The organism is Lyngbya sp. CCAP 1446/10 (assembly GCF_026130175.1).
Lineage (GTDB): Bacteria > Cyanobacteriota > Cyanobacteriia > Cyanobacteriales > Microcoleaceae > Microcoleus.
In genome coordinates, this window is sequence record NZ_JAIGNI010000040.1 from 1 (window position 1) to 55,445 (window position 55,445).

The 55,445-nt window shown below is 45.9% G+C and carries 41 protein-coding genes; 17 read left to right on the top strand and 24 right to left on the bottom strand.

Annotated features, from left to right (window positions below; genetic code table 11):
- Positions 1-574, bottom strand: a 574-nt coding sequence (locus K4039_RS17295; RefSeq protein ID WP_265236886.1) for a leucine-rich repeat domain-containing protein, incomplete at its 3' end; no start/stop codon positions are given.
- 283 nt (positions 575-857) lie between these two features.
- Between K4039_RS17295 and K4039_RS17300 the strand changes: the two genes are divergently transcribed.
- The 3 genes from K4039_RS17300 (at position 858) to K4039_RS17310 (ending at position 4,947) form a co-directional block, all read left to right on the top strand.
- On the top strand, positions 858-2,795 hold the full coding sequence (locus K4039_RS17300) for a long-chain fatty acid--CoA ligase (RefSeq protein WP_265236888.1): 1,938 nt from the start codon (positions 858-860) through the stop codon (positions 2,793-2,795).
- Positions 2,796-3,031: 236 nt separating this feature from the next.
- Positions 3,032-3,472, top strand: coding sequence for a YlqD family protein (locus tag K4039_RS17305; RefSeq protein ID WP_265236890.1), 441 nt, complete (start codon positions 3,032-3,034; stop codon positions 3,470-3,472).
- A 179-nt stretch (positions 3,473-3,651) separates the two neighbouring features.
- On the top strand, positions 3,652-4,947 hold the full coding sequence (locus K4039_RS17310) for a dihydrolipoamide acetyltransferase family protein (protein ID WP_265236944.1): 1,296 nt from the start codon (positions 3,652-3,654) through the stop codon (positions 4,945-4,947).
- A gap of 326 nt (positions 4,948-5,273) precedes the next feature.
- Here K4039_RS17310 and K4039_RS17315 read toward each other — a convergent pair whose 3' ends face one another.
- The 3 genes from K4039_RS17315 to K4039_RS17325 all read right to left on the bottom strand — a co-directional run bounded on the left by K4039_RS17315 (position 5,274) and on the right by K4039_RS17325 (position 14,407).
- Positions 5,274-6,704: a DUF3370 domain-containing protein gene (locus K4039_RS17315; RefSeq protein ID WP_265236945.1), complete on the bottom strand. Its 1,431-nt coding sequence runs from the start codon at positions 6,702-6,704 to the stop codon at positions 5,274-5,276.
- A 360-nt stretch (positions 6,705-7,064) separates the two neighbouring features.
- A complete protein-coding gene (locus K4039_RS17320; RefSeq protein ID WP_265236892.1) occupies positions 7,065-12,356 on the bottom strand; it encodes an AAA family ATPase in 5,292 nt (1,763 codons plus the stop codon).
- Between the two features lie 74 nt (positions 12,357-12,430).
- Positions 12,431-14,407, bottom strand: coding sequence for a carotenoid oxygenase family protein (locus tag K4039_RS17325; RefSeq protein WP_265236894.1), 1,977 nt, complete (start codon positions 14,405-14,407; stop codon positions 12,431-12,433).
- A 697-nt stretch (positions 14,408-15,104) separates the two neighbouring features.
- Here K4039_RS17325 and surE point away from each other — a divergent pair.
- Positions 15,105-15,782, top strand: a complete 678-nt coding sequence (surE, locus tag K4039_RS17330; protein WP_265236946.1) for a 5'/3'-nucleotidase SurE — start codon at positions 15,105-15,107, stop codon at positions 15,780-15,782.
- Between the two features lie 963 nt (positions 15,783-16,745).
- Positions 16,746-17,618, top strand: a complete 873-nt coding sequence (locus tag K4039_RS17335; RefSeq protein ID WP_265236896.1) for a pentapeptide repeat-containing protein — start codon at positions 16,746-16,748, stop codon at positions 17,616-17,618.
- 125 nt (positions 17,619-17,743) lie between these two features.
- Here the strand turns inward: K4039_RS17335 and K4039_RS17340 are convergent, their stop codons facing one another.
- The 8 genes from K4039_RS17340 to K4039_RS17375 form a co-directional block, all read right to left on the bottom strand.
- Positions 17,744-18,958, bottom strand: coding sequence for an FAD-dependent oxidoreductase (locus K4039_RS17340; RefSeq protein ID WP_265236898.1), 1,215 nt, complete (start codon positions 18,956-18,958; stop codon positions 17,744-17,746).
- Between the two features lie 438 nt (positions 18,959-19,396).
- Positions 19,397-20,929 (bottom strand): NAD(P)/FAD-dependent oxidoreductase, encoded by a 1,533-nt coding sequence (locus K4039_RS17345; protein ID WP_265236900.1) that lies wholly within the window; start codon positions 20,927-20,929, stop codon positions 19,397-19,399.
- Positions 20,930-21,233: 304 nt separating this feature from the next.
- Positions 21,234-21,719: a CRR6 family NdhI maturation factor gene (locus K4039_RS17350; RefSeq protein WP_265236902.1), complete on the bottom strand. Its 486-nt coding sequence runs from the start codon at positions 21,717-21,719 to the stop codon at positions 21,234-21,236.
- Between the two features lie 220 nt (positions 21,720-21,939).
- Positions 21,940-23,886: a DUF3685 domain-containing protein gene (locus K4039_RS17355; RefSeq protein WP_265236904.1), complete on the bottom strand. Its 1,947-nt coding sequence runs from the start codon at positions 23,884-23,886 to the stop codon at positions 21,940-21,942.
- A 40-nt stretch (positions 23,887-23,926) separates the two neighbouring features.
- On the bottom strand, positions 23,927-26,176 hold the full coding sequence (locus K4039_RS17360; protein ID WP_265236905.1) for a hypothetical protein: 2,250 nt from the start codon (positions 26,174-26,176) through the stop codon (positions 23,927-23,929).
- A 957-nt stretch (positions 26,177-27,133) separates the two neighbouring features.
- Complete coding sequence (locus tag K4039_RS17365; RefSeq protein WP_265236906.1) at positions 27,134-27,598, bottom strand: Fur family transcriptional regulator; 465 nt, start codon at positions 27,596-27,598, stop codon at positions 27,134-27,136.
- Positions 27,599-27,831: 233 nt separating this feature from the next.
- Positions 27,832-28,911, bottom strand: a complete 1,080-nt coding sequence (locus tag K4039_RS17370; RefSeq protein ID WP_265236947.1) for an Hpt domain-containing protein — start codon at positions 28,909-28,911, stop codon at positions 27,832-27,834.
- Between the two features lie 83 nt (positions 28,912-28,994).
- Positions 28,995-29,249 (bottom strand): hypothetical protein, encoded by a 255-nt coding sequence (locus tag K4039_RS17375; RefSeq protein ID WP_265236908.1) that lies wholly within the window; start codon positions 29,247-29,249, stop codon positions 28,995-28,997.
- A gap of 179 nt (positions 29,250-29,428) precedes the next feature.
- Here K4039_RS17375 and K4039_RS17380 point away from each other — a divergent pair, with 179 nt between their 5' ends.
- From K4039_RS17380 to K4039_RS17390, 3 genes are all read left to right on the top strand, one after another.
- Positions 29,429-30,112 carry a DUF1345 domain-containing protein gene (locus tag K4039_RS17380; protein WP_265236910.1) on the top strand — a complete coding sequence of 228 codons (684 nt, stop codon included), beginning with the start codon at positions 29,429-29,431 and terminating at the stop codon, positions 30,110-30,112.
- Positions 30,113-30,408: 296 nt separating this feature from the next.
- The gene (locus K4039_RS17385; protein WP_265236912.1) at positions 30,409-31,305 is read left to right on the top strand and encodes a hypothetical protein; all 897 of its coding nucleotides are present in this window, start codon (positions 30,409-30,411) and stop codon (positions 31,303-31,305) included.
- A gap of 269 nt (positions 31,306-31,574) precedes the next feature.
- Positions 31,575-32,435, top strand: a complete 861-nt coding sequence (locus tag K4039_RS17390) for a DUF3800 domain-containing protein (protein WP_265236914.1) — start codon at positions 31,575-31,577, stop codon at positions 32,433-32,435.
- 129 nt (positions 32,436-32,564) lie between these two features.
- Here K4039_RS17390 and K4039_RS17395 read toward each other — a convergent pair whose 3' ends face one another.
- On the bottom strand, positions 32,565-32,696 hold the full coding sequence (locus K4039_RS17395) for a hypothetical protein (protein WP_265236916.1): 132 nt from the start codon (positions 32,694-32,696) through the stop codon (positions 32,565-32,567).
- A 63-nt stretch (positions 32,697-32,759) separates the two neighbouring features.
- On the opposite strand from K4039_RS17395, the gene K4039_RS17400 reads away from it, so the two are divergent.
- The 4 genes from K4039_RS17400 (at position 32,760) to K4039_RS17415 (ending at position 34,991) form a co-directional block, all read left to right on the top strand.
- Positions 32,760-33,020, top strand: a complete 261-nt coding sequence (locus K4039_RS17400) for a sulfiredoxin (RefSeq protein ID WP_265236918.1) — start codon at positions 32,760-32,762, stop codon at positions 33,018-33,020.
- Between the two features lie 57 nt (positions 33,021-33,077).
- Entirely contained in the window at positions 33,078-33,629 is a 552-nt protein-coding gene (dps, locus tag K4039_RS17405) for a DNA starvation/stationary phase protection protein Dps (protein WP_265236920.1), read from the top strand.
- A gap of 170 nt (positions 33,630-33,799) precedes the next feature.
- Positions 33,800-34,432: a helix-turn-helix transcriptional regulator gene (locus tag K4039_RS17410; RefSeq protein WP_265236922.1), complete on the top strand. Its 633-nt coding sequence runs from the start codon at positions 33,800-33,802 to the stop codon at positions 34,430-34,432.
- 232 nt (positions 34,433-34,664) lie between these two features.
- A complete protein-coding gene (locus K4039_RS17415) occupies positions 34,665-34,991 on the top strand; it encodes an STAS domain-containing protein (protein WP_265236924.1) in 327 nt (108 codons plus the stop codon).
- Between the two features lie 56 nt (positions 34,992-35,047).
- On the opposite strand, the gene K4039_RS17420 is transcribed toward K4039_RS17415, so the two are convergent.
- Positions 35,048-36,184, bottom strand: a complete 1,137-nt coding sequence (locus K4039_RS17420) for a PP2C family protein-serine/threonine phosphatase (RefSeq protein WP_265236925.1) — start codon at positions 36,182-36,184, stop codon at positions 35,048-35,050.
- A 521-nt stretch (positions 36,185-36,705) separates the two neighbouring features.
- On the opposite strand from K4039_RS17420, the gene K4039_RS17425 reads away from it, so the two are divergent.
- On the top strand, positions 36,706-37,212 hold the full coding sequence (locus K4039_RS17425; protein ID WP_265236927.1) for an ATP-binding protein: 507 nt from the start codon (positions 36,706-36,708) through the stop codon (positions 37,210-37,212).
- A 15-nt stretch (positions 37,213-37,227) separates the two neighbouring features.
- Here the strand turns inward: K4039_RS17425 and K4039_RS17430 are convergent, their stop codons facing one another.
- The 3 genes from K4039_RS17430 to K4039_RS17440 form a co-directional block, all read right to left on the bottom strand.
- Entirely contained in the window at positions 37,228-37,995 is a 768-nt protein-coding gene (locus K4039_RS17430; RefSeq protein ID WP_265236929.1) for a DUF1350 family protein, read from the bottom strand.
- A 412-nt stretch (positions 37,996-38,407) separates the two neighbouring features.
- The gene (locus K4039_RS17435; protein WP_265236931.1) at positions 38,408-39,439 is read right to left on the bottom strand and encodes a glycosyltransferase family 2 protein; all 1,032 of its coding nucleotides are present in this window, start codon (positions 39,437-39,439) and stop codon (positions 38,408-38,410) included.
- 652 nt (positions 39,440-40,091) lie between these two features.
- Entirely contained in the window at positions 40,092-41,234 is a 1,143-nt protein-coding gene (locus K4039_RS17440; protein WP_265236933.1) for a glycosyltransferase family 2 protein, read from the bottom strand.
- A gap of 307 nt (positions 41,235-41,541) precedes the next feature.
- Between K4039_RS17440 and ggt the strand changes: the two genes are divergently transcribed.
- Together ggt and K4039_RS17450 are read left to right on the top strand one after the other, a co-directional pair.
- Positions 41,542-43,272 (top strand): gamma-glutamyltransferase, encoded by a 1,731-nt coding sequence (gene ggt, locus K4039_RS17445; RefSeq protein WP_265236934.1) that lies wholly within the window; start codon positions 41,542-41,544, stop codon positions 43,270-43,272.
- 414 nt (positions 43,273-43,686) lie between these two features.
- Positions 43,687-44,553 (top strand): choice-of-anchor L family PEP-CTERM protein, encoded by an 867-nt coding sequence (locus K4039_RS17450; protein WP_265236935.1) that lies wholly within the window; start codon positions 43,687-43,689, stop codon positions 44,551-44,553.
- Positions 44,554-44,741: 188 nt separating this feature from the next.
- Here the strand turns inward: K4039_RS17450 and K4039_RS17455 are convergent, their stop codons facing one another.
- The 3 genes from K4039_RS17455 to K4039_RS17465 all read right to left on the bottom strand — a co-directional run bounded on the left by K4039_RS17455 (position 44,742) and on the right by K4039_RS17465 (position 47,020).
- On the bottom strand, positions 44,742-44,885 hold the full coding sequence (locus K4039_RS17455; RefSeq protein ID WP_375339811.1) for a Tab2/Atab2 family RNA-binding protein: 144 nt from the start codon (positions 44,883-44,885) through the stop codon (positions 44,742-44,744).
- A 365-nt stretch (positions 44,886-45,250) separates the two neighbouring features.
- Positions 45,251-46,456 carry an adenylate/guanylate cyclase domain-containing protein gene (locus K4039_RS17460; RefSeq protein WP_265236936.1) on the bottom strand — a complete coding sequence of 402 codons (1,206 nt, stop codon included), beginning with the start codon at positions 46,454-46,456 and terminating at the stop codon, positions 45,251-45,253.
- Between the two features lie 21 nt (positions 46,457-46,477).
- Positions 46,478-47,020, bottom strand: coding sequence for a carboxymuconolactone decarboxylase family protein (locus tag K4039_RS17465; RefSeq protein WP_265236937.1), 543 nt, complete (start codon positions 47,018-47,020; stop codon positions 46,478-46,480).
- Positions 47,021-47,599: 579 nt separating this feature from the next.
- Here K4039_RS17465 and K4039_RS17470 point away from each other — a divergent pair.
- Positions 47,600-48,901 carry a valine--pyruvate transaminase gene (locus K4039_RS17470; protein WP_265236948.1) on the top strand — a complete coding sequence of 434 codons (1,302 nt, stop codon included), beginning with the start codon at positions 47,600-47,602 and terminating at the stop codon, positions 48,899-48,901.
- Between the two features lie 279 nt (positions 48,902-49,180).
- A complete protein-coding gene (locus tag K4039_RS17475) occupies positions 49,181-49,741 on the top strand; it encodes a Uma2 family endonuclease (protein WP_265236938.1) in 561 nt (186 codons plus the stop codon).
- Positions 49,742-49,833: 92 nt separating this feature from the next.
- Here the strand turns inward: K4039_RS17475 and K4039_RS17480 are convergent, their stop codons facing one another.
- The 4 genes from K4039_RS17480 to K4039_RS17495 all read right to left on the bottom strand — a co-directional run.
- On the bottom strand, positions 49,834-52,041 hold the full coding sequence (locus K4039_RS17480; RefSeq protein ID WP_265236939.1) for a caspase family protein: 2,208 nt from the start codon (positions 52,039-52,041) through the stop codon (positions 49,834-49,836).
- A 211-nt stretch (positions 52,042-52,252) separates the two neighbouring features.
- Complete coding sequence (gene sat, locus K4039_RS17485) at positions 52,253-53,434, bottom strand: sulfate adenylyltransferase (protein ID WP_265236940.1); 1,182 nt, start codon at positions 53,432-53,434, stop codon at positions 52,253-52,255.
- Between the two features lie 163 nt (positions 53,435-53,597).
- Complete coding sequence (locus K4039_RS17490; protein ID WP_265236941.1) at positions 53,598-54,680, bottom strand: DUF6745 domain-containing protein; 1,083 nt, start codon at positions 54,678-54,680, stop codon at positions 53,598-53,600.
- 88 nt (positions 54,681-54,768) lie between these two features.
- The coding region (locus K4039_RS17495) for a transposase (protein WP_265236942.1) at positions 54,769-55,445 on the bottom strand (677 nt) is incomplete at its 5' end.

Genomic DNA, 55,445 nt, shown 5'->3' on the forward strand with positions numbered 1-55,445 from the left:
CAAGCTCCGTCAGGTTAGTCAAGGATGCTAGTGGTTTGATGTCGCTGATTTGATTGTTGATGAGGAAGAGCTCCGTCAGGTTAGTCAAGGATGCTAGTGGTTTGATGTCGCTGATTTGATTTTCTTCGAGCCAGAGCTTCGTCAGGTTAGTCAAGGATGCTAGCGGTTTGATGTCGCTGATTTGATTTTCTTCGAGCCAGAGCTTCGTCAGGTTAGTCAAGGATGCTAGCGGTTTGATGTCGCTGATTTGATTGTTGATGAGGAAGAGCTTCGTCAGGTTAGTCAAGGATGCTAGCGGTTTGATGTCGCTGATTTGCTTTTCGCTGAGGTCGAGTTCCGTGAGACTAGAAAGTTTCCGATCGCCCGCATCGCAATCATTAGTCCCTGCTTCCTCCAACAACACTTCAACAGTATGTTTAGTTTCAGGACTCAAATCAGCTTTTTGGCGACACCAATCGGCAAATGTTCGCCTATTGTTTCCCGGTTGCGCCCTCGCAACTTCGGAGTAAAGCGCATTTCCAGATAATGCTACGATCGCGCTCAAAGCAACTACTATCAACTTTCGTAAATTCATATATTTCTGTGTAACTTTGTTTGCTAAATGGATAATTGTGCATCAATACCAAAGAAACCGGGTTTTTATCGATATTAAAGGTGGCGATAGAAGATTTTTGCACAAAACCCGGTTTCTGCCTCAGCCCGATCGATGAAAAGATAACAACAACTAACAAAAAATAGCCCCTATAAGGTACAGACAGGTATGCAAACTGTCCCAGTTCGATCGCGCCCCTTCAGATATAAATTAATAATAGATTCAAAAACAACTCTTTAATCTCACACAAATCGCAACAATCCTTATGAACAACACATCCTATCAAATGAGTGACATTGAACGCGCCAACCTCAGCCGCACGATCGACTATAGTTCCATTCGATCGATACCTGAAATTTGGGCGATCGCCAAACAGCGATTTCCCCAAACCGTCGCCCTCCACGACCCCCACACCCAGCCAGAAATCAAACTCACCTACACCGACCTCTACCAACAAATCCAGCAATTCGCCCGCGGCTTGCAAGCCCTCGGCATCGAATCCAACCTCGAAGAAGCAATCCCTCCCCGCGTCGCCCTCTTCGCCGACAACAGCCCCCGCTGGCTGATAGCCGACCAAGGCATCATGACCGCCGGGGCCGCCAACGTCGTTCGAGGCGCCACCGCCGACTCCGAAGAACTCCTCTACATCATCCAAGACAGCGGCAGTACCGCCTTAGTAGTCGAAAACCAGGCATTACTCAAAAAACTCCAACACCGCCTCCTCGACTTACCAGTCCAACTCGTCGTCCTCCTCTCCGACGAAGAACCGGAAACCAACCAAACCCTCAACACAGTCAAATTTTCCGAAGTCATGGCCAGAGGGGCAAACCGCCCCCTCAAACCCACCAACCACAAGCCTCAAACCCTGGCCACCCTCCTCTACACCAGCGGCACCACTGGCAAACCCAAAGGCGTGATGCTGACCCACAGCAACCTACTGCACCAACTCACCACCTTGGGCACAATTCTCCAGCCCGAAGCCGGCGAATCTGCCCTCAGCATCCTCCCCAGTTGGCACGCCTACGAACGCACAGTCGAATACTTCCTGCTTTCCCAAGGATGCACGCAAATTTACACCAGTATTCGCTATTTCAAACAAGACTTTAAAACTTGCAAACCCCAGTATATGGTCAGCGTTCCGCGCATCTGGGAATCGATTTACGAGGCAGTACAAAAGCAATTTCGGGAACAGCCGCCCAACAAACAAAAATTGGTGAATTTCCTGTTGTCTACCAGCCAACAATACATAGAAGCCCGCCGCATTTTTCAAGGATTAACTCTCAATTTAAAACCTGCTTCTGCTTCCGAAAAACTAATCGCCCGCACCAAAAGCATTCTGTTGTCGCCCCTCCACGCGATCGCCGAAAAACTGGTTTACCAAAAAGTTCGGGAAGCTACGGGAGGACGTTTTAAGTGGGCAATTAGCGGCGGCGGTTCTTTGGCCGCGCATTTAGACAATTTCTTTGAAATCGCAAATATCGGTTTGTTAGTCGGGTATGGTTTAACTGAAACATCCCCAGTTTTGACTGTCCGCCGCCCTTGGCACAATCTTAAAGGTTCGGCGGGACAGCCGATCGCCCATACCGAGATTAAAATAGTAGATCCCGAAACCAGACAGCAACTGCCCACAGGCCAGCGCGGTTTAGTATTGGGTCGCGGGCCGCAAATCATGGCAGGATATTATCTTAATCCCGAAGCTACTGCTAAGGCGATCGACTCCGACGGCTGGTTTGACACTGGCGATTTAGGCTGGCTGACACCGGGAAACGACTTAGTTTTGACTGGGCGGGCCAAAGATACGATCGTCCTCAGCAACGGCGAAAACATCGAACCGCAGCCGATCGAAGATGCCTGCCTCCGCAGCCCCTACATCGACCAAATTATCGTAGTAGGCCAAGACCAAAAATCGATCGGCGCCTTAATTGTCCCCAATTCAGAAGCCCTACTCAAATGGGGCGAAACTCAGAGTCCGCCAATACAGGAAATTGACTGGAATAGCAAGACAATTCAAGACTTATTCCGCCAAGAGTTGAACCGGGAGGTGAAAAATCGCCCCGGATACCGCGCGGACGATCGCATTGGCCCGTTCCGGTTGATTCAGGAGCCGTTTTCGATGGAAAATGGAATGTTGACCCAGACCCTGAAAATTAAGCGCCCGGTTCTGACTGAACACTACCGCGATATGATTGACGGGATGTTTTGAAAATATTCGCAGGACTTGGGGAATGGAAAAGCAAAAATTATCCCAACACCCGAGTCGCGAGTCCCAGTCCTCAGTCCTCAGTCCTTAATCCTCAGTCCTGAGTCATTAGTCCTGAGTCATTAGTCCTCAGTCATGAGGAAATGTTTATCAACTAATGTTTATCAACTAATGACTAATGACTAATGATTAATGACTAACGACTAATTCCTAATTCCCAATTGACAAGCAACAAATTTATGGAAGCACAATTACTCTTGAAGCGATCGATTAACGTTAAAGTCGTCGTTACTCCCCGCTGGAAAGAAGAAGCTCAACAGCAACTACAAGCACAAATCAATCAAATAGATTCTCAGCTACAACAGCTAGAAATGCAAGGGCAGCGGATGGTTTCAGAAATCCAAAAGCAAAACCTGCAACCCCCCGGCCCGCAAGTAATGCAGCAAATAGAAAACATTCAAGTGCAGGTAAATCAAAGAAAGAGTGAACTGCTAGAACAGAAAAATCAAAACCTGCAACAGCTTCAGCAAGTGCAGGTGCTAGACCTCGAACAAGAAGTGAGTCAAGGTCAAATTGACGGCACGTTCACCGTTGGGCTGGGAGAAAACTTGATTCAAAAAATGCAAGTAGAAGTTCTGCTCCGCGATGGCATTGTCGAAGAAATTCGAGGTGATATTTAGAACTTAGAAATTGGTAATTGGTAATTGGTAATTGGTAATTGGTAGGTAATTTTGAGTTGATGGCCCCACATCTTCGGACTAGAGGCTGGCATAATAATAACTATTGCCGATCGCCGATCGCCAATTATCAATCGCCAAATACCGATCGCCAATTACCAACTCACAAGGACTTTTTAGAGATGATTCGCGAAGTTTTCATGCCAGCCCTGAGCTCTACCATGACAGAGGGCAAAATTGTTTCCTGGGTCAAATCCGCTGGCGACAAAGTAGAAAAGGGCGAAACCGTAGTCGTGGTTGAATCCGACAAAGCCGACATGGATGTCGAGTCTTTCTACGAAGGCTATCTAGCAATAATTATTGTACAAGCCGGCGAAGTTGCTCCAGTGGGAGCTGCGATCGCCCTGGTAGCAGAAACAGAAGCCGAAATTGCAGAAGCTCAGAAACAAGGAGCCGGCGCGCCAGCAGCCGCAGCCGCAGCCCCAGCAGCCCCAGCCCCTGTCGCAGCTACCGCATCAGCAGGTTTGCAGCAAAACGTCAGCCGCCAAAACGGCCGCAGCATTGTTTCTCCCCGTGCTCGCAAGTTAGCCAAAGAATTTAAAGTAGATTTGAATTCGATCAAAGGCAGCGGCCCCAACGGTCGCATTGTTGCAGAAGATGTGGAAGCAGCAGCAGGTAAAGCCCAACCCGCTCCGGTTCAGCAACCAGTCACAGTCCCCGCAACACCCGCAGCCGCAGCACCCGCAGCAGCGAAACCCGCAGCAGCGAAACCCGCACCCGCACCAGTCCCAGCAGTGGCGCTTTCCGGTAACAGAGTACCGATGAACGCGCTGCAAAATGCGGTAGTGCGCAATATGGAAGCAAGTTTGAGCGTGCCCTGTTTCCGCGTCGGCTATACAATTACTACTGACAATCTCGACAAACTCTACAAACAAATTAAGTCGAAAGGCGTCACGATGACGGCTATGCTGGCAAAAGCAGTAGCAGTAACTTTACAAAAACATCCTCTGCTGAATGCTTGTTATGTGGAGTCGGGAATTCAACACCGGGCTGATATTAATGTGGCGGTAGCGGTGGCGATGGATGGCGGCGGTTTGATTACGCCGGTGTTGCAAAATGCCGATCGCCTCGACATATATTCGCTCTCCCGTAGTTGGAAGGATTTAGTCGATCGCGCCCGCGCCAAACAGCTAAAACCTGACGAATACAGCACGGGAACTTTTACTCTTTCCAATTTGGGAATGTTTGGAGTAGATAAGTTTGACGCGATTTTGCCCCCGAATCAAGGCTCGATTTTGGCGATCGGCTCTTCGCGGCCGCAAGTGGTAGCCAACCAAGATGGTTTGATGGGAGTGAAGCGCCAAATGCAAGTAAATATTACCTGCGATCACCGGATTATTTACGGTGCTGACGCTGCATCTTTCTTGCAAGATTTAGCCAAATTGATTGAGACAAATCCTCAATCTTTGACGCTTTAATCAGTAGTCAGTAGTCATTAGTCAGTAGTCATTAGTCATTAGTCATTAGTTATTAGTTATTAGTGAGGATTTTAGCGGTAGGGTGCGTCAGTTGTGAGATTGTGAGTAAAAGAGCAAAAATCTGATTATTCGCTCCGCACCCTACTTCTTGGTATCATTGCGATCGCGAACGGGGACAGCACTCGAATATCATTCCGATATCAGCGGATTTGAGATCGCAACTAATAACCAATGACTGATAACTAATGACCACTAACAACAGTCAACAGTCAACAGTCAACAGTCAACAGTCAACAGTCAACAGTCAACAGTCAACAGTCAACTGACTAATTACTCGATCGCACAGTCAAGACTTGCGGCGGCGTCGCATCCGGCGGATACAAGAAATCCACCTGCACCAAACGGCGTTCCCCCGGCTTCATATTCACATTCACCAAAGGTTCCCCCTGCTGTCCCCGGCGCTGCACGATGTGAATGTAGCGCGTCAAAGTTTTCCCCGTATCATCATTAAACATCACCCGCAGCGTACCTCGGAAAAATATCCGATTTTCCGGCGGATCGTAAAACATCAATCCACCCGATTTTGTATTTGATTTAATCGGTGTTTGCATTCTAATACTCACCGATTGAGACTCGCGAGATTTGTTATAAAGCGGAAAAGTTAAGTTGTATTGAATCCCGTAATTCCCGTGAGCAAAATAAGAAGTATCGGGATAGCGAGCTAACATTTTAGCGCTTTGAACTTGGCCAGTGCCAAAAGTACCCGTATCAGTAGTGCTAAAAGCATAGGAAAATGACTCGCCGCGCTTAGGAATCGTTAAATAATCGGTTCTCGAATTGTCAGTAATTTTAGCTTTCCACTCAGAACCTTCAGCTACTCCCGCCACGCGCCCGTAAATTTTTTGCAGCGGATTTTCGTCTGGCGGAGTAGGTGCTAAATCTCTCGGCCCCGCTAAACCTTTGGTATTTAAAATATTTTCCCACTGTTCTAAAGTCGGATGTTGTTCGACTCCATTTTTAGTTTGAGGAGCAAACATTGCTAAACTAGCTACATAAACCGAATTGCTGCTCGACATTCGCATCAAAGTCGATCGCCCGTTGGAAGCAGGCGTAACATTCCCCACAGGTATCGGCAAATTCATCAGCATTCGGCTCTGCATGGCCGGAATCTCGATCTCCGCCGGCAAAATGCTTTGTCTGTACCCCCGCAGCACATCGCTCGTAATCCGGCTTCCAGGCCCCGCAAACACCGTGCCGAATCGATTTTCTAAATACGAGGGCAAATCGACAAACAACGCATCCGGGCGAGTTAAATAGGTAGCTCCTTGCAATACTTTTAAAGTAACAGGTTCCGAGTTGGGATTGTAGACAATTATTCCTTGAAATAAGGTGCGAGTTTCCCGGCGATTTTTAGCTTTGGCGATGTGGTGAGCGAAGATATCAAATCGACCTTTGAAGGGAAAGTTTAAGTGTGCAGAAGGTACTTGTTTGCCTTCTTGGGGAAATGTGGAGAGCAAAATGCCTTCGGTTTGCACAACTTCCGGGCTGTTGCTGTTGAAAACGGGAATGTTGTCGAGTTTTCCCGGCAAAACGCGCACTTGCTGGGGCACCGTTACGGTGTTCAGCGGGGCGGTTGTCACAGGTGGTGGCACATCCCGTTCGTTTTCCGGTAGCGGGACTTCTGGCTGGATGATCAGTTCTTGGGCGGGACTTGTGGGGATTGCTTGAGCTAAGGGTAGAATTGGTAACAAAAACATAGCTGCGATCGCGTTTAACTGAACTTGCCGATTGTCTTGACAGAGCAATCGACACAAAACTTTACCACAACTAGGTTGCTATTTTTGGGGATTTTGGGATTTTAGCTGAATGTTTGCGGTAATTAGGGCGATCGACCAATTTATGAAGTTCTAGCCCCCCCTTAATAAGGGGGAGTTCTATGTAGCACTTATTTTGCAAAATGGTATTAGTTCTTCGACGGAAAAATGTGGTCCGATGACAAGACGCACTGGCCCATAACTGTGCGATCGCACTCTCGATCGACTACACCCCCACTATACCCAGGACGGTGCAAACGGACTTGATATGATTAATTACCAATTACCAATTACCAACTTGCGTTATTTCTGTTTTAGGACTACCAACGTAATGTCGTCAAAAACTTTCTGCTTGTCAATATGTTGCCGCACATCATCAATTACTGCTTGTCGAATTTCTTCAACTGTTTTGTGGCGATTTTCTTTCGCCACTTGGCACAATCTTTCTATGCCGTAATACACTCGATTTATATTTATAGCTTCGGTAATTCCATCTGTGTAAAGCACTACTATATCCCCTGGATTAAGATGCACTTGAACTTGGGAAACAAAACCAGAAATATCTTCCTCTAATCCCAGAGGAAAGCCGAGTTCCATTGTATCGATCAGTTCGATGTTACCATCAGTACGGACTACAATTATTTCTTCATGTTGACCGCTGATGGTGAGGTTACTATCTTGATAATCTAACAAAGCCAAGGTCATATTTTTAGACGACTCAATGCGCTCGATATTGGCATAAAGGGTGCGGTTTAACACATCAAGAAACTTCACCGGATCGGTTTCGTTCATTTGTTGGAGAGTGCGGACGGCGGTTTGCGCCATAATCATTAATACGCCACTTTCTAAACCATGTCCCGTAACATCGCCGATGCTAATTTTTACCTGATCATTTTGGGTTAGCACGTCGTAGTAGTCGCCACCAACTTCATCGGCAGGCTGCATATATCCAGCAATTTCTAATCCTTTAATTTGATCTAGTTCTGATTGTTTGGGCAAGATCATTTGTTGCAGTCGTTTGGTGACTTCCAACTCAGCACTGAGGCGGATGTTTTCGGCTTTAAGTTTGTAGTTTAGGGCGCTAATTTCCTGGTTTGCTTCGGCGAGTTGGGCGGTGCGTTGTTGCACTTTTTCTTCTAAAGTTTGATAGAGGCGGGCATTTTCAATGGAGATCGCAGCTTGGGCGGAAATTATGTTGAGGACTTCTAGGCGATCGCGCGTAAAAGCCCCCGCTGTTAAATTATTTTCTAGGTATAAGATGCCTACCAATTTACCTTGGTTAATCAGGGGGCTACACAAGATAGATTTAGGTCGCTGCTGAATAATATACGGGTCAGATGCAAACCTGCTTTTATTCGTTGCATCATCGATCGCAAGAGTTTCTTGCGTGCGTGCTACATAATTAACCAGCGAGATAGGAATCTCTTGACTTTCAGTCGCTGACTTGGAGATTAATTGACATCGTTCACCCGTATATTGAGCTTCAATTTTCCACTTACCTGCTGGTTCAGGTATGAGGAAATAAAATTTTTCTGCTCCTGCGTTTTCCAGCAAGACTTGCATCAAATTCGAGAGCAATTCATCCAGATGAACTTTCCCTGAAAGCGCTTGGGAGGCTTTGATAATTGTTGATAAATCCAGCTCGTTTGCAGCACCTGAACTGGTAGAAGTGACAGTGGTTCTGGTCTGAACAATCATTTCGTCTCTTCCACTCGTCAGGCTCTTTTTCCTACCGACGATAGGTGCGAGTAATTCAGCATGGCGCTCTTCTAAATCTTTAACTTTTGCCTTTGCTCCCCAGCGAATATAAGCATAGTAAGCGTCAATTAAATAGGTACGCGCTACTTTCTGACGACCTAAAGTTAAATAAAATTCTGCTGCGAGTTCATTGGCGAGGGCTTCATCCTGCACATATCCATTTTCCTTGGCTCCATCAATCGCCCGGTCGTAATATTCCATTGCTGAGAGAGATTGCCCCAATACGCGGGCTTTTTCTGCTTCTACTAAGTCATACTTGTGTTGGTAATTCATTGGGCAATGGGAAGCCCGATATTTCATTTTTTCCTGATTTTCTTCTACTTGCTTTAAGTAATGTTGCTGCTTTGACTCGGTTTCCTGAAAATACTGAGCTAAAAGAGCCAAAGAATAGTAAAAAATATGTTCGGTAAAGCTAAAGTTAGCTTGGATAATTGTTGAATAATTGACTCCTGTAACACCATAATCTATAGCTCTTGCATAATCTTTAAATAAATAGCAAAGCATGGTTTTAGCAAAAAACACTCTAAACAAGGCAATTGTATTATTAATTTTTTGAAGATATGCAATTGTTTCTTTCTCATCTAATAAATCGCCAATTAATAGCAATTTATTGTGTGCTTGACCCATTAAATTTGCCACTAATTGACCGATAATTTTGATGAGATAAAGCTGATGTTCTTGGGAAAGATTAGCTGTTAAATCGCTATAGTGTTTTTGTTTCGCTTGCACATAATCCAGATGCTCTCCCTTGAAAAATAGATGCGAGCAGTAGTAATCAGCAGCATGACAAGCATATTCTATATCACCGACTTCTAAGCCGTTATTAATTGCTTGAAGCAAGGGTTCTATAGTGGTTGCCAAAGGCTTTTTTTGATGGTGAATACTGATAAAAATATTAACGAATACTTTAGATAAAAACTCTTTTGCATTTGACCGCTCCAATAACTGCAAAGATATTTGACTCAGTTGATAGGCAGAATCTATATCTGGTATTAGCCAAGATATGAGCGAACCATACATAGAATAAGCGTAAGTAGAAAGCAACGAATTTCCATACTGAATCGAGAGTTCAATCATAGTATATAGAATCGGTAGTGCCATTGCGCTCGATCCAAAACAAGCAGGAGGCCATATAAGAATTAAAATTTGCATTGCCGCTAGCTTGTAGGGAGCAGTCATTCTTGGCAGGTTAGTTAACTCTTCAAAATTTAAGTTTTGCGGAGCTGATTCAGCTAGGGATACTCCTAGTATTTCTAGAACTTGCAGTCCGGTATCTAACGCAGATTTAATCTGGTTTTTAGCAATTTCAAATCTAATTTTTAGATCGTATAATTTAACTTTTTCAAGGGTAGTTTTGGCGGTTTGCAGAGCGCGATCGCACAAGAGCCCAGCTCGTTCTAAATTGGCATTGAGATATTCGGCTTCGGCCGCTTCCAGATAAAAATTAAATGTCAGATCGTATCTACTTTCCCAGCTATCTTGACTCAGGAGTTCTATACCTACATTCAAATAATTAACAGCAGCTTCATACGCAGTCGCTGCTTTTGCTTTCTGTCCGGCGATCAGGTTTAATTCAGCTAACTCATCTTTTTGTGACTGATTAGTTAGCAAATCTGTGCCAAAATTCAGTTGGTTAACTAGAGCAAAAATATTTTCTTTTCGCTCTTGAGGCGTTGTATTATTCAGCAGCAGTTGACCAATTTTCAGGTGAGTGGATTTTTTCTCTGACTCTGGAATCAAAGAATAAGCTGCTTGCTGCACTCTGTCGTGCAAAAATTTGTAGTCAACTTTGATATCCCGTACAGATGCCAACTCTTCCTGGGCAAAGACTAGAGGAATTTTGTAATTTTCCGACAGTGGCAGAATCAAACCAGCTTGCATTGCCTCCCACAAATGAGCAGCAGTCGCTAAGTTAGATTCTTCATTGACAATTGATAAAACTTCTAAGTTAAATTGGTTGCCGATACAAGCCGCTAGTTTTAATGCTTTCTGCGTTGCTTCTGGGAGTTTACGAATATTTCTGGCAACCAGTTCAACAATATTGAAATCTGCGATGCCAATGGCTTGGATTTGTTGAATATTCCATTCCCAGCGGTCTGTATCTACTTGATAAACCAGCAGATTTTCCGAGTACAGGGTTTTGAGTAGCTGTGTCAAGAAAAATGGATTGCCTTGGGTTTTATTAAAAAGTAATTCAGAAAAAACTTTAATTTTGTCTGACTTTACGCTGGCATCGAGAGTGTCGGCGATTAATTGGTTGACGCTATCCAAAGCCAGGGCCTGAATGGTGATATTATTCACCACCGTTGCAGTTTCTTGAATTTTTTCTATGGTCTGAATTAAAGGATGCACGGGACTGACTTCGTTATCTCGATAAGCTCCAATCGTTAACAAATATTTGTTATCTGGGTCAGTGACTAAGAGTTGGATTAACTTGAGAGATGCCGAATCTGCCCACTGTAAATCGTCTAGGAATATGACTAGCGGGTGTTCTGGTTGACAAAAAACGCGAATAAATTGTTGAAATACCCGATTAAATCTGTTTTGGGATTCCGATGAACCCAGTTGAGGAACTTCAAGCTGTTTACCGATAATTAGTTCGACTTCGGGGATAACATCAATAATAACTTGACCGTTCGTACCTAGCGCTTTTAATAAGTTTTCTTTCCAAATAGCAATCTGTTCGGAACTTTCGGTTAATAGTTGACGGACTAATTCTTGAAATGCTTGGATTAAAGCTGCATAGGGAATATTGCGCTTAAATTGGTCAAATTTACCCGCAATAAAATACCCCCTCGCTGCTACAATTGGTTTATGAACTTCATTGACAATTGAAGTTTTACCAATCCCGGAATAACCGGAAACTAACATCATCTCGGTGACACCAAGGCTGACTCGCCCAAAGGCATCTAGAAGGGTTTGGACTTCGGTTTCTCTGCCATAAAGCTTCTGGGGAATGAGTAATTGGTTGCCGCGATCGCGTTGACCGATGGGAAAGTTTTCAATCTTTCCAGTTGTCTGCAATTGCTGCAAACAAGTTTCCAGGTCAAATTTTAATCCCGCCGCACTTTGATATCGGTCTTCCGCATTTTTTGCTAACAGTTTTATCACAATATCTGAAACCGCTTGGGGAATTTCTGCTACCTCTTTGGGTGGGACTGGTTGTTTGGCAATATGACAGTAAACCAACTCCATCGGATCGGTGGTAGTAAATGGCAACTGGTTGGTCAGCATTTCATAGAAAGTCACTCCCAAAGAATAGAAGTCGGTGCGATAGTCAATGGCTCGATTCATCCTCCCCGTTTGTTCGGGTGACATATAAGCGAGAGTCCCTTCTAGCAAGTTGGGATTGCTAATGCTTTGGTTTTTCAATTCCAAGCGCGATGAAATACTAAAGTCAGTCAGTTTTACTTTTCCGGTCGCTGGATTGATAATGATATTTGAGGGCTTAATGTCTTTGTGAATGATCGGTACTTGATGGAGATAGCTCAAAGTTTCGGATAGAGCGATCGCGCCTCTTATAAAATCGGTTATTGACAGTTTATTAGCCGCTATAAAATTAGCAAGTGATTGACCGCCAAAATCTTCTAATATCAGAGCATAACTATTTTGATAGTTGTTTAAACTGTATGTTTTGACAAGCCCTTCACAATCTAAATTTTGAGTAATTATAAACTCTTGCCTTAAATTTGTGATTTGTTCTAGGGTAGGATGTTCATCTTTTATGATTTTAACAATAACAGGTTGTCTATCTCGATTTCTTATACCTCGATAAACAACGGTTCTTATGCCGTCGTAAATCTTTTCTCTAATTTCGTAGGCTGAAATGGCGATCATTATTTTTACCTTTTCTTTTAAGAAACTATTATATATCCAGCCAGATTCATGGAGAATCTGGCTGGATCAAATTTTTACTCTCTTTCAAAGCGAGAGTACAACTCTTTAGCAAACAAATCCTGAATCTCTTTATCGAGTTCTGGAGGAGATTGGAAGTTCTTTGCTAAGTCCTCGTAATCTTCCTTCAGCGAGATTTTGTATTCAGATAAACGAGATCCTATTTGTTGTAACCAAGCTGTGTGTAATGTAAATGCAAAGTTGAGCGATTCATGGTAAAGCTTGCATATTGCTCCCTGCCTTAAAGCATCTGCCTTGAAAATCCAGATTTCATTTCTTTCGGGTGTGAAAACGTTACAAGTAATATAACCATCTGTTGAACTCCCTTGGTTACCACGGCGCGGCATAAACTGTGGCGAACTCACCATATAGCCAGGAGGAAACGGGTACTGATCGGCAATTTCCATCGAGCATGTTTGCAGTCGGAACAAACAAGGTGGTATACCCTGTTCAGCAAGGCTTAACAGGTTTGATTGTGGCACTTGCTGGTACTTATAGTCTTTGAAGAGGTCGCACATGAACTGGGTCATCAGATTTTTCCAGAGTCCAAAAGAACTCCAGTAAATATTATCTAACTTTCCGGGAGTCATACCCGACGAAGGGAGTCTATCAAGATAGGTGTATAACGATGGCCCCCAGGTGTACCTTCGATCTGAAATAACTTTTGATTCAACGGGTGCTTCCTCCTGGCTTTTGCCGTCAATTACATAGCGTCCCAGGCGGCTAATATCCATCAGATTGAGTTCCATCCCAGGCCAAGGAGAAGACACGGGATCGTGGGGTGGATAGGCAGAAAGGTCATACGTGCGGAGCCATTCAGCAACATCCCAAGCACAAATATGAGAAATGTGAAGCGTAATTTTGTCGTCAGGATTGTCATAGTCCACCAGAAAGTGGGAAGCTTCGAGGGGAACTACCACTTTCCGCACGACAACTTTAACTTCCGGTTCATTCATGGCCGGGCGTTGTCCCTTTGCCAGGTCACTACGGCTCACAATATAGATGATTGAATCGGGTGATGGCGGACTTTCCAGCAACTGTCTGAGAATTCTTTCTCGCTCCTTGTGGTCTGGAAAAGGATTGTTGAGTATTTGTTCGATTCCAGTACTAAAGGATGTATCCATCAAAACAACATAATCTTTGGTTACTCCAATCTGATGAATAGTTTGCTTGATGCTGACTGGCGAACCATCGGGGTTGACAAGCGTCCATCGCTCTAAAGGATTTATGCCATCCCAACGAATCAGATAGACGAAATCTTCTAAACCTTTAAATCGTTCCCAAAGTTGACGGACTTCTGGAAAAAGTTTGTCTACTGCCTCAAGGGAAGGAATGGTATCAATAAAATTTTCTAACGATCTGCCGTAATTGACCGCAAACATTTCGTGGGTGTAGGTATCAAAGGCAGGATGTGCGGTACTAAAAATGGGTGGAAAGAGATAGGGCAGATTAATTTCAGGGCGCCACTCTTTATTTGACCCAACTGGAGTAATCACCTCAAGGGTATGTGTATTAATTTCATAAGGACGACCCGCGTCATAAGTTACTAGCAGTCGCTCAGATTCGTCTTGAGAGAATTTTACCGGCAGAAACGCTGTATTTAACTCGTTGCGAGCGCCCAGAAGTAAGGAAAACCTTAAGATGCCATGATTGCGAAATCCCAACTGGGTACCCTTAGTTGCCTCGTCAAAATAGTAATCTAGCGGCTTGGCAATCTGTGTCTTCACAGTTACTTTACCTTTTTGATTGAAATCAAGTCGGTAAACCATGCCGTCGCCATTTAAGAATGAGTCTCCGTCTTTAAAGGGAAGACCGCCTGATTCCACGGTACCCACTGGCCCAACGAAAAAGATGTGACCCTGTAAGTCGTCTGGTAAGTGGCCTTCAAAAATCTCCAGTTCAACATTGTCGAGTTCTTCCCGACTTGCGGTCATAATCGACTGAGGAACTGGGGGACAGCTTGCTTTGGTATTGCTCTGAGTTGGTTCACTCATGTGATTCTCCGGGGTGAGATGTAATAATGGTAACAGTGTAGATAAGTATTTGATTTATGAATGGGAAATGAGGACTGTAACTTAGATACTATCTTGGATAAAGATTTGGGCGTTGCTGATTTACGGTATGAAAGGCTAAATATGCAATTCATAAAAACCAGCGTCTACAAAGCTTCTGGATTTTTCAATTATTTATTTCATACCGTAAATAAGCAACGCCAGATTTGATATCTATTCTCCCCTCCCCTGCGTCAAAGCGCAATTGGAATCGACATTAACTTATTATCGGCTCTCTCGTACTTATGGTGATAACGTAAGCTAATAATTTAGCACGATCGACGGTTTCAACATTCAGCTTTTAGATACTAAGTATCATGGGCTACTTTTAACACCAAGCATCGGGGAGAGCGGAGGAAAAAATTATGTGATTAGATGTTGGTATCGACACTGATGTCATGAATGCTGCACTGGGGCAAGCGTAACAAGTCGCTTTAACTGACACATCAAGGTGCGACTGGGCTAAAATGTGGCGCGCCACATTTCTGGGGCAACTGTTCAATTAATGCCATGATATAAATGTGTGGCAATGCTCATACTGACGATCGCCACCAACCAACAACCAGTTTGGGCTAGAGCTACCAGAAAGTTGCCAGCCTCTGCGCTCTCAAATCGGTTCTATAAAACCGACACATTTTTAATGACGATAATTTTAACCAACGACGACGGCATCGACGCTCCGGGGATTCAGGCACTTTTGCAGGCTGTAGAAGGCAAAACAATTATGGTGGCTCCGCAGGGGCAATTGTCGGGCTGCGGGCATCAAGTGACGGCTCACAGTCCGATTCATGTCGATCGGCGATCGGAATTTGAGTATGCTGTAGGGGGAACACCAGCCGATTGCGTGCGAATCGCTCTTCATCACGTTTGTGCGAAGCCGGATTTGGTGCTTTCGGGTATTAACGCGGGTGGCAATTTGGGGGTTGACGTGTACATTTCCGGTACGGTTGCGGCTGTGCGGGAAGCAGCTATGCACGGTATTCCGGGCATCGCAATTTCCCATAGAATTAAAAGGCCGCTCGAAATAGACTGGGATGTCGCGACTCGCTGGACATCGCGGGTGTTGGCGGATTTGCTCAATCGGGAATCGAAGCCTGGGTGTTTCTGGAATGTGAATTTGCCACATTTAGCGCCGGGAAGTGCGGAACCGGAAATTGTGTTTTGCAAGCCTTCGACTGAGCCGCTGCCGGTTGAGTACAAAATGGAGGGAGAATATTTTTATTATGTCGGAGAATATGGGAATCGCGATCGGGCGGCGGGAACTGATGTTGATGTCTGTTTTGGCGGTAATATTGCTGTGACTGAGATATCGCTATGATGGGATTGGGTAACTACATTTTTTGGGCAAAAAAGCGGAACTAGGCGTAAAAATCGAGGGACTAAATTTTGAGGATGCAACGCAATTGCTATTTTTGCCCAAAAGTCATGACTTGTAGCGAACCGTAATTATACAATCATCATGGCGAACTGCCTTAAGTCGCAATTAACCTCAACTGTTATTAGGAATTGAAACTGAAACCTAATTTGCTAAGGCTTTCGCTATCTACTTGCGGTTGTCTGTGCCATAATTTTTGTTGTCATCCTTCGGCTTAGCCACACCGTCAGGTTGTTTCTTGGGCTTTTTGACTTCTTTGTTGCTTTTTCTTTCTTTTGACATGATGATTCCTCAATTTTCACTCAGCATAACATAGATTGAAACATCTGCCTAACCGCAAGTAGAGCGGGTTGCCTCAAACGAATTTTAGATTGTATCCGGTCAATTACCCTTAAGAAAATGTGCTCGCAGCATCGGACTTCAGTCCTCTGAAAATGCTGAGGACTAAAGTCCTCACTACAAACCTATTTTACTGCTGTTTTTTCAGCGGACACGATCTTACTCGCTGTTAGTTTTTTATAATCTGTGGTAGATTATCAACTAGGTTTTGAACACAGAGCATCTACCGCTAGGAATATCCATAAATTCCTCATCGGTAAAATATGTGAAATTACTTTTAACCGGACTGTTTTGAGGTCCCAGTCTGAAATTCTTGATTTACCCGAAAGCCTATAGTGTGCCTCGGCAAGCGTTGCCTTCGTACCGCTCCCCCCTGAAACCCTTATTCTACGGTTGACAGTCAAAAACTGTCCGAAGTGTTGCACAAAGAACAAAGTATATTGAAAAATATAAAGTTAATTTTCAGCTTTGTTCAAAGTGCGATCGCGCCAGCTTCGTTAGATATAAAATATTTATCAAGAGCTAAGAATTTCTAGATAAATTTTCGCTATTAGGAATCTAACCGCTATGGACGTAACCGAGCTACTCAAAGACTACGAAAATGGCAACAGAGACTTTGCAGGGGCCGAGCTGAGCGGAGCCGACCTCAGCGGAGCCATCTTGGACGGAGTAAACCTTTCGAGGGCTAACCTGTCGGGAGTTAATCTGAGTCGAGCCCATCTCACCAAAGCAGAACTCAACGGCGCAAACCTTTGCAGGGCAAATCTGAGTTTTGCCAAAATGGGCCAAGTCAGATTAGCCGATGCAGAACTCACGAAAGCCAATCTCAGCGGAGCTTTCCTCGTCAAAGCAAAACTTCCCAGGGCAAAGTTGAGCGGCGCCCAACTCATCGGTAGTAACCTGCGGAGCGCCATCCTCTGGAACGCCAATTTATGTACGGCTAACCTCCAATTCGCCAACCTGCGGGGCGCGAACCTCACGGGAGCCAACCTCAACTGGGCTAACTGCGGAGGGGCCAAACTTAGCGGTGCAAAGCTCTTTGCCACTGAACTAACAGGCATCAATCTCAGGAAAGCTTACATCAATGGTATCGACCTCAGCAGGACGGATCTCAATGGCGTCAACCTCAGCGAATCCAAACTGAACGGGGTCAATTTGGAAAGCTCGAACTTGGTAGCAGCCAATCTCAGCGGTGCTCAGTTGCGTGGTGTCAAGTTGATGGGAGCAGATTTAACCAGGGCAAATCTGGTGGGAGTTTCTTTGGTGCAGGCAAATCTCGATTGGGCTAGGCTGTGTTATGCCGACTTGAGCGAAGCCGACTTGAGTGGCGTAACATTCATCGGAGCTAACTTTGAGGGTACTGTGTTAGCCGGATCAACAAAGGGTGCACCTGTGAGCTATGGTGTCTACCTAACAGTGGCGGATATTGTCGCAGTTTAGTAAACGGCAAAAATCACTCTCGCATTGGTTTAACTTTTGATACAGACATCATTACTTTTGTGAGAGTGCTGCACAGACAAGCAATTTACCGCTATTTTCCAGAGTTTTTAGCATCACCATTGATCTTACCCGATTAATTTCGCGACTCGCAAAGCAGAGGTAATCGCTCCTTCGTGCAAACCATCTCCCAAATAAGCTCCTGCATGATAAGTGTTGTTCTCGCCGTTAGTCTCGATAACTTCGTCTCGGTATCGAAAAGACTCGACAGTATACAGCGGCGTGTGATGTTTTTGGATGTGAATAATTTGGTTTTTGGCGATCGCCTCATCAAGTCGAAATGCTAAACTATAATCTCGCGGTGACGAAATGCCGCAAAGCTGATTCAAGCTCGCATTATAGCCCCATCCCTTCTCCGTCTCGAAAAAATCAAATTCTGATAACTTGCGGATACCATAGCGATCGTACATCGAAGTATCCGAATGTAGCACCGTCGTGGCATAATTGGGTTTCCACGCCGAAAACCGCTTCGTTTCCGCATCCGTCGGGTCAGCCAACAGCCTCATCACTTGGTCTGGTGGCATCGCAAAAACCACCTTATCAAACTCCTGAATCTCCCCATCTGAAAGCACAATTTTTACAGCATCAGCACTTCTAAAAATATTGGCAATCTCCACATTCAGCCGTATATCACCCTTAAATTGCCCCAGAATCTTTTCAATGTAAGAATACACCCCGCCTTTAATCCTCACCCAACTAACCGAGGCATAGGCGCGTAGCATCGGCATCGCCAATTCTGCCGGAAAATTGTCGAGCAATTCAAACGGTATCGAGTAGCTGTACATCGTCAGCAACTTCAGCCAATCATTGCGGACGCACGACCTTTTCAAACTCTGAGAAAGCGGCATATCATAGAAATCGTGTTGTTTAGCAAACCGCATTTTTAAAATAAATCCAGCCGAACGAGCGTAGAGACTATCGAGCCGCAAATACTCACTCAGGCGTTGGATACCGGTGAAATTCTTTTCAATAGATACTCGCGACAAAAAGTGTTCGCCATCTTTAAAAAACAGCGCTGAACCAATCTGCACAGGTTCTAATTCAACGCCTAACTCCTGCATAAAAGCAACGAAATTGTAAAACACAGTGGGAAATTCCAGCACCCCATTTTCTAATATTTCATTGCACTCAGATTGATTGGGTTCAACATTTTTGTTGAGCGTCCGAATGTGTCCGCCTAAAATCGGCTCTCTTTCCAACACAGTGACGTGATGCCCCTGTTTATCGAGCCAGTAGGCTGTCGCCATACCGCTAGCTCCGCCCCCAACAATTACAATTTTCATAGTTTACTCCTAATTTATAGGTTGGATCGCTATTAATTGAATGCTTGTATTCCGGGTAGGAAACGGCACCGCTCGGAGGTGTCAATTTAACCAGAAAAACCTTTTTATCTCTCGTTTGTAGCGGAGTCTCGATCCCCCTAAATCCCCCTTAAAAAGGGGGACTTGAAGAAAAACTTTTGTATTTCTCGTTGATCGCCGAGACCAGATCCCCCTAAATCCCCCTTAAAAAGGGGGACTTTGATAACTTCTTGTCCCCCCCTTCTTAAGGGGGGCTAGGGGGGATCTGGACCTCAGCATCAAACAGTAGATCCATGCTATATTTGATGCTAAGCTGACACAAATAGGCATTGCCGTCTCCTCATAGATATCAGACTATTTTCGATCGCCCAAAGCCTCAACCCAACCTCCGAAATATCGCTGTTATTTAATTGTGATTCCTCACCCTAAAATCGCATCGCCGGATAAACGCTGATAAAGCAGCGCCCCCGTCCAAAATGTCGGCGCAAAGCCTGGATAGCCCGAAGAAGCGTTGCAGAAATAGAAATTGTTGAGGGATGTTTCGTGATTTAGCCGATCGACCCCCATGTTTTTCGGCGTCAGGATAGAACCGTAGGAATTGCCATTAGGGCACCAGCAGAAGCGCTCGTTAGTGGTAGGACTTCCGGTAATATGAAAAACCATGTGTTTGCGAAAATCTGGAACATAGTGTTTTTCAACTACGTCTAAAATTGAGTCTAAAATCTCTTGTTTCTTCTGCCTGTAAGCTTTTTTATCGCTCTCCCAAAGTTGCTTAAAATAACCGTAATTAGCAACAGTCAGAAATTCCACAATTTGACAATCTTCTGGACAATCCCGCCGCGCTTCTGTCAAAAAAGTCGGCGTGGTAATCGCAAAACTCGGACGAGAGAAATCATTTTTATCGTACATTTGAGCAAAAGCTTCATTCAGATCCAAATGTTCGGAATGAAACGTATTCCACTTGCCAAATCCATAGTCTCGGAGATCGATATCTTTGACAACACAGTACACCATATAGTTAGATGCCGAATACTCATAGTTGAGTTTCCGCCGCACTGTTTTAGAGAACTGTTCCTCTCCAATCATCTTGGCCGCTCTTTTGGGGTCAAGGTTGCAAATCACCGTGTCGCCCGTGAATTCATGGGTTTGATGCGTGGTCAAATCCATCGCTTCAACTCCCGTGACAGTTTTATCTGTCAGCCTGAAATTTGTGACTTCATGGTTTAGTAGAACTTTCCCGCCGTTAGATTCAATGACTTTAACTAAAGAATTTATGACATTTTCAAAATGCTGCGTCGGGTAAAATGCACCTTCTTGATAGCCTCGAAACAAAGCAATCCAAGCATAGAAAGAAAGCTGGTTTGGAGGTAGCAAAAAGTCCGGCCATTGCAGGGCTAATAGAGTTTGGGCGGCTTGCGGGAGTTGGAACTTGTCGAAAACGTCTTGAAGTGTACTATTGAGGTGTTGGATGGCGCAGAATACGTCACCGAAATTTTTGATTAATTCAATTGGCTTGACGGGAGGAGCGAGTTTTCTGAGTCCCGCGCCGGTTTGCTCAACTTCGTTGACAAATTTGCGAATTCTCTCGCTGGCTTCGGGAAACAGCGCCGACAATCTGCGGATTAGTTCTTCTGGTTCTGAGGGAATATCTAGCGCGTACCCAGGCATTCTCATGTGGTCGTAGCCATTCGGATCGTACCGCTCAAAGGTGACATCGCGATCCAGACCGAGTTTTTTGAGGACTCGATTGACTGTATGTCCTTCGCCACAGTCCCAAACGTAGTGAAATTGAGCATTAAACGTGTATTTTTTGGCCATCGTAAAGGTGTGGCCAAAGCCTCCGGGGTGCTCGTGAGCTTCGAGGATGTGTACGATTTTGCCGGAATTGGCCATCAAGGCTCCGAAAACCAGTGCTGATAAACCACTGCCGACGATGAGGTAATCTGTTTTCATGGGACATTTCCTCGATCGATCGAATCGGGCGATCGGTGTCTATCTAAACTAACTCTAAATTCTGAGGAAAGTGTGAAGTCAACCAACAGCATTGCTGGGCAAGCTGGTCAAAGCATTGTATTAAAGCCGTTTTGCGGTTACTATTAAGATTAATTAAGCTTTCCCGATCTAACTTATAGCTTGTGGAGCGAGTCTTAAAGCCTGCCCCACAATTGAAAAAATCCGGTTTATACCTGGTAAGATAATTCTTAAGATAGAGATTAGTATACCTAATTAGGAGGATGTTAATTAGAGGTGCTAGGTATTATTGATGCGGGACGATCACATCAAAAAAAGCATCATCCAAATCATAACCAAACATCTGCGACATCGCCATCAACTTCGATTTACTGGGAATTCCCTGCTGGTTCAACCAATCAGTCAGCACAAAAATTTTGCTCATCAAAAACATTTCTAAAGCTTCAGGATTGTACTGAATGCCTTGGGTGCGGTGAAACTGGTGCGGCACCAACATCGCCGCATAGCGCGCCAATTCTCCCGCTTTCCAATCTAGCAAAAACGGCAGCCACGGATAGCAAGCATCCAAGCGAATAAACCACAGCCGCACTTCGGGAATTTCGGATATTTCTCGCGGATCTAATTCTTCGCGCGGATACTCAATTTCAAATTGTACCTGTTGTTCGTTTTGGGCGATCGCCCCAGCCGCCAGCCACTGTTCAATCACAGTCCGCACTGGAGACAAATCTAAGCTGTTTATGCGATCGGCATCGATCGCAATCATAATACTCATAAAAATTTAACCTTATATAATTAAGTCATTATCTATAATACCACCAATCACCAATTAGCAATTACCAATTATCTGAAATTCGAGTGATTCATCTCAATCCGTTCAATCCCGTACATTCCCCTATTCATTCTTCCTTCCTTCTTGCTTCGCTCAACTGTCAACTGTCAACTGTCAACTCTGCCTTTTTGATTCTTGCTTCTGTCAACTGTCAACTGTCAACTCACCCATTTTTACCAAACTTGCTATCCTGCAAAGAATTACCAATTCCCTGAATAATTCCCCGCCCGATCAAACCAATTCCCCGCCCTATTACCTGAGTCAAAACGTAAACAACAGCAGCACCCAACAGCGAAATCACCGCGCGGACCCTAGGTGCGATCGCATCCCTAGCTTCCAGCAGCAAAGTCAAAGCCAACTGCCACCCAGTAAGCTGTGCTAACTCTAGATTTCTCGGAGCATAAATAGAAATTCTCTTAATTCCCGAATCGCCCAAAACAAACAGCAAAAACCTGCTTTCAAAAATAGCTTTCGGTTCCACAAAATAGCTATTCCATCGATATCTCCACGATACATTATTCCGAAACCGCTCAATTTCCCGTGTCGAAATCAACTTGCTATCGTAAAAAATTTGCTTGATTTCCTCAATATTTGCAAAATTGTTTAGCAGAGGCTGTACCACTCCGCTAGCAATTTGAATTGCCAAATTTTCTAACAAAGCTTCAGCTCGCTGCATCGCTTGCGGGCTGCCAGCCAGAGAAGAAATATTATCAACTGTTAGCGGAATTTCAAATAGCAAATGTGCAAAAAAATCAACAGTCATCGGGATTTTGTCAAGGATTTCGGCTGCAACTGCATCAGCATTGGCCAGCAGCACCGGCACCACTTCTACGCTGCTGCTAGCCAATAGATCAGCAGCGCTTCCCCCTTGACTTTCTGGCAGTTTTAAGCTTGTTTTACTGCCGTCTAAAACCCAATTTTCTCCCGTTTGCAGCGTATAGTATCTGCCAAAAAAATCTATGATTGTCGCCTCCCACAAATCCCGCAAAATAGCAGGCATTTTTTCGGACAATTGAGTTTGCTGGACTTGCGAAAAGCGTAATTCTTCCAGCAAATCCTCTAACTTCCGCAGGATGGAGCTAATCAATTCGCGCTTTTTGGTCGATCGCAAAATATCGATTTCCAAAGGCACACCAGTCAAGTTGACCAAATCCAACTGCAATTTAGCAGCCACCGAATCAAACAAACTTCCTTGCCAATCACTCGCAACCGCCAAAGCTTCACCCGAAACTGCGGAATTCGCGACTTGCAACTGAGAATTATTCAACAAACTCTCTCGTCTTCCTTCTGCCTCTTCCTTCTGCCTTCCTTCTGCCTTCCTTATTCCTTCTTCCTTCTTCCTTCTTCCTTCTTCCTTCTCCCCTCTTCCATCAAACAATAACTGACTAACAATCCAACGAGCTGCCAGCAATTCTCGGCGGTGTCCATTGACTACAATCCCATCTAAAGTAGTGGATAAATCTGTCGAATTTGCGGTTTTCATCTGTTCCAAATCAGCTTGAACAACCGCCAAAGCTGCATCGATTTGCTGCAATCCAGGCACACAAAAATAAGCCAGGATTTTTCGTACTGGCCGATCAAGTATCAAATTCTTTGATTTTTCTTCGGGATTGGCTGGGGAGTTTTTTATGATTGGAACTACCGCTGAATTTAGTTTTAATTCCGAGTTTTCTAGCGCATCAGTCGGCCAATAAGTGCCGCCGGATGCTACCACGCGAATAGCTTCTATTGTCTGGGAAACATCTCTATTTTTAGGACAATAACCCTTTGCGCCCGCAGCTTGTAACTGCGTTAGCAGATCCGGTGTGAGCGGCCCGCCTAGCAGTAACAGCGGAAGGTTGGGGTACAAAGTTTTGAGTTGGCGACAAACTGCCAGCGCTTCGATTTGACCCGATCGCAAACTTAACACTTCAACAGCCAAAATTACCAAATCTGCGGGCTTATTGGCTGCTCCAGACCCCAGCGAGCGAGTTTCCAGAACCCGCAACGCCTCGGTACCCGTGGCAACATCTGCGACAACTTCCAAGTCTGGATAATCCTCGCAGGATACTCGCAGCCCCAGCCGAAAAATGGGGTCGCTATCGATCGACAGCAGTTGCAAATTACTCACTCGATTTTAGATGTTAGAGGTCGATCGCCGGAAAACCCAATTATTCAGGTAGCAAATTAGCATCAGGAGGCCCGGCCGATTCAGGAATAGATGGCGGAGCCGGAGCCGGAGCCGGAGCCGGAGCCGGAGCCGGATCTGGAGCCGGAGCCGGAGCCGGAGCCTCTTGTCTGGCGGGCGGATAGTAAGGTTCCTGCTCCCTCGCCGGAGGATAGTACGGTTCCTGCTCCCTCGCCGGAGGATAGTAAGGTTCCTGCTCCCTCGCCGGAGGATAGTAAGGTTCTGGAGCCGGAGCCGGTGCCTCTTGTCTGGCGGGCGGATAGTAAGGTTCTGCTTGAGCAGGTGGCGCGTACTCCTCCTGTCGCGGTGCTGGCGCGTACTCTTCCTGTCGCGGAGCCGGTGCGGACTCTTCCTGTCGCGGAGCCGGTGCGTACTCGCGAGCGGGCTCCGGCGGAGGCGCAGTGTTGGCTCTCAGTTCGGCGCTCCAGCGCCCGATCGCCCCTGCGGCCTCTGAGTGCAGCGCCCTACCGTAACCAATTTGGGAAGCCATATTGATCGCCGCCGAGAGACTGCCTTGAGATGCTAATTCCGCAGCTCGATCCAGAATCGGACGATCTTGAGCAACTTGCAGTTCGCTCACCCACTCATAGACATTATCCTGAGCTTTAGCGTAAAGAGTCCTACCGCTCTTAATTTCCGAAGCTTTTTCAATAGCCGCGCTCAGTTTTCCTTGCTTAGCCAGGGCGATAGCATCATCCAAAAAAGGCTGATCTTGCATAATTTCTATGCGTTTCGTCCACTGAGCCAAGAGAGTTTGCGCCTCTACTCTGCGGGGACGGTTTTGAGAGATCAGAAGTACCTGACCGATGCCTTCCTTAAGTCCTTCAACCGTTCCCGGTGCTGCCAACTGCTTCGCCAGGTTCACAAAAGATTGGTCTTCAATCCGCTGAATTTCCCGGCGCCAAGTAGCCACCAATGTTTGAGCATGAACCCGCCGCGGCTGTTTGGGTCCGATGGTTTGCGCTTGCTCGATCGCTACCTGAAACGCTCCTATCTGACCGAAACTGGCGATCGTGCTCGCCATTTCCAGCCGCACCAAATCTTGAAACTGCACCTGCAAATTTTCAATTTGAACTTGAGCCTGCTTGTACAGAGGGCGGCCCGGAGCAATTTGGCTAGCAGCCCCGCGCCCTTCGAGCAAAGTAAAAATGTGTTGCGCCAGCGGTGTTGATACCGACTGGTTCCACATCACCGCTTGAGCCCTACCCAACTGCATCAAATCTTGAGCTTCCGCAAACAGTGGCGAATTCTGCGGCACCACAGAAGCAGCCTCGATCGCCCCCGGCAGGTCTTTCGCCCCCAACCGCTTATTTGCCATTGCCAGCAAAGTCCGGCTCCAGCCCTCAATTTCCTTCTCAGCTTTAGCCCGGGCAAAAAGCTGCGAGTCAATTTTGCGAGCCAGGACGATCGCCTCAGCGAACTTTTGCGGAGTTCCGTCCTGCGCCAAATTTCTCGCCTCTTGCAACCGCTGCCAGCCGTTTCTTTCCATAGAAATCTGCTGGATCAGCTCGTTGTAACGCTTCTGACTCCAGAAAATATTTTCCAGCTTGAACAGAGCTTGAGCGTAATCCCAGGCTTTCTTTAAATCCTCACTTTTCAAAGCTGTTAGGGCTGTATCGTAGAGTTTTTGACCCTCCTGCCAATTTTTTTCCCAAGCAGTCACAGCCTCCTGTACCTCTGGGTAAGACGGACTGGTTTTGGGAATTTTCGCCACAATCGCCAAAGCGCCCTTCAAATCGCCCAGCTCAATTTTTGCCCTGGCAAATCGGAGCATGGCTTTCGACCATTCCCCGATCAAATGTTGACCTTGCGAGTATAGCGGGTGTTCTTGTGGCCAAGCCTGCACCAGTGCTATTGCCGATTCTAGTTGTTCTAGCTTGCCCGATTTAGCGGCTTGCTGAGCGCAGTAGAGTCGCTCTCCGTCCGCCGCCAATGGCGACAGTTGCTGGCAATTAGGCGGCGGTGGCATCGTCAGCAACCACAGAAATGCAGCTACACCCGTTACACCAAATCCCACCAGGAGACTCAGCCAGATCAGTTGCCACTGCCAAAAAGTTCTTTTGCCCTCAATCGGCAACGCTTGGTTAGAGGAACTCGCATCGTCTGTCGCCGCTGCACTCAACTGTGCGATCGGTTTGGGGGATGGGTTGTATTGCGGTGGTGTGTGGAATTGGTCAGATTGTCGTCTCGCCATTACTTCAGCCTGTCCTGTAATGCGCTCTCTGCGTGACACTCCCACATCAAATCATAGATTCGATGTGGGTTTCTGACTCCTGTTAAGGAGATCGAGAACTTCCTTCAAGGTACTGGCAATTTTTCCCTCTACGGCGTTTTATAGTCAGGCTCATGTCCAGCCCCACTTTTTGCTTCTGAGCATTTTCGGCTCAAGAAGCACGTAAATCATACCAGTTATCGAACAATTATTCACTGCTTCCGGGTGCAGTTGAGCTAAAAAAACAGTAGAAACCCCCGTCAGTCGAGCGATTTGAGATTTGAGATTTGACTCCACAGATACATTTGGGAGTGGTATGGAAGTTGCTATACAAAATTTCGTCCGATTCCAGCGCACTCAAAAATAAAGCGAGTATTAAACCTGGTTTTGTCTCAACTTGATACCTGTAGCGGGTATAACAAATTTTTTTGCTGAGTTCTCAATTTTATTTCCCGATCGCCCAAACAGCCGATCGAGTTTCACCAAAAAACGAGAGGGAAGCCCCGGGCTAACGACATGGGGAGGAACTCGGTAGCGGTTTCAACCGCCTTCAACATTTATTTACGCAACTCATTGAAAGGTTTTGTTATAATTAGATTAGCAAGTAAAACAACCATCTACGTGTTGAAGCATTCTAGTATCGGAGAAATCCCGGCACAGTGAGCCACCACACTCCTTAAGGAGTAGTAAGCCTGTATAACTGACAAATAATGGCAGAATGTGAAGCGTACCTATCTGGCGTTGTGATGGACTATGAAAGCAAACAATTTAAAAGTAAGCGCAATTGCAATACCTTTTGTACTGGTAGTTGTTTTGAGCGTATAGAGGTGCTTTGATAACGCCTTTGAGAGTTCTCGGATTCATTCAAGAATCCCCGTGGCTTCAGCCCTGGGGAGTATCAATACTTAAATTATTTTATACCTCAAACAGCCCTAGCAAAAATATCCATCTTGCTTTTAACCAAGGCTGCCTCATCGTTTACGAAGCCTTTGGTGTATCGCTAACAGTCGATGCGCCCAAGGCGGACTCTGGCGATCGATATCCGTAGAAATCTATCCGGTAGTCTACAATTTTGACACCAGTTTGCTGTTGGATTTGTTCAATCAAGTCGATCGGCAATTCCACATGAACGTCGAGAATCTGAGCCGTATCCAGACAATTGACATGAGAGTGAGAGTCGCTGACATTCCCGTACAAGCGTCCCTCCGATCGTTCGATGCACTCAATAATCCCTTCTCTCGACAAAGCGTCCAGATTTTGATAAACAGAAGTATGACCGATCCCCTTGGCTTGTTGGTTCAGGCGATCGTAAATTTCGCGAGCCGAGAGATGTTCTTTGGCATCCCACAAAAGCTCTAGAATAAATCGACGCTGGCGGCTCAAGCGCATTCCCATCGCCTGACAGCGGTTTAAAGCATCTTCTAATGAACGAATTGGTTTCACAGCTACCGCCTTCTAAAGCCTGCTCGATTTTTTATTCTGGTACAAAGCATTGCACGCCGACCCCATATCCACTAATTCTAACGCAGGGTTGCCCAACAGTAGAAGCTAGAGGGCAAAAATCTTGAACAAGTGAATTTTTTCGAGTTGCTGCTCAACTCAGGCTGCCAGCACGCACCCAAAAATTCTCCGCTTCAAAAATATTGCTTTGACTCTATCTTCTACTGAAACAACTGCTAGGAAGAGGATTTGATGGCGTGAACCAGTAACTTGGCAATTTCCGAGAGTTGCTTTTTGTTAAAGGTTTTGAGCAAAAGCCTGACTAACGCCTTCGGTTCGGCGGGAAGAGCTACTTGCTTCGACGCTGCTGCTGGGGCTGCTGGAGCTGCTGGGGCTGCTGGAACTGTTGGTTTTGGGCTTGCTGCCAAAAGTAGCAAATTTTTACTCGGAGCGATCGTCTTGACTTTCCCCCCTTGCACCAAATCCCCAGCCTCCTTGAGTTCTTTGATCACCAACGGAGCTAAGACTTTATAAGAGTTTTTCGGATTAACGATCGCCCCTCTAGCAGTTTTAACTAAATTTTGCCAAGACTCAAATTTAGCTCCCAACTTATAGAGTCGAACGCACACAGCCGCCAACTCCTGACGACTAGCAGCCGATTCTTTCTGCTTGAACACCTGCAACATCTCTTTCAGTAAAACCATGACTTCACCAGCAAAATTCGCCGGCGTCGCCCCCGCTGTTTGAGCCACCCCGGGCGCGCGAGATCCAGCAGTAGGAACCGGCTGAACTTTGCCCGCAGCCAAGTTGTTGAGATGAGTTTCCAGTTGAGCAAAAACAGGCATCACCTGCTGGACGAGTTTTTCTCCCTCTTCATTCCTCAACCCGAAAGGCCCTTCCAGTCGCTTCAGCAAGTCTTTAAGCGTATCAACTCCCTTTAAAAATAGGGATTCTGCCGTTTGGTCAACCTGCTTGACGGGCCCGTCCTTGAGCACCTTAAAACAATCTTCCAAGCGGTGAGCGGTTGTTTTAATACTATCCAAGCCAAGCATAGCCGCCCCTCCTTTTACCGAGTGGGCGGCGCGAAACATCTCTTGGAGGCTTTCGGGGTCTTTCATCGTGGACTTCAAATCCACCAAACCATTTTCTAGAGTATCGAGGTGCTCCTTAGCCTCCTCTATAAACAAACGCATTATTCGGTCTTGCTGATCTGACACGACAGTCCTCCTAACAATCTCAGCACCCTCCAGAAAGCACCCTCTTCGTGGGAGGAAACACGACTCCTGCCAAAAGTCAGAAGATCCCATGCCAAATATTCTAGCCTGCCTCTTGTGACAGACTGACAATACTCCTGTCTGGGCGGTTTTAGCTCTCTTTCCTGGTGCGCTGGAGATTGATCTTAGAGTTCTGAGGGAGTGTCTGGAGCGATTTCGATGCCCATTCCTGGTTTGATCATCTGCTGATCCGTAATCAAGTCGCTCAATTCCTTGACTTCGACACCGATGTTTTGGCAAGCCTGTTTCAGTTCCTGCTCGAAGGTGTTGAGATCGCTCCCGTAGCCGCAAAGCTGGGCGGCGGTGGCGATTCCTTGTTGGGCGTTGGCTTTGGCGCAGTCGATCAATTCAATACCTTTGAGGGGTTGGGAGGATGCCATAATGTCAAACCACAATTTTTCTTTTTTTCCACTGTACCTAGAACGTTGAGGTCGATCGATCTATCGAAAGGCATGAAAAATCCTGTCCGTGTCGCGTGTTACCAATTGATTATTGTGTGGGATTTCCTGGCAAGATAGCAGTAGTTGGCATTTTCTAACCATTACTAGGCTAGATTTCTGTGAGAAATGTTTCCAAATCTCAAATGCAGTGGGTGTGGAGCGTCCGGCACCGCTTGTTTGCGTCTGTTCTGTTCGCTATAGCAGTCGCTGTTTTCCTGCCGCCTCACTATTTCCTCCTGACTCGGATGCTGTGCATTTGGAACGCGGGCGCTGTCAGTTTCCTGATTTTGACTTGGATGCTGATGCTGCAAGGCACTCCCGAACTGATGCGCCACAACGCTCAGCAGTTGGACGCTGGCCGCTTGGCTATCTTAAGTACGATCATGGCAGCGGCTTGTGCTAGCTTATTGGCGATCGTCTTCCTGCTGCGCGATACCAAAGGCTTGCCCCCAAATTTGCTATTTCTGCACTTAGGGCTTTCTGTGCTGACAATTGTTGGCTCTTGGATGCAAGTCCACACTATTTTTACGATGCACTATGCCCACAGCTACTACGGAAACCGCAGCAAGCAGCACGGCAGCTACTCGCAGGCGAATGGTTTGGATTTTCCGGGCGACGACGAACCAGACTACAAAGATTTTTTATATTTCTCCTTTGGGATTGGGATGACTTGCCAAGTTGCAGACGTGCAGATTACTTCTCGTTCCATGAGGTATCTCGTGCTTTTTCACAGCGTGCTCTCGTTCTTTTTTAACACGGCTATTTTGGCGATGAGCGTCAATATTATTGCGGGATTGAGTTGATAGGATTCAGTAGCAGATGCTGAGTTTTTTTATTGATTGGCGATCGATCTTGTTTTAGGCGCTGCTTATTGCCCGGGTTCCACAGTTAGACGAAATAAATTGTGGCTAATCACCCAAATTTGTCAAACTCAATAAAAAATGTTACTCTAATAACGAGTTATACGAAAAGTTTCCGCCTATCCACCTGATTTGGAGTAGGGTGCGGAAACTTTCAGCCTAATAATGGTTGGGCTTGGGTTCACCTAAACTTTGTCTAGTTAAAATTGATAACGTTATACTTGATTTAAACTTTTGCTATGAGCCATACAGAATCCTCAAATATCCAACTTGAACTAAGCTTGTTAAATAATGGGCTAGATTTTATTCTCAAGGGCATAGACGAGCTTTTTGATGATGATTACGTCATGAGAGAGTATTCCAGTGCGGTTGATATTGGCACGAGTAGTTATAAGTATGGTGTTCTGAATCTTTTTTCTGGTTTTTTGCTACTTCTTAAAGAAAGGCTTTATCGTCATACGCCAGAACTAATCTTCCAAGGTAATCTAGAAGATATAACAAACAAGGTTTCTTCAGGAAAAACTCCTAATACCGTCGCTCTCAAGGAAGCCTTAAAAAAATTAAAAACCTATCCTGGATTTGTATTTACCGAGCGAGAGGAAAAGTTAATTAAAGATGTGCAAGATATGAGAAATAAATTTGAGCATTACACAATCTCGGTTGACAAGTACGAACTGTGGTCGCATCTATCAAAGTTTTTGGAGTTGATTGATAAGTTTCTTGTTGAGGAACTTCACATAAATATTGAAAACTCACCGGAAGCCTTAGAACTTCAGGAAAAAATACACCAAATAGATTCAGTCTGGGAAAGAACTCAGACAGAGCGTAGAAGGCAATTTGATTTTGAAATAGACGGTATGATTGAAGAACTTAATACCTCAAGAGACCGAGTTATGCAAGAGTTAAGAACAGAGTCTTACTATAGCAATGGGGCAGATAAATTGTTAATAAGTTGCCCAGATTGCAACGAGCAAACTATGATCGTATACGAGGAGTTTAAAGGCATATGTACTAATCCAGAGTGTGGTAGTGGTTACGCTTTAACAGAATGCTTGAAATGTGAGGAGCTTACACCTGGTTATCCTTGGCAACAAAAGTTTTGCGATTCTTGTTCAAATTGGATAGATGAGCAATAGAGAAACAGTTTGAGAGTTGTGCGGGAGACAGACAACTTTTTTAACATATCTAAAATCTCATCATTCAAGTTGATTAGACTGCTTTTAACCGAATTATTGCCAACATCATAGATACCTTGTAAAACCTGCTTTTTGCCCAAGTCCTCATGTTTGTTATCAAGTCAAATTCATTACGAGGATGATTTAAAAACAAGTGAAAAAAAGCAAGCAATAAGGATAGAAAAAAGTCCCTTCAACCAGAATATAATAATCGTGTCAAGAAGCAAATTATGGTTAACCAGTTTCGCGTCACCAAAGTTCCTAATAATGTTGAATCTGCTATTAATACGCTGGAAACCAAACCTAAAGAATTTGCTCTGTACCTTGACGAGTCTGGAAGTCCCAAACCCAGTCCCGATGACTCCTCTCCCTTCTTTGCAATGGGTGGTGTTTTGATTGAGAGGAGCAACGAAGATATGATTAATAGTCTTCTAGTTGATTTCAAGAATCGCTGGAATATTCCTCAAAACACACCTTTACATGGCAATGAAATCCGCTCTCGAAAAAAACGCTTTGCTTGGCTAGGTAAACTCTCGGATTTAGAGCAAGAGCGTTTTATCGGAGACTTGACAAATACTATTATCAGTTGCCCCATCGTTGTTCACGGTTGTGTTGTCTCCCGCCAAGGCTACCTAAAACGTTACTTGGAAATCTACGGCGAAAATACTTGGGAAATGATGAAAAGTGCCTTTTCAATTGTAGTGGAACGTGCAGCCAAATACGCATCACTCAGAAACGGTACACTGATGGTCTATTTTGAAGCAGCAGGTAAAACAGAAGACAGACTACTTAAGCAATACTTTAATGAGTTGCGATCGCAAGGTAATCCTTTCGATCTCAACCGATCTAGTCAATACTCACCATTATCTAACACGGATTTTTCGATACTGCTCCGCGGTATAGATAGCAAAACAAAAAATAACCTAGTAATGCAACTAACTGACTTGTGTTTATACCCAGTTGCGCGCAGTCAAGACCAGCCGGATAATCGAGCATTCTTATCTTTGAAAGAAGAAAATTTATTGGTAGACTGCGACCTAGAGCCTAGTCTGATACCTGAATTAGGTATTAAATACTATTGCTTTGATTAACCATAAAAACAGCAAAACCGCCTCTTCAGCGGTTATGATGCGGCAGTCATAACGACTACCCCTAGGCTTTGCCTAATAAAATTATAACTTTAGGGCATTCAAACGTCAAGACACGGACAATGAATTGAGCTACCCAGGTGATGGGAAGGAATTTTTAATGCTGATTTTCCCACCCAAAGCCGATCGCCCTCTATCCCCCGACACTACTGCAAACGGGCGATCGCACGCCCCCGTTCTCCCAATCTCAAAATTTCCTGACATTTTTTGTATCAAGTCGAAGTCATTACGAGTATGATTTAACTATAAGCAAAAAAGAAAGCCGCCATGAGGATCGAAGAAATTCCCCTCAACCAGATTCGCCGCCCCTTGCCGCGAGTCAACGACCAAACCAAAGTAGCCGCCCTCATGGAATCCATCCGCGAGGTAGGTTTAAACGAACCCATCGACGTGCTAGAAGTAGATGGCAAGTATTACGGATTTTCCGGCTGCCACCGCTACGAAGCTTGCCAGCGTCTCGGTTTAGAAACTATCCCGTGTAAAATCCGCCGAGCTCCCCGTTCTGTGTTGCAGATGCACCTAGCTTGAGCAATTCATCACAGGCAAATATTCGATCGACAATCACCACTCACAACCTAAAAACCTATGACTACCAACAACCACAAACAACATCTGTACCCGACCCGCATCGATATGCCAGTCGCCACCCGCACTCAAGTAGTCGGGCTGCTCAACGCCACGCTGGCCACGACTCTAGACTTAAAAACTCAAGTCAAGCAAGCTCACTGGAACGTCAAAGGCATGGATTTCTACCAGTTGCACTTGTTATTTGACGAAATGGCGGGGGAACTCGAAGAATACGTTGATACCGTTGCCGAACGGATCACAGCTTTGGGCGCTTTGGCTGTCGGAACAGCCCGCACAGCCGCCGCAGATTCGATCCTGCCAGAATTTCCTTTCGACATCCTAGACGGCAAGGAATACGTCACTGCTTTGGCCGATCGCTACGCACCCTATGCCAAACACCTGCGAGTCGCGATCGACAAAGCAGGCGAACTCGGCGATGCTGATACCGCCGACTTGTACACGGAAATTTCGCGGACAATTGACAAGCGTTTGTGGTTCCTAGAAGCGCATTTGCAAGGTTCTGCCACAACTGCAACCGCAGCCGTCCGCGAACAAGTTGCCGTAAAATAGCCACAAAAACTCTTGTGGGGTTGGCTTCTAGCCCGCCACAGGCAAGATGCCTGTGCCACAAAAACTCTGATGGGGCGGGCCGAAAAGCCCGCCCCAAAGATGTATTTCCTTAAGGCTCCCGACAGTTTACGATCGAGAATATGTCCATTTATTAATTTGGATGAATTTTCGTGGCAGCTAATATTCCTGATTATGCTCCTCAACTGCAACGCCTGATGCAACAAGCCGGGATTTCGAGCGATCGAGAACTCAGCCAAAAAGCAGGAGTTCCCGAAATTCAGCTCAGCCGTCTGCGGCGCGGCTTAGCTTTGAAAACCCGAGCCGACATCCTGCTCAAAATTAGTCAAGCTTTGCAAATTTCCTTAACCGAACTGCTCGCAACCTTGGCCCCAGACTATGTAGAGTTAGAACCGCCCGCACCGACAGCCCTAGAACAAGAATATCAGCGCCTCCAAGCTTCGATCGCACAACAGCGATCGTCTTTGATGCAGGAATTCCAACTTGCTAGCGTGCAAATTTTAGAATCTTGGATGTTGCAGTGGCCGACGGCTGCCAGCAAAGCTCAGGAAAATCACCATTTGCCAGCCCAGAAACTGCTGCCGTTGCTGCGCCCCGTCGAGCAGTTATTGCAGCATTGGGGCATAGAGTCGATCGCCCCAGTCGGAGCCGAAATTCCCTACAACTGGCAACAACATCAACTCCTCGAAGGAACAGCCCAGCCCGGAGAACCCGTCAAAGTCCGCTACACAGGCTACACACAAGGCGACAAACTCCTCTACCGCGCCAAAGTTAGCCCAGTTTGATTAATAGCAGAAGGTATTCGGCAGAACAAAGATTGTCCCCCTCTCAACATTCACTCCCGGCGAAGCGCTGCGAGTCTGATCAGCGTTCCGATCCGCGACGATCACCATCTCTTGCACTCAAAAATATTCTCCCGCTCTGGGACTTTCCCTTTCTCTTATTTGGATCGGAGTCCGTCTCGCAGCTATACTAGCCCTAGTCTGGCTAGAAATTCTGACATTAACACCGCAAAATATGAGTCCTGTAGTTAAAATTATTCAGCCCTCTGGCATTTTAGACGGCACCAAGGCAAGTCAATTCCGCCAAGAGATTAGCGACCTAGTGGAAGCGGGAGCCGATGTGGTATTGATAGACTTCACTGATGTGACATTTATGGATAGTTCTGGTTTGGGCGCTTTAGTCTTGGCGCTCAAAACAGTCCGGGCCGCTGGGAGTCAATTAGTCGTCTGTTCTATCAACGAGCAAATCCGCATCTTATTTGAACTCACCAGCATGGATCGAGTTTTCGAGATATTTGTGACCCGCGATGCTTTTAATAGCAAAATTCTCTCTACCAGTTAACTTTTTTGGCTGCTGCCTTCTTGCTATTTGGTCGCAGATGTGCTGCAAGAGGTCAGCTAGCCAAAGTTCACCTTGAGTAAAGACCAATCATCATCAAAAACTGCTTTAGCGTTCAACTTTAGAATGTAGTTCAAAACCAGTTCTAACTGGTCGGCACTTGCACCGTTGTAAGCTGCTAGCAGGTCGATGAAAGGGTCAAGCCCCCAGATATTGCCGTCAGGTTGGTGGATCTCGTATACCCCGTCGCTAAAGATGTAGAGAGTGCTCAAATCCTCGACATCGCAGCAATTATCGACATAGGGGGCGTCGGGGAACATCCCGACTGGCATTCCGGGGGTTTTTAATCGCTGGATTTTAGCCGTGCTCGCAGGAGACTGGGAAATCAACACGGCCGGGGGATGGCCGGCGCTGGCGTAAGTTAGCTGGCGAGTAATGCGGTTGTAAACGCCATACCAGATGGTGAAATATTTGTCATTTTGGTAGCTCATCTGGAAGGTGGTGTTGAGGGCCCGCAAAACGTCGCTGGGTTTGTAGTAGTCTATGTTGGGGAGCGTGCGCGATCGCAGCAAATTCAGCACGGCCACAGAAGGCAGCGCCGCCCGCAAACCGTGACCGGCTACGTCGAGCAAGTAAATCGCCAAATAATCGGCATCCAGCCAGTTGTAGTCGAAGCAATCTCCCCCTAACTGCCGGGAGGGAATGAATTTTGCCTCGATGCTGAAAGGTTCCGTCATCGGATCTGGCAGCAGCGATTGCACGTACTCCGCCGCCTCGGCTAATTCTGCTTCCAGATTTTGCTTGGCAATTTTTAAATCTCGGCTGAGTTGGTGCAGCCGCAATCCCGCGCGTACTCTCGCCTGCAATTCGTTGAGCTCGATCGGCTTTGAGATAAAATCGTCGGCACCGGCGTCGAGCCCTTTGACTCGATCGGCGATCGAACCCAAAGAAGTCAACAAAAAGAATTGTGTAGTTGACAGATCTGGATCTGCCTTAACTCGACGGCAAACATCTATGCCCGTCAAGCGTGGCATGATCCAATCGCAAATTATCAGGGCCGGACGCAATTTTTGCGCCTGGGCTACACCGTCTTCGCCATTACTTGCTACTGTCACTTCGTAACCCTGTTTTTTCAGGGTTCTTCTCAGCAGTTCTTGAACAGCCGTATCATCGTCAATAACCAGAATTTGAAACATGGCACTCAGGTACTACAAGTCTTTCAAGGTCTGGGGGTCATTAAAAATATATCTTATCAGCGCGCTTGTCTGAGATAGAGTATAGTTTATTGACATCGCTTTTCAGGTAAATACTTTTTCCTGCCAGCCATTGAGTTCTATTTACGTTGAAATTTGATGGAAATTTGGTCGCGATCGAACTTCACCCCCAGTTTATACTCAGAATATAAACTTTGATGGACTTTTTTGGGCAGCAGGGCCGAATTGACATCTGGGCGGGACTTCTGGTATCATAAATAGCTGATTAGTGGATTTGACGTTTACTTTGCTGGTCGCAAAAGCTAGTCTTATAAAACTCCCATTCAATTTTGCCCGGTTTGACATTGCCCGCAGCCGATCGAGAATGTGGAAAATGACGCTGCCTGTGAATAACTCCGATGGGTGATGTTGGCCCGGCTTTTGGCAAAAAAGTTAAAAACGTAAAGTACAGGCAATAAAATATTTGCCTCTATTTTATAAAACTATAATTTCAGTGGCAGAGCGTGATTGAATTAAAAGGTTCCCAAAAGTTGCAAGTCCTAAAGAAAGCGGATCTTCAAATCAATACTGGTCTGAGTGCTTTAGACCCAGTTTTGTCGTGGTTTGCACAATTGTACGATCGGGCAATTCCCACCAGCGTGTGGATACGCTGTCAGTTGGCTTTGGCTGAGGGCTTTACCAATGCGGTGCGCCACGCCCACCAGGGCAAACAGCCGAATTTGCCGGTTGATATTGAGGTGACGGTGTGTACTGAATCTGTAGAGATTAAAATTTGGGATTCGGGCCCAATCTTTAATTTAGACCAAAAAATTAGAGATATGTCAGAAATCGATCCTGAAGCTTCGGGCGGGCGGGGGCTCAAGTTGATGAAAGACATCGCAGACAGTCTTAGTTATACGAGAACGGCTGATGACCGTAACTGTCTGTTGATCGTCAAAAACTATACTCCTATCTCCGAGATGGGCGACGAAGATGATATTGTGCAATTGCCGGACGAACTTTTGGGCTAATCGGCCGATCGGTTTTTAAACGCGCGACAGAGGATTTAGCCACAGTAGAATTGTCCGTTTTAATTGATTTAATTCTCGATACACTTCTTGTTTTACCCATTGGCCAAGAGCGTCGAAGGGTGTAAAAATTTGACCCACAGGCCAGCTAACATCTTGACCTAATGGCGTTTGATGGTTCCCCGTCAGGGTTTGAACTGTAATCATGTCGGGAAATCTAGGTTTGAGCAGATTTGTCAACAGCAGGGTTTGGTCGATGTTGTCGCCATTAAATTTGACTAAAAGATTGCGCCGGATTTGATAGCTATCTTGCACTAGGCGATTGGTGTCTTGCGGGGAAGGCGTAAATTCTACTTTAAAGACGGGGGAAATTTGCTCGGCCATCGGGATTGCTTCGGATGCCGCATAATTGTTGAAAGAGATCAGAATATTGCCTGCCCTTTCTACATCAAACACCGAACCGATCAGCAAGTGCAGTTTGCATCCCATGCTGTGCCCCATGCCGTAAACTGGAAGATACGAAGATTTGAGCAATTTAGTGGTATGCAACCTATCCAGGGCATTTTCAAATTTGTTGAGGACATCGCGGGCGATCGCAATATGATCCAAAGTATTCACAAACGGTGTTGCGACTACCACATATCCTTGATTCCCCAAAGCCTCTAACAGCCAGCGATAGGTTAGTTGCGGTGCGCTAGCCACAAATGCACCGCCGAGAAAGTGTACGATCGCGATCGGTTTAGAGGGAATTAATACCCAGTTGCCAGAAATTTCTTGCCAGTCCATAAATTCAATCTAATTCTAAGTAAAAAGGCGATCGTTCTCTGAAGGTAGAAGGCAAAAACTTTTCTAAATTTTTGCTTTTATTTTCTGCCTAAAAAAGGGGTTTGCTACCCATTTTTTCATTCAAAAAACTGTGCTTTTTACTTACAGCTTATTTAGTGTAACTGTTTTGGTCGCAAATAGCACGGCGGGCGATCGCTGCTATTGGCAGGCTTTAGAGGGTTGAAGGTGACGGGCGAGTAACTCAAGGCTGACATCCGATCGCCATTGTCAAGGATTTTTCAGTTCGCGATCGCACTCCGACGCTCAGAAACCGGGTTTTTTACGAAAAATACTTCGTTCGAGCCAGCAGATTAGGTAAAAAACCCGGTTTCTCGGCCCCCATGCGTAAGTCATAATACAAATACAATATTCTTTAGGAGAACCGCTCGATTTCAGACGATCGCTGGCGATTTAATTCTGCCGAATGACTGATACCTTCTGCGGTTTGATGACTCAACTTTTCGTGAGTCTTCATCCATTTCCACTTGTGCACAGTAGCTTGAGGATTAAGCACTGTGGTAGCGACGCCGTAAACAATAGTAGGCAAAACCTCCCGATTTAACCAACTTTGTCCCAGCTTTCTCATGTAGTGCAGTGCCAAAATTTCTCGGAATTTGTTGAGCCTTGGCAAAAGGGGCAAACTGTTAAAGCATAACTGTTCGTACTCATTGAGCGATAACTCTTTTTCTCCCCGCAAGCGTCGCAGTTGATTTTCCTTGACACACTCAGAAGCTATGCGCTTTTTCAGCCAGTGCTTATCTGTGAGAGAGTTTCCTCTAATTCGATAATTTCCCAAAGGTGCTGTCGCCGCTAGCAAGCCGTGCTTTTGAGCAAGTTTGGTAAATAACTCTGTATCTTCTCCTACCTCCCAATCTTCTGCAAACCCGCCTTCTTTGAGAAGAATGGAGCGATCGACTACCACAGAAGACGGGAAAACCCAAGGACTTTCGCCTGTCTCCTTAATCGCCTGCATTTCTGCTTTAGTTGTAGGATAGGTAGGAACGTAACTCAACTTGTTGCCGCGCTTGTCTAAATACCGCAAGGCATGAGCAACTGTTTTGACTTCGGGATTGTCTGCGAGCATCTTCAAACAAACTTCTAGCTTGTTGGGTTCCCAGGTATCGTCGCTGTCTAGAAACGCTACATACTTGCCAGTGGCCCGCTTGATCATTAAATTTCTAGACTTGGAAACGCCATAATTTTGGGGATTTCTATAGAACTTAATTCTCGAATCTTGCTTGGCTAGCCTAGCACCAACATTGCTAGTATCGTCCGTCGAGCAGTCATCAACAATTAAAATTTCTAGATGCTTGTGGCTGCCATTAACTACGGAGGCAACGGCCTCGGCCAGAGTTTCGGCTGCATTGAATGCAGGAATGATTACACTGACTTTTGGGCTGTTCATAACTTTAATTAGTTGTGGTTTGTTAGTTGTTCGCCGAAGTATAGTCTTCGCCACATATGATCCCTGAATTGGAATACGGAGAAAGTAAGGATTTTGCGCTGAAACTGAAAATTGTTGGCTGTGAAACGCACAGACTGCGATCGAGCGCGATGAAAGCTCGATCGGGTTTGAGCTGTTAACTCGTGAGTTAGACACCTGTTTAGTGCTCAATTAAAAAGGTGGTAAGTCTTTCGGCTTCCAGCTCCCGCACCAGGTAAGGGGGACTGGAACCTTTTAAAAGTTGCACCCGGATTGCCTACGTACAGCTAATATAACAGGCTTCAGATCTAAGTGCGATCGACTAGGGGACAAATTTCAGGAGGGGATCGCGGCCAATATTGCGCTTGGTTTCTGGGCCGGAGAGCCGTCTGTTGGAGCCGTTGGGGCTGTAGCGAGGGCGATCGAAATATTATATAGGAATTTTGCAAGGAAGCAATTTTTACAGTGTTACTTTAAATTCTTTTGTAGAAAGGCTCCCTTTCTGCTCTGGAACGGTTAGTGGCAGCCAACTCGTTAAAGAAAAAAGGGAAGCCTCAATGTTTTATAATACTGTTCAACAACTGCAAGAAAGCAGCAGTGTCCGGCCTGCTATGTGCAGCAGGCAAACAGCTAATTAGTGAAATTCTTGATTTAATCGCTTCTGATATTTCATCCACTGAATTTTGTGTATAGTGGCTTGAGGGTTCAGCGCTGTTGTGGCAATTCCGTAAATCAGAGTAGGCAAAATTTCCCGATTTAACCAGCTTTCTCCGGCTTTTCTCATGAAGCGAGTTGCCACAATCTCTCTTAACTTATTGAGTTTTTTCAAGGGCGACAGATTTTGGAAAAAGATTTCTCGGTATTCGGTCAATGTTAACTCTGATTCACCGCGAATTCTGCGCTGCTGGTTTTCTTTAACGCATTCTATGGCTAGACGCTTGTCCAACCAATATTTATCGGTTAAAGAGTTGCCCAAAACTCGGTAGTTTCCTAAGGGCATTTTTGTGCCTAGCATCCCGTGCTTTTGAGCTAATCTGGCCATGAACTCGGTATCTGCGGCTACTTTCCAGTCTAAAAATCCTCCGATTTCTAGGATAGCTTCTCGTTCTACTACTAAAGCTGTGGGAAAAACCCAGGGAAGCGCGCCATTTTCTTGAACGTTCTGCAATTCTTCTGTAGTTATAGGATATGTGGGGATGTAGCCGACTTTGTTGCCGCGCTTGTCTAGATAGCGGAGGGCGTGACCGACTGATTTAACTTCTGGGTGCTGTTTTAGGAGCTTCAAACATTCTTCTAGTTTGTTTGGTTCCCAGGTGTCGTCGCTGTCTAAAAATGCGATAAATTGTCCGGTTGCTGCTGAGAGCATTACATTCCGGGATTTGTAAGCTCCTAAGTTTTTCGGGTTTTTGTGATACTTAATTCGCTCGTCTTGCCGCGCCATGTCGGTGACGGTGTTTTCTGTGCCGTCGGTTGAACCGTCGTCAATTACTAAGATTTCTAGATTCCGGTGAGTACCGTTGAGTGCGGAGGCGATCGCCTCGCCAATTGTGTTTTCGGCATTGAATGCCGGCATGATGATGCTGACTTTTTCTGGATGAAAACTTGTGTTTGTTCCAGGCGCTGCTTCTAAGGCGGTGCCGGCGCCGGGAAATGTCGGCGAAACAGTTGTGGCTTTTTCTGTGTTTGACTTTTTCTCGATCGCACCTGCGACATCTCTGTTCGCGATGTTTTTGGGCTCAAATCCGGGGATGAATACGCCGATGTTATCTGCATTCATAAAAGTTGATGGAGATGTTTATTTGAGATGATTTTTTGCTTTAATAGATGCTGATCAACAAAAATTTAATAATTCATCTCGCCATAGTAGCACTCTTCCCGCTCGCCTGCAACAGTTTTAGCTATATTGATTTAAATTTACGATAATGGGACTGAAAGTGTAGTGTATTTAACTAAAATATCGGAATTATTTGAATAGTAAACTTGTGGCTGTTAATGATTCTGATCATAGTTGAAATAAAATCTATGTCTTGAGGATGATGCTATTTAATTGTTACTGTAATGATAACTCGTCGATCGGAGGGAAAATGTTTTCAAAGTTGATCTGTACAGTGCGAATTTATACTTTTTTTCTAACAGTAATACTGTTAGGTGGCTGCCAGCAGCAGCTACAGCCAAAGTTGCAGCAGCAGCGCAGCAAAGAGGCTATGGCAGTTTCGGCTCACCCGCTGGCGAGCGCTGCGGGGCTGAGCGTGTTGCAACAGGGAGGCAATGCGGTGGATGCGGCTGCTGCTACGGCTTTGGCGATTTCGGTGGTGGAGCCTTTTTCGGCGGGTATTGGTGGCGGAGGTTTTTTGCTGCTGCGGCGGGCAGAAACGGGGACTGTGCAAGCGCTGGATTTCCGGGAACGATCGCCCAAACGAGCCACGCGCGATATGTACCTGGACAAGCAAGGCAAGGTGCGCCCAAGGGCAAGTCGGGATGGGCATTTGGCGGCGGGCATTCCGGGGACTGTGGCGGGGCTTTATACGGTGCACCGCGAGTACGGTAAGTTGCCTTGGGCGCAGGTGGTGGCTCCGGCGATCGCCCTTGCCCAAAAGGGCTTTCCGGTAAGTTCGCGCTTCAGCAAGGCTACCCTGCAACGAAAGGATGCGATCGAAAAAAATCGGGCAGCGCGGGAGGTTTTTACTCGCGGCGGCGTTTTATACAAGCCGGGGGAGCTTTTGGTGCAGCGGGATTTGGCGCAGACATTACGCAAGATTTCTCAAAATCCGCAGAGTTTTTATACCGGGGATATTGCGCGGGCGATCGCCTCCGACATGGCCAAAAATGGTGGTATTATTACTCTCGAAGACCTGAAAAACTATACGCCGATTTGGCGAAATCCGGTTTGTGGAAACTTTCGGACTTACGAAATTTGCGCGATGTCGCCTCCTTCTTCCGGCGGCGTTCATTTATTGCAAATCCTCAATATTCTGGGCGATGCCGATCTTAAAAGGTTGGGGAGGCAAAGTCCAGATACGCTACACTTGTTGGCGGAATCGATGAGAATTGCTTACGCTGACAGGGCCGAATATTTGGGCGATCCAGATTTTGTCAGCGTACCTGTCAAAGCTCTGACTAGCAAGAATTATGGCAAACTTCGCCGATCGCAAATCCAGATGTCAAAAGCCAAACCTTCGCGCCAGGTAAAAGCTGTTGACGCTGAAACTTTAAGCCGCTTTGTGCACGAGTCGCCGGAAACTACCCACCTGACGGTAGTTGACAAAGAGCGCAATGTAGTAAGCTTAACGTTTACGGTAAATGGCGGTTTTGGGGCTGGAGTCGTGGCCACGGGTACGGGAATTTTGCTCAACAACGAGATGGACGATTTTGCCGCTGCTGCGGGTGTGCCGAATTTGTCTTCTGGTTTGGTGGGCGGTGAGGCAAATTCGATCGCCCCTGGGAAGACTCCTTTATCCAGCATGACGCCGGTCATCGTGACAGAAAATGGCAAATTTCGCCTCGCTGCGGGGGCTCCCGGAGGCAGTACGATTATTACTACGGTGTTGCAAATTGTACTGAACGTGTTGGTTTATGACATGAATGTGGGCGATGCTGTGTCTGCACCGAGAATTCACCACCAATGGCAGCCCGATCGCCTGATGGTGGAACGGGGAGGTTTTGATGCTGCGACGCTTGAGGAGTTGCGTAGGCGGGGACACCAGATTGTCGAACGTGATGGCTGGGGAAATGCTAATGCGATCGTCCTGACTGGTGATGGTTGGTTGGAAGGATCTGCCGATCGGCGCGGGGAAGGAGAAGTAAGGGGGTTTTAGTCATTAGTGCTGTCCCCCAAGAGCGAACCTTGTCATCAGTCATGAGTTGTTGTGACATCAAGTGGGGTCGATCGACCCCACTTGATATAAATTGCGGACTTACGCAGAAACCGGGGTTTTTCGGCAAAATCTTTTGTCAAGGGCGATCGCCAACCGTATAAAAACCAGGTTTTTTGAGTATCTAGTGCGTAAGTCTTGAAATTATTAGTCTGTCTACGTGTATTTCGGTATTTGTCTTTTTACGCTGAGGTTTATTGATTGACTAACTGCTAATAATTACCAGAACAATTAACCATCAAAGCCGTAAATTTACTTATATATAAAGTCATTGTAAAGGCACTAGACATTAATGCTTATTTAATGTGAAAATGAACTTGTGCATTAAATCAGCTTTGTTTTTCAAACAAAAAAATTATGATAAGTTCTCACAAAATTGCTGCCTTAACTGCTACATTGACTACTGCTCTCAGCTTGTTGGCAGCGCCAGCAATGGCATTTTCGGTAGGAGCAACTAATAACACTGAGACTTTAAAAAATAATTTGTTGGGAAAAAACACAGTTGGATTGAGCAATTTCTCTGTTTCAATTACTGGGAATCAGGCTGCTTTTGGTACTTTTACTAATGACCCTTTTGGGTTGCAGTCAGGCGTTGTTCTCAGCACTGGCAAAGTCATCGATATACCCGGTCAGAATCAAAAAGATAATCTCATGACCAACGGCAGTGATTTAAATACTGACTTTGGGCCAAAGGGCGAAGCTGGCGATTCAACTCAGCTAGACCTCAGCTTTTTTGCTGACGATACTGCTGAAAAGTTGTTCTTTGAGTATGTATTTGGTTCTGAGGAGTTTCCTGAGTTCGGCGGTTCTGAATTTAATGACGATTTTCAACTGTTACTGAATGGTCATAATTTGGCAAAATTGAGTGACGGGAAAATAGTTACAATTAATAATCTTGTTCCCGATCCAAATAATCGCTCTACAGATAACTCGGACTATATTAACAACCCAAGTTTGACAGGCATTGCTGCTAACATCATTAAGCTGGACGGTTTTACTAAAGTTTTAGGTTTTGAGGGTTTGCTCAAGCAAAATCAGACGAATGTTCTCAGCATCCGCATTAAAGATGTGGGAGATGGTAATTTTGATTCGGCTGTATTTATTAAAGGCGGTTCTTTGGGAACGATAAAAGCTGAGGCGGTTCCAGAGCCGCTGACTGTCGGGGGTTTGATCGCGGGAGGCGCTATGCTGGCTGCTGGGCGAAAGTTGCGCGCCCGGAAGTAATTAATAACGGAAGGAAGTTCGGCCAACGAGCAATGTACGGGATATAGCCTTTCTCAGAAAGATGAGGTATTATCCGGGATATGGGATATGGGATATGGGATATGGGATATGGCTATCCTCACCACGCTTGAGAACTGCTATATGTCGGGCAATTTATGAGTTTGAGCTTGCTGGAATTGGGCGGCTAGCTAATTAGAGTTTGCTTCCGACTGGCGGCAAAAAGCGCTAAATTTAAAACTTTGTGTTGCGTCGCAGATGAGAAGTTCCCACAATGGTTTGCTGATTTCGTCTCGGAGAGGGCGGCGGTAGAAATCGGCTTGCCAAATACGCATAAATAATTAAAAATTAAAATCTACAACTCGATCATTTTAATATAGTCTGGGGATACTGCGATACGATACCGATCTCCTGAGTGGCATCGGATTTCTATATTAGATATCTTGCAAAAGTCGTTTTAATCAAATTTTGGAACGGGCTCTCCGGCCCGTTCCACAAAAATATTTTTTTTGGGGAACGAGCATCTTGCCTGTTCCTAGCTATTTTTGCAAGAGGTTTGTAGCACTAATTTTCATAATTGATATTATAGTCCTGGACGCACGAGTGGCTAGAAACCGGGTTTTTTACGAAAAGACGCGCTGTAGCCTACAGATTAGGTAAAAAACCCGGTTTCTTTGGTTTTGATGCCTCCAAGACTTTATTATTTAAGATTACGAACCAAATACATATCCAATTCACCCTTATTTTTAGCAGGAATTTTTCCTCGGTATTCGCATTCACAAAAATCTTTAACTAATTCAAACGTTGCGTGAGAGATATTGATACTTCCAGGTACGCCGGAAGATTCCATCCGAGATGCAGTATTAACTGTATCTCCCCAGACATCATAGGCAAACTTCTTATTGCCAATTACCCCAGCAAGTATTGGGCCTGAATGAATGCCAATGCGGATATCCCAATAAGGAATTTTTTGTTGAGCTTTCTGCACTTTTCGCAGATCCATGAACTGTTGAATTTCTAGGGCAGCAAGTACAGCGTCAAAGGCGTGTGTTGGTCTATACTTAGGAATTCCCGCCGCACACATATAGCTGTCGCCAATAGTTTTCAATTTTTCCATAGAGTATTTATCCATGACGCGATCGAAATAAGAAAAACAATAGTCAAGTTCGTCAACTAACTCTCGCGGTGTCATGTTTTCAGATAACTGAGTAAAGCCTTTAAAGTCAGTAAACAAAACCGATACGCAATCATAATAAACTGGTTCCACTTTGCCGTTATTTTTGAGTTCTTCGGCAATTTCAACCGGGAGCACGTTCAACAGTAGCTGGTCAGATTTGTGCTTTTCGGCATCGAGCTCGGAATACAGCCTATTTATCTCTTTAAAGCGTTCAGCATTGCGGATGGCTGAGGATAGTTGCAAAGCCAAAAGATAGCCAATCCGCATATCTTCTTGAGTGTAAGCTCGCGGCTTGGTTGTGGCAAAATTAATTGTTCCTAAAACCTTACCTTCGCTTTCCAAAGGAATGATAATTTGCGAAGCGTAGGGGGACAAAATAGCAGTAGCACCCGCTTCTTGAATTAATTGAGGTTGACGTGTTATGAAAGCCTTGTTAATAGGGCAGCCCTCTGGTAGGGCAGCAATATCTACAGGGATATGCTTGCCAAATAAGGTCGTGCAAGCGTTAGTGCTGTGCAGGCAAACACTACAGTGTTCAAAGTCGAGCAACCACTTAGCTTGCTTGCCTACTACCCGCAAAATCTGATTGAGATCGAGGGTGCGGTTAATGGCAGTGGCAACTTCGTTGACGGCGGAAATGCGGATGGAAAGCGCTTGAGCTTCTGCTAACAAACGGCGGGCTGTTAACAGAAGTTGTTCTCGATCTTGATCTTCTAGCCGATCGCCCATAATATGGGTATAAAATATAGATTACAAAGCATCTATTTCGAGGGCAATGGAATCGGTATATCGGTTGACAAAGCTAAACAAGTCTGCTGTGGCAATAATCTCAAAGATTTCGGAATCATCTAGCCCTAAATCGCGCAGGTTTTGGTAATGAGTTTCTGTCATTTCCAGGGGTTTTGTAGCAGCCAGCAAGCCAAAGGTAATTACGGCTTTATCGCGTTTTGGCAAAGGGCAGTTGGCAAAGTCAGAAACCAGCGTCCGCAGGATTTCTTCGCTCATCCCCAAGGCAGACAATCCGTGTAGGTGAACTTGGAGAGCGTACTCGCTATTATTTGATTGGGAAATAGCGACGCCGACCATTTCTTTTAGCGTGCGGGGTAAGTCTCCTTGCAGGATTGTTCCCCGGAATTTTTTCCAATTTGCTTCTAATATGTCAGGGTTGATTGCCATTGACTTGAACAGGTTGGGGACGATGCCAAACCCCAATTCTGTCAATATTTCTTCGTACACTTCCTTGGCTTTAGGGTCTGTAAGTTGATCGTATTCTGTAAGTGGAAAGTGTGTCATTGTTGTGTTGAATTTTACGGTTGTTAATTTTGTTTTGGATTTACGCATTTGTTATTAAATGCTACCGAAAAGACGGCGTTACGCTCCATCTTGGCTTGAGTCCGATTGATGAGAAAATGCACCGCTGTCAGCAAACCGCGAATCTTGAAAATGAGCTAAGAACAAATTTGATTTTTGAGGCTGGATTAAATCTGCAATTAATTATAGCAATGACCGGAGCTAATAAAATTATGTTGCGATCGCGCCCTATTGCTAATCTTACATTGTCCCAATGGCTGCGGTCAACTATCGGCAATTGATCTGATGCGGTGCGAAATTTCACCAAAACTCTTGAATTGGATAATACTGCCTGCCGCGAGGATTTTCAGGCAAAAAACACTGCAAGATAGAGCTCCACCAATGCACTGAATCTGATGCTTCTGCACCCGCACAGGGGAAAAAACCAAATTCTGTCCGATCGAGTTTAATGAATTGGCACTCGCGCTCGATCGACCACTGATACCCCAGACAAGCTACGCTAACGCCTCAGACTGGAGTTATCATAGATCAACCGTCAACCTCTATCATCATCGTCGCATCATGAAACCTGCCCTCACACAATTTGGCAATCAAATGTCCCAACTCACAGGAGTTCGGGCAATTATGAAAGATATTATTGAAACTCTCAGAGCCGGCAACGGGCAGGAATTTATCAATTTGAGCGCCGGAAATCCGGTGATTTTGCCGCAAGTCGAGCAGTTGTGGCGCGATTGCACTGCGGAACTTTTGGCGGGCCCGGAATACGGCGAAGTCGTTTGTCGCTACGGTTCCAGCCAAGGTTATCAGCCGTTTATCGATGCAGTATTGGCCGATTTTAACCAACGTTATAACCTCAATTTGACCGATCGCAATATCCTAATTACTCCGGGAAGTCAATCAATCTACTTCTACGCAGCCAACGCTTTCGGTGGCTACACTGCACCACAAACAGACCTGAACGATCCAAAATCTCAAATCCGCAACCTAAAGTCGATCGTCCTACCGTTAAGCCCAGACTACACCGGTTACGGCGGCGTGAGCCTAATTCCCGAAGCAGTCATCGCCTGCAAACCCACCCTAGATATTGATGCAGCCGCCCACAGATTCAAATATCGCCCCGATTTCAGCCAACTTTCCATTGATGAAACCACCGGTTGCGTCATCTTTTCCCGTCCCTGCAACCCCACGGGAAACGTCCTCACCAACGACGAAGTGCAGAAAATAGCAGATTTAGCAGCCGCTTTCGACGTGCCGGTGTTAGTCGATTCCGCCTACGGGCCTCCCTTCCCCGCCTTGAACTTTACCGAAATGACGCCGATATTCGGTGGCAATATTGTGCACTGCATGAGTTTGTCCAAAGCCGGATTACCCGGTGAAAGAATCGGAATTGCGATCGGCGATGAAGGCATCATTAAAACATTAGAGTCTTTTCAGACCAATATGTGCATTCACTCGCCGAGATACGGACAGGCGATCGCAACTAGGGCCATTGCGAGCGGCGCACTAGCCGATATTTCCCTCAACGTAATTCGCCCGTACTATCAAAGCAAATTTGCAGTAGTTGAAGCAACTCTAGAACACGCAATGCCGAAGGATTTACCGTGGTTCTTGCACCGAGGCGAAGGAGCAATCTTTGCCTGGTTGTGGCTCAAAGATTTGCCAATGACTGATTGGGAAATGTATCAAGAATTGAAAAAAGTCGGCGTAATTGTCGTACCAGGAAGTTCTTTCTTCCCCGGTTTGCGCGAAAATTGGCAGCACAAACATGAGTGTTTACGGATTAGTTTGACTGCGACAAATGATGAAATCGAAACTGCGATGAAACGTTTAGCTCAATTGGTAGAAAAGGTTTATCATTCTTGATTTCTTCTACTCGTTACCAACAGTGCCTGGTGACGAAGATCCGGAGGCTCTGCCTCCTTTTTCCTAGCGGAGGCAGAGCCTCTGGGTATGGGTTCCCAGGCAGAGCCTTGGAACCAGTTAAACCAGTTAAAATAGCCCAGGTGCGTCTATTTGATGGTTAATATTTAGTTAGGAATTTATCGCAGAGCGATGCACCCTACAACTACAAGATCCGGTGCGCAGTGCACACCCTAAAAACGATCGACTACAATTTAAGAAATAATTAGAGGCACGGTAGTTATGGTAGTGCAATTAATCAAAAGATTACTCACCGTAGAAGAATATCATTTAATGGGTAAAGCTGGTATTTTTCCCCAGGGCGATCGCGTAGAATTGATAGAAGGAGAACTTGTACAAATGGCAGCCATTGGAACTCGCCATGCCGGATGTGTCAACCGCCTCAACCGACTCTCGGCTGAATTTCCCGCAACAAGAGCGATTATGGCTATCCAAAATCCTGTTCAGTTGACCGATCACACTGAACCTCAACCTGATGTAGTATTCCTACAACCCCGTGCTGATTACTATTCAACGGCACATCCTACACCATCAGAAGTTTTGCTGTTGATAGAAGTATCTGATAGTACGGTGGATTACGATCGAGATGTGAAAGTTCCCATTTACGCGCGATCGCAAATTGCAGAAGTTTGGCTAGTAGATTTAGAAGCACAATGCTTAGAAGTCTACCGCCAACCAACACCCAACGGTTATAGTTTAATCCAAAAGTTTTGGCGCGGTCAACAAGTTTCGCCTCTAGCATTTCCCGATTGGGAAGTGAATATCGACTTCGTACTCGGATAGATTCGGATTATAGGTTATAGAAAACATCCCCAATGCCCAATGCCCAATCCCTCCGCTTCGCTTCGCCCAATTCCCAATTCCCAATTCCTAAATTAAACCACCCGATAAACAAAACTCAAAGTCGCCCAAACCTTGACATCCAAAGCCAAATCATCCGTCGATATCCCCACTTTCTGCACGCCCGGAATGCTAGCCGCGTGCAAATCTTCCAATACAGCCCGCGCCACAGTTAAAGGCTTCAACAACACCAACGGCAAAGTATCCCTTGTTTGCTGCATTTCCGCTGCTATTGCTGCCAAAGTGCGATCGAACGGACTCTCACTAACTATAATCAAAGTTTCCGCCAACCCCAAAGCCCCCGACACCGCCAACCCCAAACCCCCAGCCACCGGTACTGTCAAATTATCCCCTGGGGCGATCGCCCGCGACATCCCTCCAGCCGCTTTTTCGCCCTGATAATTCACAGCTAACAGCCTTCCAGCAGTATCCGACGACAATACCGCAGCATAAAATGGGCGATCGCTGTCGTTATATAATCTGTACTGAATTCGACTGCCGCTTGCCACACTTGGTATACCAAAGTTAGTCGATTTCTCCGTTTCCCTGCTTAGAGGTTCCAACCGGTAATCACCACTCGCCCGCATCGGCTCTCGCTCCAACATCACCCGCGCTTGCGGCGCCAGAGTTGCCAACACCGCCCGCACCTTCATCTGCGAAGATGTCTCATTGACAGTTAGCCGCAGCAACTTCGCCGCCAGCAACGCTTTCAACTGTGGAGTCAACCGCTGTACCGCCACCTTAACCGCTTCTCCGCCGTCGCCCTGAGTATCGGGAATCGGCATTTTGCCCACAGAAAACAAACCGTAGCGGCCTTGATACAAAGCAGGCTCGTAAGCCACAGGAGTCTGAGCGACAATGGTTTCCGGGACTCTCCCGAATCGAAAATCTGCTGGTTGCTCGCTCCCTACGGCTGAAATTTGCGGTAAAGTCGCGAAAGCACTGGTAGCATCCACCCGCTCGATTCTTTCCAAACCAGAATCTAAAGCTACTGTCAAACCGATGTTTCGCGGTAATACTCGAATTTCTTCCCTCACCAAATCGCCGGCTGTTAATTGCTCGTTTGGAGGATCGATCTTATCTAAAATTTGAGCTTTTGCAGACAAGCCCGTGCGCGCCCGCAGCAAAAGTCGTGGAGTGTAGCTATCTTGTAGGGAATCGCTTTCGATCGATTTAACAGCAGAATCCACAGCAAACACCGAGCCCCCGCAGAACTCCAAAACCCCAGCAGACAACCCGCCCAGCCACAACTGCACAGTTTTGCCGCCATCTTCCACCGCCGTCACAGCGCCGTCAGCAGCAGCGGAATTCAACATTAAACTTGTCGCAAAATTCAGCGCCGGCGCGGTTGTTAAATTGTCATAGCGAATTTGCGGTTGCTGCGATAATCCCGCTATTTGCTCGACTGTGCGCGCCGCCCGCCTGAAACTGACGCTGAAACTGCTAGGGGGAGTCGCCAACCACAGAGTTTGGGTGAGCGCGTAGGTAAACAAACCCGCCGTAAATCCGTTCCACTCTTGTTCGGCGGCGATTTGAGAATTAGCGGCCGCGGCAAGTACGATAGCCTGAGAACGCAGATTTGGGCGGGAGTTGAGACCTTCGGCAAACGTTAATTCTGCGAGGCTTGGCTGCCCGATGGTGGGGCGGGGACGGGAACGAATGCGAAAGTTGCCGTTTTTGGGGAAACCCGGATAGGTGTAGCTGGTGTCGAGGATGGCGATCGCATTTTCTGTCGCGAGCGATCGTACCAACAGCAGCAGCGTTTCCTCTAAAATATCGTTTACCGATCGATTTGCTAACAGCGGCACCACGTCATCCGCCGGCACCAAACTGTTTTGCATTTTTCCCGGAGAGTCGCCAAAACTCACTCGGCTACCGCAGCCGCTAAAGTGAAAAACCACCACATCGCCTGGTTTTGCTTGTTCACTCAAATGAGTTACAAAAGCCGTCTCGATATTTTCCCTAGTAGCTTGAGCGTCAGTCAAAGTCAGAATGTCCGACGGCGCAAACCCAAATCGATATATCAGCAATTCCCGCTGCAATTGGACATCCGTCACACAGCCGTACAGGGGCGAATCTGGATATTGGTCAACCCCCACCAACAAAGCCAATTTACGGGCTGTTGGCTGGGCTAAAGCTTCCATGTAGCCTGAACCCAACCGCAACCACCCAGCTTCACTGATTCCCAGCGCCGCCAGCAACCGGCCAGCTTGCTGCAAAAATTCCCGCCGCTTCAGTCCCATTTTTCAATAGCTTTGGATTTTATGTTTTGAATTTTAAGTTAAATCCCTCCTAATCATCATCTTAGGGGAATTTAATTAGATTGTGACAGTTAATTATTCAGATAATTTTTAAGTTTTAACTTTTGAGTCTCAAGCTTAAACTTTCAAATTTAAAACTCAAAACCCAAAATTAAAAACTATTCAAAATGCCACCAATACCAAAGTTCAAGATTTAAATCTCGTAACTAAAAATATTCATAGCCTTCGCTAATTCGGCGGCAACTTCGGGTCTCGAAAACTGCGGGGGCGGCAATTTTCCAGCGCGCAGCATCTCGCGCACTTTAGTTCCCGACAAATGCACTCGCTGTTCGGGAGTGCTAGGACTTGTTTTAGTTGTAGCCATTTGTTCCGTCAGCGTGCAATAGAAAGCGTGCTCGAATTTCATCGGCACAATTCCCAATTCTCCTGGTTCAAATTCGTCAAAAATGTGTTGTGCATCGAAGGTGCCATAATAATCGCCAACTCCAGCGTGATCGCGTCCGACAATAAAGTGAGTGCAGCCGTAGTTTTTGCGAATTAAAGCGTGGAAAATTGCTTCTCTGGGCCCGGCGTAGCGCATCGCCGCCGGATTGATTGCCAAAATTACGCGATCTTTTGGATAGTATTTATCTAGCAGAATTTCGTAGCAGCGCATCCGCACGTCAGCAGGGATATCATCATCTTTAGTTGTCCCGACTAGCGGGTGCAAAAATAATCCGTCTACTGTTTCTAAGGCACATTTTTGGATGTATTCGTGGGCCCGGTGGATGGGGTTTCGGGTTTGGAAACCAACTATGGTTTTCCATCCTTTTTCTTTGAACAGCATTCTCGATTTTGCTGGGTCAATTTGGTATTGGGGAAACCGGACATCTAGTTCGCGTTCCAGCAGCCAAACTTCGCCTGCGAGGTTAACGGGCCCGGATTGGTCTACTACTTGGACGCCTGGGTGTTTGAGGTCGTCGGTGCGGTAGACGTTGAGGGCTTCTTCTTCTTTACTGTAGCGGTATTTTTCGGTCAGCTCCAAGATGCCGGCAAATTCGCCAGCCGGGGAGTCGAGGCGCACTGTTGTGCCTTCTTTGAGGGTGTCGGCGACTGCTTCGCTGACTGGGAGGGTGATGGGAATCGACCACGGGAGGCCGTTGGAGAGGCGCATTTCTTTGACTACCGATCGATAATCAGCTTCTCCCATGAACCCTTTGAGGGGACTCAGGGCGCCAATTGCGATCATTTGCAGGTCAGAGATCGATCGATCCGAAAGCTGGACTCGCGGCAAAACTTCTGCTTTGTCGAAAAATTCTTGTCTTTGGTCTAGTGTAGCAATGCGGTTGACCAGGATGCCGCCGTGAGGGGCAATGCGGTCTGAATGCTGGCTCATGTCGATTTGAAGTTGTTGATTTTAGCTGCCAGAGTACATAGTACCAAGTGCGGGCTGTAAATCTACATTTTTTAATTTTTCTGGACTTGTGCAGAACGCTGGTGAAGGCTGGGGTGAAATTCTTTAAACTGCAAACTCGCACTCAAAACTCTCAAAGTTCCCATTAAGTCTGCACTTGAAATTGTTCCGGTTCTATTCCCCAATTTACCCAGCTAATCGCTGCTTTAGCTGTTAGCACCTGTGGCGGCACTCGCAAAGCGTGAATGTGTCCCGTACTCGGACAAGTCATCTTTAACAAATATATTGGCTCTATGTCAATTTCATTATCAATCTTCAATAAAGTATATTCTTGCCAAGTATCCAATTCTATTGCTTGTAATTCTTGACAAATTCTCGAATAGCCGATCGCCCCAATCAACACTCGCCGCACTTCCGCATTACGTTCTGTTAACAGCCATGCAGATTCCCAGGAATGCAGCGGAACTTCACCGATGGTTTCCGGTAGTAGCACGCCATGATAAGAATATACTTTGAAGTTGTCAGCAAATTCGATCGCTGGCTGACCTTCGGCGTGCAGCAAATATTCGCTGTCAAAATTAAGTCGTTGCGGGCGATCGCACACAAAGCACTTTTTCTCAAACGGGTAAATCCACCCGCAGTTTTCTACTAAACCTTTAAAGGCTGAGTACAAAGAGCGATCGCACTCCAATTCTAACACCTCAATACAAAAATCCACCCAACTTCCGTGACAGGCAGAAAGTTCGGATAATATCCAGTTATTATTATAGGTTATATTGACAAAAAATTGGTGAAATCTCCTGCCCAACTTCTTTGCTAATTTGTCAAAAACTTTGTCTTTAACATGGATTTGGAATTGACTCATCAGTTGAGCATACAGCGGGTTATAGAGTTGGCTGTAAATCTGGTTTTCCAGTTTCCGGTCGAGTTGACTTCTTAATGTATCATACAATTCATTATGAATTTTGTCTCGAATTTCGCTACCAGTTTCCAGACCCGAATCGCGTATCCTTAGCGGTTCAAGAGCTTCCAAAGCTATGTAAGGGCTGTCACAGAAAATAATTTCTGGTTCGCCCAAGCCGATGATGTGGTAGGCGGTGTTGATGGCGGCTGTCGCGATCGGGCGATCGACTGGTGCGATCGACAGTCCTATTTGCCGCCATTTTTCGCGATAAATGGGAGTTAGCGCTGCTTGTTCGGGAGTAAGTGCGATCGTTGGTACATTCATATTATTTAATTTTCGATTAAGAATTAATTAAATTCGTACTGAGGACTTCATTCCTTAAAAAGAGAGAAGGATTGACAACTCCCCAGCCCTAAAGGGACGGGGATTCATAAGACCATAATTTAAGTCTTACGGGTGCTGACAAATCACCCCTACTAACTCCACTTAGATCTAGTCCAAGTATTGTTGCTACTTTGCGACCAATGTTTGCACACCCATTGCAGTCTGCATTAATTAGCCACCCATTCGCTGTCCGATATAATCCACGTTTAATTCTTGTTCCAGAAGCTTTCCACCCTTCGGGTTTCGCACCGAATTTAGGCATTTCGTCAGCATCAATAAACGAAGTTTTTGAGGTATAAGATTCTTCAGTTTCTATGAATTTTATTCCGTACTGTTCGCATAGTTGAGCAATTCGATCTTTTAACCTACCCGTGGGAATCTGAACAAATTTTTGATTCGTCTTTGTACCTAGGTTGATCGAATTTTTCTGATTTTTGTTCCATCCAAATATGACTGTACCAATCTTGGACGATACACAATAATTGATGACCTTACGAGCAGCTTTATTAACCGCATCCCGCATTGTTCTATTTCTGTTTTCGGTCACCCGTTCCAGTCTTTTAGACCAGAATCCGTTATCTTTTCCAGACATCAAGGTTGCCACTCGTTTGTTGTAACCTTGGTTGATAGACTTTAGATGTCTTCCGTCTACGATGAATGAAGTCCCAATATTGCTAACACAAGTTATCCAGTTGTCCATCCCAT

Bases quoted from the DNA above. Each gene is read 5' to 3' on its own strand.
- K4039_RS17300 (WP_265236888.1), top strand. From the start codon at position 858: ATGAACAACACATCCTATCAAATGAGTGACATTGAACGCGCCAACCTC.
- K4039_RS17305 (WP_265236890.1), top strand. From the start codon at position 3,032: ATGGAAGCACAATTACTCTTGAAGCGATCGATTAACGTTAAAGTCGTC.
- K4039_RS17310 (WP_265236944.1), top strand. From the start codon at position 3,652: ATGATTCGCGAAGTTTTCATGCCAGCCCTGAGCTCTACCATGACAGAG.
- K4039_RS17315 (WP_265236945.1), bottom strand. From the start codon at position 6,704: ATGTTTTTGTTACCAATTCTACCCTTAGCTCAAGCAATCCCCACAAGT.
- K4039_RS17320 (WP_265236892.1), bottom strand. From the start codon at position 12,356: ATGATCGCCATTTCAGCCTACGAAATTAGAGAAAAGATTTACGACGGC.
- K4039_RS17325 (WP_265236894.1), bottom strand. From the start codon at position 14,407: ATGAGTGAACCAACTCAGAGCAATACCAAAGCAAGCTGTCCCCCAGTT.
- surE (WP_265236946.1), top strand. From the start codon at position 15,105: ATGACGATAATTTTAACCAACGACGACGGCATCGACGCTCCGGGGATT.
- K4039_RS17335 (WP_265236896.1), top strand. From the start codon at position 16,746: ATGGACGTAACCGAGCTACTCAAAGACTACGAAAATGGCAACAGAGAC.
- K4039_RS17340 (WP_265236898.1), bottom strand. From the start codon at position 18,958: ATGAAAATTGTAATTGTTGGGGGCGGAGCTAGCGGTATGGCGACAGCC.
- K4039_RS17345 (WP_265236900.1), bottom strand. From the start codon at position 20,929: ATGAAAACAGATTACCTCATCGTCGGCAGTGGTTTATCAGCACTGGTT.
- K4039_RS17350 (WP_265236902.1), bottom strand. From the start codon at position 21,719: ATGAGTATTATGATTGCGATCGATGCCGATCGCATAAACAGCTTAGAT.
- K4039_RS17375 (WP_265236908.1), bottom strand. From the start codon at position 29,249: ATGGCATCCTCCCAACCCCTCAAAGGTATTGAATTGATCGACTGCGCC.
- K4039_RS17385 (WP_265236912.1), top strand. From the start codon at position 30,409: ATGAGCCATACAGAATCCTCAAATATCCAACTTGAACTAAGCTTGTTA.
- K4039_RS17390 (WP_265236914.1), top strand. From the start codon at position 31,575: ATGGTTAACCAGTTTCGCGTCACCAAAGTTCCTAATAATGTTGAATCT.
- K4039_RS17395 (WP_265236916.1), bottom strand. From the start codon at position 32,696: ATGTCAGGAAATTTTGAGATTGGGAGAACGGGGGCGTGCGATCGCCCG.
- K4039_RS17400 (WP_265236918.1), top strand. From the start codon at position 32,760: ATGAGGATCGAAGAAATTCCCCTCAACCAGATTCGCCGCCCCTTGCCG.
- dps (WP_265236920.1), top strand. From the start codon at position 33,078: ATGACTACCAACAACCACAAACAACATCTGTACCCGACCCGCATCGAT.
- K4039_RS17415 (WP_265236924.1), top strand. From the start codon at position 34,665: ATGAGTCCTGTAGTTAAAATTATTCAGCCCTCTGGCATTTTAGACGGC.
- K4039_RS17420 (WP_265236925.1), bottom strand. From the start codon at position 36,184: ATGTTTCAAATTCTGGTTATTGACGATGATACGGCTGTTCAAGAACTG.
- K4039_RS17430 (WP_265236929.1), bottom strand. From the start codon at position 37,995: ATGGACTGGCAAGAAATTTCTGGCAACTGGGTATTAATTCCCTCTAAA.
- K4039_RS17435 (WP_265236931.1), bottom strand. From the start codon at position 39,439: ATGAACAGCCCAAAAGTCAGTGTAATCATTCCTGCATTCAATGCAGCC.
- K4039_RS17440 (WP_265236933.1), bottom strand. From the start codon at position 41,234: ATGAATGCAGATAACATCGGCGTATTCATCCCCGGATTTGAGCCCAAA.
- ggt (WP_265236934.1), top strand. From the start codon at position 41,542: ATGTTTTCAAAGTTGATCTGTACAGTGCGAATTTATACTTTTTTTCTA.
- K4039_RS17450 (WP_265236935.1), top strand. From the start codon at position 43,687: ATGATAAGTTCTCACAAAATTGCTGCCTTAACTGCTACATTGACTACT.
- K4039_RS17455 (WP_375339811.1), bottom strand. From the start codon at position 44,885: ATGCGTATTTGGCAAGCCGATTTCTACCGCCGCCCTCTCCGAGACGAA.
- K4039_RS17460 (WP_265236936.1), bottom strand. From the start codon at position 46,456: ATGGGCGATCGGCTAGAAGATCAAGATCGAGAACAACTTCTGTTAACA.
- K4039_RS17465 (WP_265236937.1), bottom strand. From the start codon at position 47,020: ATGACACACTTTCCACTTACAGAATACGATCAACTTACAGACCCTAAA.
- K4039_RS17470 (WP_265236948.1), top strand. From the start codon at position 47,600: ATGAAACCTGCCCTCACACAATTTGGCAATCAAATGTCCCAACTCACA.
- K4039_RS17475 (WP_265236938.1), top strand. From the start codon at position 49,181: ATGGTAGTGCAATTAATCAAAAGATTACTCACCGTAGAAGAATATCAT.
- K4039_RS17480 (WP_265236939.1), bottom strand. From the start codon at position 52,041: ATGGGACTGAAGCGGCGGGAATTTTTGCAGCAAGCTGGCCGGTTGCTG.
- sat (WP_265236940.1), bottom strand. From the start codon at position 53,434: ATGAGCCAGCATTCAGACCGCATTGCCCCTCACGGCGGCATCCTGGTC.
- K4039_RS17490 (WP_265236941.1), bottom strand. From the start codon at position 54,680: ATGAATGTACCAACGATCGCACTTACTCCCGAACAAGCAGCGCTAACT.